We start from the raw sequence: 55,206 nt of genomic DNA, 5'->3' as shown, positions 1-55,206 counted from the left end.
CTGGAGCACGCCAACGCCCACCTGGCCGGGCTCAGCCGCCGCTACCGGCTGATCCGCGGCGGCAGCGAGCTCGGCCTGCTGGTGGAGGATCGCGACATGGCCGACGAGCGCCGCTCGGTGCACTCGCTCTCCGGCGGCGAGACCTTCCTGGTCTCCCTGGCCCTGGCGCTAGGGCTCGCCTCCATGGCCTCCGGCGAGCTCACCATCGAATCGCTGTTCATCGACGAAGGCTTCGGCAGCCTCGACCCGCAATCCCTGGCGCTCGCCATGGAGGCGCTCGACGGCCTTCAGGCCCTGGGCCGCCGCGTCGGCGTGATCTCCCACGTGCAGGAGATGCACGAACGCATCCCGGTGCAGATAAGAGTGGAGCCGCTGGGCAACGGCGCCAGCCGCGCGCGCATCGTCAGCGGTTGAGGGATTCCAGCCTTTCGAGAAGCTCGGGGATATGGGTCTGGATGATGCTCCAGATGGTGTCGTCATCGATGCCGAGATAAGCATGGATCAGACGGTTTCGGGTGGCGATGATCATGCGCCAGGGAATCTCGGGATTGGCTTCCCTCACCGGGTCAGGAATGCGGGTAGCTGCCTCGCCGATCAGCTCGAGATTGCGAAGGGTGGCATCGTAGGTCAGGTCGTGCTCGATGAAATCGTCCTGTGTCAGCCCTTCGGTATAGGCCACAACCTTCTCGGCAAAGCCGATCATGTCATCGATGTAGAAACGCCACTCGCGCTCAGGTCGACGTTCAGACATGCATGGCCTCGCGCTCGATGTAGGGGCGAAGCTCCGGGCGAAGCGCCTTGTCGGTCACCAGGTCAACCGGCCGCCCCAGCAGATCCTCCAGGAAGAACTGTAGGCCGAAATAGCGATCCGCCGTCGCGGGGCCATCGAAAGAGACCAGGATGTCGACATCGCTGGACGTCCCCGCCTCATCCCGCGCCACGGAGCCGAAGAGAGCCAGGTCATGAACCCCGAACTCTCGCACCATCTCGGGGAAGTGCCGCTGTAGCAGCTGCATGGTCTCCTGCCTATTGCCCATCACTTCCTCCACTGACGCGGATGGCCCAGCACTCGATAGCAAGACCCTATCATAGCACTCCGCATGAGCGGCCTACCCCTTCCAGGGCAGCGGCGGTGGCATCAGGCGCTCCTCGAAGGAGAAGCCGGCCACCCGGCCGAAACGCTCGCCGCCGGCCTCCCACTCGCGCTGGGCCGCGGCGATCTCTTCCTTGCTGTGGCCGACGAAGTTCCACCAGATCAGCACCTCCTCGCCCAGCGGCTGGCCACCGATCAGCAGCGCCCTCGCCCCCGCCGGCAGGGCCAGCTCGAGGGCGTCGCGCCCGCGGCCCAGATAGGCCAGTTCGTCCACGGCGAGCGCCTCTCCCGCCAGGCTCGGCGCCCCCTCCAAGGGCAGCAGGGCGTATTCGAAGGCGGGATTCAGCGGCAGGGTCAGGGTCGCGTCGTGCTCGGCGGCGAGGTCCATCCCCACCAGGGGCGAGAAGGTAAGCGTGGGCGCCTCGCGGCCGGCGAACTCGCCCACCAGCAACGTCAGGGTAGCGCCCGCCTCCCGCCAGACCGGCAGGTCCGGGTAGTGGTCGAACCGCGGCGCGGTATGACGATGGGCATGCGGCAGGGCGATCCATAGCTGGGCCGCGTGCAGCTGCGGGTCGTCGGGCAGCGACTGCTCGGTGTGGCTGATGCCACGACCGGCGGTCATCAGGTTGACCTGGCCCGGGCGGATCACCTGCTCGCTGCCCAGGCTGTCGCGGTGCAGCACCTCACCGGCGATCATCCAGGTGAAGGTCTGCAGGCCGATATGCGGATGGGGGCCCACCTGCATGCCGCGGCTGTCGCCCTTGAAGACCACCGGCCCGGCATGGTCCAGGAAGCACCAGGCTCCCACCAGGCGGCGCTGCCGCGAGGGCAGCGCACGGTGCAGGGGGATGCCGCCCACTTCGGCGGTGCGTGCCGGCACGTGTTGCACCTGGCGCCGCCCTTCCACCACCGGGCAGTCCAGGGACGACGACGCCGTGGCGTCCTTGATCAGGTTACTCATGGCAGCCTCCTCGCCTGTCCCGTGATGGTCTCACCATAGCCCGCCCGAGCGCTGGCGTCGCCGGGACGCCCCGGGATCAGAGGACCTCGGGTCCCGCGGGCACGATGCCGGTGGGGTTGAGCGCCTTAATCGAGTAGTAGCCCGCCTTGATGTGATCGAGGTTGACCGTCTCGGCGATGCCTTCCAGTGCCAGGAGGCGATGCATGTAGGCGTGCAGCGCCGGCATCGCGGCCAGGGTGTTGCGGTTGCACTTGAAGAGCCCGTGGTAGGCGGCATCGAAGCGCACCAGGGTCACGAAGAGGCGGATGTCGCTCTCGGTCAGGTCATCGCCGAACAGGTAGCGGCGCCCGTCGCCGAGCCGCGCCTCGAGTGCATCGAGCCTGGCGAAGACCTTGGCGTAGGCCTCGTCGTAGGCCTGCTGGCTGGAGGCGAAGCCGGCCTGGTAGACACCGTTGTTGAGGTCGCCGTAGATCTCACGGTTGAGAACATCGATCTCCGCGGCCAGGTGACCCGGGTAGAGGTTCGGGCCCCGGTCCACCAGGTGCGAGAAGGCGGTGTTGAGCATGCGCAGGATATCGGCGGATTCGTTGTTGACGATGGTGCCGGTCTTCTTGTCCCACAGCACCGGCACGGTGGCACGGCCGGAGACCTCCGGGTCGGCGCGAGTGTAGAGCTCATGCATGTAACGCGCGCCGTTGAGGCTATCCTCGTCGGCGCCGGGGAAGCCGCCGAAGCGCCAGCCCTGATCGGTGAGCCGCGGGTTGACCACGGTCACGCCGATCAGCGCCTCCAACCCCTTGAGCCGGCGCGCCATCAGGGTGCGCGAGGCCCAGGGGCAGATGTAGGCCACGTAGAGGTGATAGCGACCCGGCTCGGCCTTGAAGCCGCCGATGCCGGTGGGGCCGGGGGCACCGTCGGGGGTGATCCAGTTCCTGAAGGTCGAGGTCTGGCGAATGAAGCGCCCCTCGTCGTCCTTCGCCTGGACCGGTTGCCAGTTCTCCTGCCAGATGCCGTTGACCAGCATGTTGCGTTCTCCTGTTCATGGGGCACCCTCCGTCGTGGGAGGGTGTCCGTGGTGCCATCGTCGTCGGGCTCACATCCGCTTTGCCACCAGGCCGTCCAGCGAGAGGCGGCCGGCACCCTGAAGCGTCAGGGCCACGCTGGCGGCCAGCAGGGCGAGGGCGAACTCGTAGCCGTTGTTGGCCATGAACAGGCCGTTGCCGAGGTGCACGCTGACGATGGCCACCAGCATGGTGAAGGCGGCGGCCAGCGCCGCGGGGCGGGTCAGCAGGCCGACCATCAGGGCCAGGCCGCCGAAGAACTCGGCACCGCCAGCCAGCAGCGCCATCAGCAGGCCGGGGGCCAGGCCGATGCTCTCGAGCCACTGAGCGGTGCCGGAAAGGCCATAGCCGCCGAACCAGCCGAACAGCTTCTGGGCGCCGTGGGCGGCGAGGATCAGGCCGACCGGCAGGCGCAGGGCCAGGGCGCCATAGCCGCCGGTGGTGGTGAACAGGGTCTTGATCGCTTGGGTCTTCATGGTGTCGTCCTCATCGTCGTGTCGGGGAAGGCCGAGGCGGCGGGTGGCCTCGAGCGATGGGGCCACTCTACTCTCGCCCCATGAACGGAATAAGGGCGCCAGCGTTGCATTATTATCCTCGATGCGTTGATAATCGACCTTCCCTACCCCGCGAGGAGCCGGCCATGGACCGTCTCGATGCCATGCGCGCCTTCGTCACCGTGGTCGCCGAGGGGAGCTTCACCCGGACGGCCGAGCGCCTGGCGCTCTCCCCCCAGCTAGTCAGCAAGCATGTCTCGCAGCTGGAGCAGCACCTGGGCGTGCGCCTGCTCAACCGCACCACTCGCCGGCTGCACCTGACCGAGGCGGGCGCCGCCTACCGCCAGCGCGCCGAGCAGGTGCTGGCCGAGGTCGATGACATGGAGCAGGCGCTCGGCGAGCTGCAGGGCCAGGCCCGCGGCAGGCTGCGCATCAGCGCCCCGCTGTCGTTCGCCATCCGTCACCTGGCGCCGCTGATCAACGACTTCCAGCGCGCCCACCCGGCGGTGGACATCGACCTGCAGCTCAACGACCGCAAGGTAGATATCGTCGAGGAGGGCTTCGACATCGCCCTGCGCATCGGACGGCTCAAGAGCTCCTCGCTGATCGCCAAGCGCATCGCCCCCGTGCGCCTGGTGCTATGCGCCGCGCCCGACTACCTGAAGGCCCACGGCACCCCCGAGCAGCCCCGGGACCTCACCGGGCACCGCTTCCTGCGCTACCGCTACATGGAGGAGAGCCAGGAACCGCTGCTGAAGTGGCTGTCACGCGACGGCGGTGGGGAAAGAGAGGGAGGCGAACTGACCAGCAACAACGGCGACGTGCTGGTGGAGGCCGCCATCGGCGGGGCCGGCATCGCCCTGCAGCCGACCTTTCTGACCGGCGAGGCCATTCGCCAGGGGCGGCTGGCCATCGTGTTGCCCGAGCATGAGCCCGAGCCGCTGGGGCTCTATGCGGTGTATGCCCACCGCCAGCTGCTGGCCAGCAAGGTGCGCCACTTCGTGGACTTCCTGGAGGGGTACTTCGGCGACCCGCCCTACTGGGATCGCTTCTGAGGGTCCCGGCAGGCCGGGCCGTCCCCCACGACGACCCGGTCACGGCCGCCACGCTTGGCGCGGTAGCTCGCGGCATCGGCGCGGGCCAGGACGTCACCGACGGCAGCGTCGTCGGGATGCACCTGGCTCACGCCGATGCTGGCGGTGACGAACCACTGCTCTCCCTCATGCGCCACCGGGTGGGCGGCGATACGGACCCGTAACGCCTCGGCGAGGGTCTGCGCCTGCTCGGCGCCGCAACCGCTCAGCAACACGGCAAACTCGTCACCCCCCTGGCGGGCGGCATGATCGTTGCTGCGCACCACGCCCCGTATCGTCTCCCCCACCTGCTGCAGCATGCGATCGCCCAGGGCGTGGCCGCCCTGGTCATTGATCGGCTTGAAGTGGTCGAGATCGAAGAGCAGCACCGCGGTGGGTGTGCCGACCTTCTGGCACTCGACCAGAGCCTCCTCGAGGCGGCGAAGCAGACCGCGCCGATTGAGCAGCCCGGTCAGCGGATCGTGCTCTGCCTCCCACCGCCGCAGGGTGTCGTCATGGCGATGCTGGGTGATATCGCGTACGGCACCGACGATGCCGATGAACTTGCCATCGACATGAATCGCACCGGCATGCACATCCAGCCAGCGTGACTCCCCGTCGTCGTCCCGTATACGGAACTGGCGGACGAAATCGTGGCGCTGGGCCAGGCTGTGGCGCCAGGCATCACGCACGGCGGGGCGATCCTCGGGATGGAGGCGCTCGCTCCAGGTGGCCAGATCGAGAGGCAAGTCGCCCCCCAGCAGCCGGCGCAGGGCGTCATTGGTGAAGGTCACCCTGCCCTGCGGGTCCGTCACGAACATCCCCTGGGGAGAGGCCGCCAGCGTGCCGCGCAGCAGCGCCTCGCGCTCCATCAGGTCGCTCAGGCTGGCGCGCCGGGCGCGCTCGGTCTCGTTGATCACCTCGATCACTCGCCGCAGCTCCGGCATGCGGGTCGGGATCTCCAGCCGTTGCCGCCGCTCGCCCTGAAGCTCGCGGACCTGCTCGGCGAGGTGCGCCAACGGACGCAGCGCCAGCCAGATCAACCCTCCCACCAGGGGCAGGACCAATATCAGCACGCCCCAGGCATAGAAGGAAACGCGTCGCATGCCGGCCACCAGCGGCGCTTCCGCCTGCGACTGGGGCAGGTGGACCCCCACGATCCAGTCGGCCGGCCAGATCTGGCGATACGCCACCAGCTGTGGCTCGCCGGGAACCGACTGGTCCTGGCTCTCGCCCTCCCAGCCATACAGCGCCCTCTCGAGCGCCGGAGCGAGCCGGTCGGGAAGGTCGACGATGGCCTGCTGCTGGCGCGGGTGGTAGAGCCGCTGGCCGGACGCGGTGGTGACGGTGACGTAGCCGCTGTCGCCCAGGCGCAGGCGCTCGAAGCTCTTGAAGAGCCGACTCTCCCGGATATTGACCAGCCCTCCCAGGAAGCCGGTGTACTGCCCCTCGTCGTCATGCAGTGGAACCAGCATCATCACCAGGGGGTTACCGGTGATGCGGCCCACGAAGGGCTCGCTGACGAGCGGGCGCCGGAAGGCGTTCATGAAACGCGCATAGTCCCGGTCGGAGACAGTGACACCCACGCTGCCTTCGCCCGCTGGCCAGGCATCGACGATCCGGCTGTCGCGATTGGAAAGGACCAGGCCCTCGAAGAGGTGGGCCAGGCTGTGGGCATGCTGGACGTCAAGAGCCCCCTCACGGGGCTCGGGAATCCTGCTAGCCAGCTGCACCAGCTCCTCCAGTCGCAGGCCGACCTGGTTGGTGATGGCGTTGCTGATCAACTCGGCTTCATAGCGGAGATGCTGGTGGTTCGTTTCATCCACCAGGAGACGCCCCGCCTGCCAGCTCAGGGTGAGAAGGGTCACGCACAGCAGCCCCCACAGCACCGCGGCACCGACCAGCAGACGCCCGCGCAGGGTCATCAGGGGGAACGTCAGGGAACGCACGAGAGGTGCAAGGAGGCGCGATCGGGCACCACGCCCCCCAAGATTAGATTTCGCTGTCATGAGCCCTATGCTGCATGAGAATAGCGCCAGGCTCCAGCGCGGGCCTGGCGCACGGCATCCCATCCCATGACGGCAGGCAACGCTGTCATTGCCGCCGACGTCTCCTCAGGCGCCGTGGTAGCCATCCTCCTCGGGGCTCTCGTGCTCGCCCTGGGGCAGCTCGGCGACCCACTCTCGGGCGGCGGCGTACTCGCGATGCGGGAAGGTACGGATCTCGATCGCCTTGAACAGGCGATCCTCGAGATGGGCGATATGCTTGACCCACTCCTTGTCGGTGATCACCGCGGCGCGGTGGTAGCGCGACAGGTCGCCGAGCTGGGTGAGGCCGTAGCCGACATCCTTGAGCAGCGCGGTAAGGGTCATCCAGCGCAATCCGTCGAGCTCGGCCAGCAGGCTGACACGGGGATGGTCGCGCTTGGCGGCCTCGATGGCATCGATGGCCCGCTGCAGCTCCCGGCCGGTCACCACGCCGCCGACCTTCATGGCCACGACGTGCGGTGCCGAGTGAGTGATGAACTCCAACATGGAAATCTCCCTGGTCGCTCTGCGTATAGGGGGTGAGCCTGCCTTCAGCATAGCCGCTGACGGCGCGGCCGAAACGGCAGGCCCGCAAGCCCCGATGTGTTCGCCCGCAACCCCGAGGTTTACCCGGGGCTCGCCTGGCTCTACCTCTACAACCCCGACGTGAGCGGCCACGCGGCGATTCGCGAGGGCGGCTGGTGGCCCTGAACGGCCGCCGGCACCCCTGCAGCGCACCTTAACGATGACGGCCTCGCCGCCTCTAGCCTCCAGTTCGATTACGTGCGGTTCTCGGGCGGACCTTTCCACGCGGAAGGTCTCGGTGTCGGGCACTCAGCGTGAAAGGAATGGAAGTGCCATGACCTGTTCCCGCAGCGCCAACTTCGCCAGCTCGAGCGACTCCCGCCAGGCACGGCACGCCTCGGCTTCCTCAGGCAGGTCATCGGCGAAGGCCGCGATCCAGACCTGACGGGTACCGAGGTCCTGGAAGTCGCCGAGCAGGGTCTGGCGACCCTTGAGCCGGCTCAGCAGGTCACGCGACCGCCGGGGTCCAGCCCCAGGTCGGCGGCGGTGCGCTCAAGGACCCGTTCGGTGGCCTCCCGGGCGGCCTCCGGCTGGCGCAGGCGAATGGCGTCCAGTAGCTGGCGGTGGCGCGCCAGGCTGTCCGCCAGGGAGTCCGCCTGGTGATGGGAGCGCTGGATCAGGGCGATGATGGAGGGGCGCAGCAGCCGGCCCATCTGGCGCCATACCAGGTTGTGGCTGGCGCGGTAGATGGCGTCGTGAAAGGCCACGTCATGCTCGGCGTGCTCCTCGCGGCGCGCCGGGGCGGCGGCGCTGTCGCACATGCCCTCGAAGGCGCGCTCGATGTTGGCCAGGTCCTGGTCGGTGGCCGACAGCGCCGCCAGCTCACTGATGAAGGGCTCCGCGGAGAGGCGGAAGGCGAACACCTCCCTGACCAGCTGGGGGTGGGGCGCCTCGAGGCCTGCCATCCACTCGCTCATCTGGGGGTCGAGCAGGTTCCACTCCTCGAGCGGACGCACCACGGTACCGCGCCCGGCGGTGCGCTCGATCAGGCCGTTGCTGGTCAGCTCGGCCAGGGCATTGCGGACGCGGTTGCGACTGACCCCGAAGTGCTCGCACAGGTCGAGCTCGCGGGGAAAGAGGTCCCCGCTGCCCCAGCGGCCCGACAGAATGGCATGGGCCAGGATGGTGGCCAGGGCGCGTGAGCCACCCGACTTCGGGGCAAGCGGCAGTTCCGACAGGGACATCGACAGGACCTCTTGGGGAAAGGGGGCAACACCCTACTTAATGTCAGATATTTACCGCAAGCATCGTGCGCGACATCACCCAGCGCAAGCAAGCCGAGGAGCGCGTCACCACCATGGCCATCACCGACGGCCTCACCGGCATCCTCAACCGCCAGGAGTTCGGCCGGCTGCTGGAGAAGGAGATGGCCCGTGCCAGCCGCTACGCCTCGCCGCTGTCGCTGATCATGTATGACCTCGACCATTTCAAGCGCATCAACGACCGCTTCGGCGTGGCAGAGATGGTGCCCGGCGAGGACTCCCGGTCGCTGGCCCAGCGGGTGGACGAGGCGCTCTACCGGGCCAAGGCGCTGGGCCGCAACCGGGTCGAGTCATGAATCGAAGTAGCTGGAGCTCGCCAGGCGCAGCCGCGCCTCTCGGCGAGCGGTGTGCCAGCGGTAACCCAGCGCCAGGATCAGGATCAGCCCCACTACGCCCAGCATCGGGTAGACGGTACCGATCAACGCGCTGAAGCCAAACTGGCTCAGCACCAGGCCCACCCCGGTGAAGAGTACACTGAGCACCTTGAAGCGGGAGGTCTCGGGCGCGGCGAAGCGGGCGGTGAAGGCGAAGAACATGCCCACGGCGGTGCTGTAGATCATGCAGATCAGGGCCAGGGACATGAGCAATGCCACGGCCGGCGAGAGCGCACTGGCCAGCATCAGTGACGGCATCTCAACATCGACCAGGCGGTCGAGGTTGGCGAAGAGTCCCACATTGAGCAGGAAGATCAGCACGCCCAGGCCCACGCCACCCAGGACGCCGCCCAGCGCCGCCTGCCGGGAATCCTCGGTCAGCCCGCCGATCACCGAGAGCATCGGGAAGCCCACGGCGATGTTGAAGGAGGCGTAGAGCAGCGCCCCGACGAACCAGTGAGAGACCGGCCAGCCGTCGCTGATGGTGGCGACCTCCCCTGAGGCGGCATTCAGGGCGTCCAGCGTGGCATCGCTGGCGAAGAAGGAGTAGACGGTGATGGTCATCACCAGCAGCAGTAGCACCGGCATGATCGCGCTGATCAGGTTGATGATACCACGCACCCGCAGGCAGAGGGTGGCGATCACCAGCACGCTGAGCAGTACCCCGCCGAACAGCGGATGCATGCCGTACTGCTGGGCGAAGATGGAGCCACTGCCGGCCAGCATCACCACGCCCACGCCGAACAGGAAGAAGGAGAGCACCAGATCGATGGCAAGCCCCGCGCGACGACCGAAGAGCGCCACCAGCACCTCCTTGTGGGAACGTGCCTGCAGGCTTGAGCTCATGCGCGCGATCTGCATGCCCAGGAAGGCGAACAACAGTCCGCTGACCAGGGTCCCGGCCACGCCGACCAGGCCGTAACCGGTGAAGAACTGCAGGACCTCCTGCCCGGAGGCGAAGCCGCCGCCGACGATAATCGACATGAAGGTCATGGCGATCAGGAAGGGCTGTTTATTCATGCTATCGATACCTCATTGTGCCGGAGGCGCCCGCACGGGAGCGGGGCCGAACTCATGGGGGAAACCACACGCGGGTGGCCCCGAATCGCATTGAAGGTGCCAGCTGCCGCAAGGCGGCGACGCTGTCGGTCATTCGTGGGCGCGAAGTATACGATAGGAAACTTGGTTTATTATAATGAACCCTCTCTACCTTCGACCAAAGTCGACAGGCCAATCATCTACAGAAAAGGCAGTGGTGCATCATGTATAAGCTGCCAGATGCCTGAGCTGGCGACGGATTTCCTGCAGCGAGACGCGATACCCTGGGGTGTTGCCAATGACCTGATCCCCTGCCACTGGAGCGCAAGAGGAGCCCCACATGCCAGCCGCCCCGCCACAGACCACGCGCAGCCTGTTGATCACCGGCTGCTCCAGCGGCATCGGCCATGCCGCGGCCCACGCCATGGCCGAGCGGAGCTGGCGGGTCTTCGCCACGGCGCGCCGGGACGAGGATGTCGCCCGGCTGCGCGAAGAGGGTTTCGAAGCGTTGTCCCTGGACCTGGCCAGCAGCGCCTCCATCGAGTTAGCGGTCGCTGAGGTGGCGAAGCGCACCGACGGCCGGCTGACGGCGCTGTTCAACAACGGTGCCTATGGCCAGCCCGGCGCGGTCGAGGACCTCTCCCGCGAGGTGCTGAGAGCGCAGCTCGAGACCAACCTGCTCGGCACCCATGAGCTCACCACCAGGGTGCTGCCGATGATGCGCGCCCAGGGGCACGGGCGCATCGTGCACAACAGCTCGGTGCTGGGCTTCGCCGCCCTGCCCTACCGCGGCGCCTACGTCTGCTCCAAGTTCGCCCTCGAGGGGCTCGCCGACACCCTGCGCCAGGAGCTCACCGGCAGTGGTATCCATGTCAGCCTGATCCAGCCCGGCCCCATCACCAGCCGCTTTCGCGAGAACGCCCACCGCGCCTTCCGCGCCAACATCGACACCGAGCACAGCGCCCATGCCGAGACCTATCGCAAGGTGGAGGCGCGCCTGGCCAGCCAGGACGGCAAGGGCCCCTTCACCCTGGGCCCCGAGGCGGTGGTGGCCAAGCTGATCCACGCCCTGGAGCACCCGCGACCCAGGCCCCGCTACGCGGTGACCCTGCCCACCCACCTCTTCGCCGCCCTCAGGCGGGTACTGGGTACCCGCGGCATGGACAGAGTGCTGCTGCGCGCGACGCGGGATGAACGGGAATGAATGCCCGGGCAATCCGCCACGCTGAGCATGCCTTGCCGCACAACCTTGATGCGCATAGGCTATACGCATCGTCCATCTCGACGAGAGATCGCACCATGTCGCCACTCTTCGATGTCACGGCACCCAAGAAGGCCACCAACGTCAGCATCAACAGCGACCTGCTCCAACGCGCAAGGCACCTGGGGATCAACCTCTCAGCCACCTTCGAAAGCGCGCTGACGGAAAAGGTACGTGAAGAGCAACGCGACAAATGGCAACGGGAAAACAGCGATGCCATTCGGGCCTACAACCAGTTCGTCGAAGAGAACGGCACCTTCGGTGATGACGAGCGGCAGTTCTGATGGCCCAGTACCACGCCTACGAGAACCGGAATCCAGCCTCGCGGCGTCGTTACCCCTACCTTCTCGATATACAGAGCAACCTGCTCGGCGAGCTGCGCACCACCGTGGTCGTGCCGCTCTGCCCTGTCGGCATCGCCGAAAGCCTGCAAATCTCCCACCTGAACCCCAGTATCGAGATCGACGACGAACGCTATATCGCCTTGACGCAGGAGCTCGCCGGGATGGAAAGGAAGCGTCTCGGTAAGGCGGTACATGATCTCGGCCGCTATCGTGACCAGATCATGGCCGCCGTCGATTTCCTGGTGACAGGCATCTGAACCGGCCGGCGGGCTTCACCATGGCCGGCCTACCGGCCCACCCCCAGATACTTGACCCTGCGGTAGAGCGTCGCGAGAGCACCACCGCCCAGCATCATGCCGAGACCCGCCACCACCATGAACAGGGCGTCATAGGCCACGGCGCCGGAGGTCGAATAGGCCCCCACCAGCATGCCGATATGCCGCACCACCAGATAGGTACCGATCAGAAAGGTGCCGGCACGCACCAGGTCGTTGTCCGGGATGCGGCCGCTCGCCCCATCACCCACTCCCCCTGCGCCATGCAGCCGCTCCGCCAGGCGGCCGGCGAAGCACCACAGCAATACGCCGCCCACCATGGGTACCGCCAGCGTGGCGATCAGCACCGGCAGCAGCTCGGCCGACCAGAGCTCACCAGCGTTGGGACCCAGCAGCGCCGGAAGGATGGCGAAAAGCGTGTTCAGGAAGAGATACAGCCCCAGCAGGCGAATCAGCAGGATGGAGAAGGGTTTCATGGTGGAAAGGCCTCGTTCAGCCACTTGATGAAGTTGCGTTTCTGTCTGAATTCGGCACGCAACTCCTCCAGTGCCGCGGCAAATGCTCGGTGCTGCTCCAGCGTTTCCAGCGTGCCATGCAGCTCACGAAGCTGGGCGATGGCGCTGCGGTAGCTCTTGTTGTCGGTGTTGCGTACCTCGCTGCGAGCCAGGCGAAGATAGAGCGGCAGGCTCTGGTCAGGATTGCCCAGCTGCTGGGCCAGCTTCAGCAGCAGGCCAGCGGCCACCGGCCGGACCGAGCTGAACGCCAGCGCCTCCTCCAGACGGTTTTCGTAGAGGTAGATCTCCAGCAGGGTATTGACCACCTTCGGCGCATATCCCCAGGGCGCCTCGGGCGCCTGGTCGACCTGTTCCTTGAGCCAGTCATGGACACGCTGCCGATAATCGGTGGTCAGGGCATGTTCATCGGCCAGTGCGAGCAATTGTCGGTAATCCTCCAACTGCTGCGTCTGCTGGTAGATCTGCCATTGGCGTTCTGCCGCCTTCTCGGCTTCGCCACGATACAGCAACAGGCGGATCGATAGCCGCTCGCGCTCGTGCCGCCAGTGAGGGTAGCGCTTGTCGTCCGCCTTGGCCGCCCGGGCCAGCCACAGCTCCACCTGGTCCCAGGCGTCATGCGCGATGCACAGCTCGGCAATCTTCAGGAAGTCCTGCACCTCGGTGGCGCTCTTCTGATGCAGCGCCAGGATGGTCGCGACATCGCCACGCGCCTCGGCGCGCTTCAGCAGGGGCTCGCGCAGCCGCTCATAGTGGAACTTCTTTGACCAGCTCGCCTTGGCGGTCAGGCTCGGCAAGGCGTCCCAGACCCGCTGCAACAGCGCCAGGTAGGCGTCCATTCCCTCGCTGCCCAGGGCCTCGGCATAGGCATCGGGAATCTTGGGGTAGAAATCATGAATATCCCCGAAGGCGATCTCGTAGAGGTGGGCCGCGAGCTTCTCGCCGGGCCAGTCGAGCCGCTGGACAGTCTGCACGTGCAGCCTCTGCAGCGTCTCTTCGCAGGTGAAGCGAAAGCCGCCCGAGTCGTCGATGGTCTCCAGTGCCCGAGCCAGGCGCGACAGGGCGTACTCCACCAGGGTCAGGCAGGTATCGGGCGGCAACTGCAGCGCCTGCTCGACAAGCTGGTCGACCACCGCCTCCGCCTTGGTGAAATAGGGCCGCACCTGGCCATAGCGGTGCAGGTGGCGCTTTAGCGGAAAGGCCGCGGTGATGCGCTTCTTCAGGGCCCTGTGATCGAGCACACCGAGCACCGCATCGGCACGCAGCGACCACTGGTGCCGCCTCACCGGGTCCTCCTCGATCATTTCGGCCAGCGCCTCCACCAGCGAGGCCTTATCCAACTGCTGCAGGTAGGCGAGCAGGCGGCCACGCTCTCCTCCCGCCATCAAGCGCTGCTGCTCCTCCTGCTCCGCCCGATAGGCCAGGGCGGTGGCCACGCAGTGCTTGCAGAAATCGATGCCCTCGGAGGCGGGGCAGTCACAGCCGCCCTCCAGGCCACGGGGATTAAGCCGCAGGGTCACCCGATAGCTCTCGCTGCCCGCGACCTGGGCGGTGAGGGTATTCCCCTGCCGGTTCCAGCCTAGCACCTGGCCCTGCCGGTAATAGGCCACGCCGCGTTCGAAGGCGGCCTCGCCGGCGAGCCGCACGAGCGGCTCGTCGGCAAGCAGCGTTGTCTCGTTGTGTCGCGTCATGGTGTCACCGTTGCCTTTCTGCCGCCCCGCCGCGTCCTGGCCGGGGTCTGCTTCGCCTTCTCCGCCTTGATCCGTTCCAATAGCGCCGCGGCGGAGTGCTCGCCGCCGATCAGCTCGGGATGGGCGGCGCGCCATTCGGCGGTCAGCTCGCCGCGGAAGGCCTTGGCGAGAATGGACTGGGTCAGTTTGTCGACGCGGGTCTGGGCGTTCGCGACCTGCTGTTCGATCTGGTCGGCGAAGGCGAAGAGCTGGTCGACGCGGTGGACGATCTCGGTTTGCTCTTCGATGCTAGGCAGCCTTAATGAAACGTCTCGGATGTTCTTGAGATTGAGCCCGGGCTTTCCTCCGCCGTATGCCATATCCAAAAGTTGTTTTCTCCCATGACTCTCAGATTTAAGAAACAGCTCAAGGTATGGGCCATATCGCCTCTCACTCCACCTAACCAAGCCAACATGCTGACTTACATATGCCACTCCGACATCTACACCCACCAAGGCGCATTTTGTCACATTGGCTCCGGTAATAGTTATCAGAAAATCCCCTTCTTTGATCTTTGTGCGCGTACCCTCGGCCCTTTCCGGCAGATCCACATAAGCCACATCACCAAGATCCAGAACATCGTTTTTTATGTTCTGTGCGCGAACAAAAAGATCCCCACTATCAGAATAGTACTTAGACCACCCCCGAGAACCACTGGTTACCAATGTTGCCAAATCCCCAACGCACACATCCTGCCAGCCATTCGCATTATCGAAACTATAAAGTTGACCACTCACCGCCGCCGCTAGCACGGACTGCCGAAACCGCTTAAGGATAGCCGGGATGGCATCCAGGCGGGCTTTCAGGTTAGCGACCTGAGCCAGCAACTCATCCAGCTTATCGGCGATGGCTTTCTGCTCTTCCTGCGGTGCGAGAACGAAGGGAGCGGCCTTTCCATCCTTGGTGCCCAGGCGAGGCATATTGACGCCATAGCCCACTTGGTTGACATAGGAGAGGAAATCCAGCGACTTCAGCCAATAGAAGAGATAACGGTTGTCCAGATGCGGACGAGCATCCAGGGGAATAATTTCAGTAGTACAGACCCCGTCCCTCTCGGCAATCACGACCTTATCTAGATAGGGGCGCAGCTTACCGTAGAGCACATCCCCCTTCTTGAAGCGGTTCTTGGTGCTCTTGAACTGACGCTCACTGAAATTCAGGCGCTGGAGAATTTTCGAGGATGACTTCTCTATATCCTCCAGTTCTAGCACCCAGGTATCGTCATCAGCCTGTTCTCGGGTCGCCTTTTCCGCCTTGCCATATTCCACAACCTGACCAAGCGTGGTTTCCACCCACCCCTCCGGCAATACCCGCTCGCTCATGCCTTCACCTCATCGCTTGCGGCGTCATCCCCAAGCCCCAGCGCGTCGGCCAGCAGTCGCTTCTGGGCGGCGGCTTCGTCCTGGCTGCCGAGGGCGGCCATCAGGCCGTCGAGTTCGCGCAGGGCTTCGGTCAGCTCGCTCATCGCCTCGGCGGCGAGCACGTCGGGCTCGGGCAGGTTCTCGGCGGCGAGGCTGTCGGCGTCCTTAAGCCAGGTGATATCCAGCGAGTCGCCCTTGGTGTCGCGGATCCAGTCGCGGCTGAACTTGCGCCAGCGGGAGGTCTGCAGCTTGTCGTCCACTCCAGAGTTCGCATCATCGGTGCCAGCAGCCCGGTCGGCTTCTATCTCCTCGGCGCCAAAGCTCCAGTCGCCCTCCTCCCGGGCGGCCAGTTGCTCGCCCAGGGCGTCACTGCCCGCCGGGTTGTAGCACCGCTCGAAGGGCTTGAGGTGGGCCTCGGTAAAGGGCGTGCGCTTGCCGAAGCTCGGCATATTGGTGCGCAGGTCATAGACCCACACCTCGTCGGTGCAGCCCTCGTCCTGGTGGGGGTTCTCGGCGGTGCCGCGGGTGAAGAACAGCACGTTGGTCTTGACGCCCTGGGCGTAGAAGATGCCGGTGGGCAGGCGCAGCAGGGTGTGCAGGTGGCACTTCTCCATCAGGTCGCGGCGGATCTCGGTGCCCTGCCCCGCCTCGAACAGCACGTTGTCGGGCAGCACCACGGCGGCGCGGCCGCCGGGCTTGAGCCCGCGGTAGATATGCTGCAGGAAGGCCAACTGCTTGTTGCTGGTGCGGTAGGTGAGGTCGTCGCGGGTGATGCTGGCCTCGCCGCCCTTGGCGGTGCCGAAGGGGGGATTGGCGAGGATCACATCGGCACGGGGCAGCGCCTTGCCGGCCTCGCCCAGGGCGTTGCCCAGGTGCACCACGCCCTCGTCGTCGCCCTCCATGCCGTGCAGCAGGCAGTTCATCAGCGCCAGGCGGCGGGTGCCGGGCACCAGTTCGATGCCGACGAAGGCCTTGAGCTTCTGGAAGGCCTGGGCCTTGGCGTCGAGATCGAAGTGATCATCGGTCTGCTGCTTGATGTAGGCATCGGCGGCGATCAGAAAGCCCGCGGTGCCGGCAGCGGGGTCCTGAATGGTTTCGCCGGGCTTGGGGCGCAGGCAGCGCACCATGGCGTTGATCAGCGCGCGGGGCGTGAAGTACTGGCCGGCGCCGGACTTGGTCTCGTTGGCGTTCTTCTCCAGCAGCCCCTCGTAGAGGTCGCCCAGGCCATCCTTCTGGGCGCTGAACCAGTCGATGCGGTCCAGGTCGCGGATCAGCTGCTCCAGGTGGCGCGGCTCGCGCAGGCGGGTCTGGGCGTCGGCGTAGATGGCGGCGATCAGCCGGTCGCTGCTCTTGGAGAGGTCGAGCAGCATCTGCTTGTAGTAGTTGAGCAGGGAAAGCCCCGAGCGCCCGGTGAGGTCCGGCCAGCGGGCGCCTTCGGGCAGGGCGTGGGCGTTGAGCAGCCCGGCCTGAGTGTTCTCGTACTCCATCTTGATAAACAGCAGCAGCACCAGCTCGGTGACGTAGTCGGAGTAGTTGATGCCGTCGTCGCGCAGCACGTCGCAGAGGTTCCACAGCTTCTGGACGATGTCGTTCTGGGTCATGAGGGGTCCTGATTGAGTATGTCGATGTAGGCCCGGTAGGCGAAGATCCGATTGCGTTTCTGGCCGGTCAGCTCATGGACGATGCCAAGGGTGTCTTCGAGGGGGGTCAGCACACGCCCTACGGTGGCAGGCGTCAGCCCGGTGCGTTCACTCAAGTGGGCGACATTAGCGATGGGCTGCTGGAAGAGCGCGTCGAGCAGCAGACCTGCCGACCCTGCCTGGCGGCCTAGCTCGGCCACCCGGACCTTGTCTTGCTCGCGCAGCTGGTTGAGCCGCCGAGCCGTTGCCACTGCCTGATTGGCAGTCTCGGCCACGGCGTCCACGAAGAACAGCAGCCAGGCCTCCCAGTCGCCGGTGACCCGTACCTGCTGCAGGCGCTCGTAGTAGACCTGGCGATGCTTCTTGAAGAACACCGACAGGTAGAGCAGGGGCTCGCTGAGGATGCCCGCTTCCACCAGGATCAGCGGAATCAGCAGACGACCCAGGCGCCCGTTGCCATCCATGAAGGGGTGGATGGTCTCGAACTGCACGTGGGTCAGGGCGGCCTTGATCAGTGGGTCGGTGGCCTCGGGCATGTCGTTGATGAAGCGCTCCAGCGCCGCCCAGCACTCGGCCAGCCGATGGGGCGGCGGCGGCACGAAGACCGCCTCATCGGGGCGGTGCCCCCCGAGCCACACCTGGTTGCTGCGAAACTCCCCCGGTCCGCGGTTGATGCCACGCCCGGACGTCATCAGCGTCGTGTGCATCTCCATCGCCACGCGATGGCTGATGGGGAAGCCCTCGCGGATGCGGTGCACGCCCAGCATTAGCGCATTCACGTAGCAGGAGACTTCCTGCACGTCGTCCATGGGAACGCCCGGCATGCCCTCCATTTCGTAGAGCATCAGATCGCTGAGCGAGGACTGGGTGCCCTCGATCTGCGACGACATGACGGCTTCCTTACGTACATAGCTGTAGAGGAAGAGTGAGGCGTCGGGCAGCAGGGTGCTGATGGCGTCGAGACGGCCCAGCGCCAGCATCGCCTGATTGATGCGCCCCTGTAGCTTGCCGTCCAGCGCCAGCGCCGGCCGTGGCGGCAGCGGGTCGGGGATGAAGGCCTGACACCGCATGCCGCCGGCGATGCTGTCTACATAGTGGCCTGTGAGTCCGCGTTCCATGGGGCTCCCTCTCACCGCTCGAAAGCGGGCCTGGGTAAAATAGCGTCGCGCCTTATTTTAAGTTACGCCTGAAATTAAAATAAGGCCTGCCGCTATTTTAACTTCGTGCCGCTCCACGGTGGCCGTCATGGTGATGCCGTCGACATATCCAGGGGACGTGTCGAAAAAAGCGGCTTTCTTAAACATGTCCTCGAGACATGTCGTCGCCATCGATATATCCGCGCAACGTGTCGAAAAAATGGGATTTAGTAAACATATCAGCTCGCCTCCCACAGGGCGTCGTTGAGGGCCTCGAGGACCTCGTCGAGGTGATGGTCGAGCACGGCATCCAGGCGCTTGATGCCTCCCTGCTCGGCAAAGCGCTGGTGAATGAAGTCGCGGTCGAGCACCACCTCGTGGGTGAGCTGCTTGGCCAGACGGTCGAGCCACTTGCGCTGGGCGGGGGTCCAGCCGTGCAGGGCGTAGATGCGCTGCATGGCGTCGCGCACCCGCTGCTCGAAGGGCACCAGCGCCTCGCCCAGGGCGGCGCGGCGGATATGGCCGACGATGCTGGCGGCGATCTCCTGGTTGGTGGCGTTGCGCCAGGCGCTCTCCAGCCGGGCCTCGCTGTAGCCGGCGCCGTCGAGCAGCAGGCGCACCTCCTTCAAGGTCCCGCGGGTGAGGTCCCGGGGGCGGTTGACCACCACGCCCAGCGCCACGGAGTCGTTGAGCCGCTCGCGAATGAAGGCCTCGAAGCTCTCCAGGTAGTCGGCGGGCTTCTCGTGCACGCCGTAGTCCTGGGTGCGCTTCTTGAACTCGTCGGCGCCCTCGTAGATCAGCGGCAGGCGCTCGCTGCCGAGCAGCGCCTTCACCTCGGCGACCTGGCCGAGCAGGCCGGCATGCTGGTGCAGGAAGCTGGCCGCGGCCTGGGGACCCAGCTCGCGCAGGTGCTGGTGGAGCCTCTCCGGCGCCACGCCCCAGCTCTGCTCCAGCGCCTCCAACTGCTGGCGCAGGTCGTCGCGCCCTTCGGCGCGCTTGGTGGCCTTGCGCATCACCCGCATCAGCATCTGGCTGTACTGGTCGAGGACGTCATCGGCGTGGCTCTCCCCCGCCGCCTGGCCGGGGGCCGCCAGGGCGCGTGCCAACTGCTCGGGGTCGCTGAGCTCCTCGTGCAGCTGCTCCAGGGTCACGCCGGGGTCCTTGACCAGCGGCTGCATGGTGTTGACCTCGGCCAGGGCGGCGTAGAGGTCCACCGGGTCGTAGATGGTGAACACCGTCTTGCCGATCTCGTCGCAGCGGCGGGTGGCGCGGCCGATCATCTGCTCATAGAGGATGCGCGACTTCACCCGGCGCAGGAACACCAGGTGGCAGATGCGCGGCACGTCGATGCCGGTGGTAAGCAGGTCCACGGTGATGGCGATGTTGGGGTACTTGTCGTTCTTGTAGCGGCGGATCAGGTCGTCGACCTTGTCCGCCTTGCCGGTGATCTTGGCCACCGCGGCCTGGCGGTAGGCGTCGCCGTAGTGGGCATGGAAGGCCTCGTCGAGCAGCCGCTTGACCATGTCGGCGTGCAGGTCGGTGGCGCAGAAAATCAGCGTCTTCTCCTCGCCGAAGGGGTCGAGCTCCCGGGCCAGCTGTTCGCATATCACGCGGTTGAACTCCGGTGCGATCACCCGCCGGTTGAAGGCCTCGATCTCGAAGTCGAGCTCATCCTCCAGCTCGGCGCTCTCCACCTCGCCGGTACGCGCATCGATCAGGCTGACCGTCTCGCCCTTCTCGAAGTGGATGCCCTTCTGGCTGAGCAGGGTCTCGTAGCGGATCGGCGGCTCGTGGTCGATCAGCCAGTCATCGGCCACCGCCTCCCGGTAGGAGTAGGTGAAGACCGGGCGGCCGAAGATCTCGCTGGTGTGTTTGGCCGGGGTGGCAGTGAGCCCGATGCGCACGGCGTCGAAGTGGTCGAGCACGCGGCGGTAGCGGGAGAGGTACTGGCCGGCGTCTCGGGTGGCCAGTTCCCCCTCGGTCATCTCCTGATCCAGGGTGTAGCCGCGGTGGGCCTCGTCGACGATAAGGCAGTCGTAGGCATCCACCGGCGGCGGGTCGTCGGCCATAAAGAGCCGCCGCGCCATGGCCTGCACCGTGGCGACCTGCACCCGGGTCTCGGCTTCGGCGGCCATGTCGCCCAGGGTGGCGACATTGTAGATCTGTGAAAGCGTATGGTTCTGCTCCAGCGGCGCCTCATCAAAGGCGCCCTGGGCCAGCAGGCCCAGGGCGGTGCGATCCACCAGGAAGAGCACACGGCGGAAACGCTCGGTCTTCAGGAAGCGGTAGATCAGGCCGATGATGGTGCGGGTCTTGCCGGTGCCGGTGGCCATGGCCAGCAGCGCACGGGGCGCGCCCGCCTCCAGGGCGGCCTCCACGGCGCGGATGGCGTTCTCCTGATAGTCGCGCAGGCGCAGATAGCCGAAGCCCTCCTCGCGCAGGCGCTGCTCGGCCAGGGCTCGGCTGCGCTTGAGGCGGTCGAGCAGGCCTTCCGGGCTGTGGAAGTGCGGCAGCGCCCGGGCCAGGTTGCCGGGCTCGCGCACGTCGCGGAACCAGATGCCGGACTTCTCGGCCAGCTGCGGCAGGTAGGGCCGGCCGTTGCAAGAAAAGACGAAGGGCACATGGTAATGGCCCTCGGCGTCGTCGGGCCAGGCGACGGTGCGCCCCTCCTCCGCCCACGCCGGGGTGATGCCGCCGGCAAAGCCGCGCCGGTCGAAGCCGCGGGCGTAGCGCTCCGCCTGGGCGAGCTTGCCGGCCACGTCGACATTCTGGCGCTTGGCCTCCACCACGCCGATGGGCACCAGCCCATGGAACAGCACATAGTCGGCACGCTGGCCGTTGGGCAGCTCCCACTCGGCGATGGCGAGGGTCCGGCCGGCCTCCGGGCGCACCCCCTTCTGCCAAGTGAGTTCGAGGGTGTCGGCCTCCCAGCCGGCCTCCTGCAGCTGCTGGTCGATCAACAGCCGGGTGAGCTCCTCATCCAGGCCTAGCTGGGCGTTGAGGGCCCGATCGGCCTGGCCGACGCGGCGGCGCAGCGCCTGGGCTGGCTCGCTCTCGGCCCACTCTCGGGCCTGCTCCGCCAGGCGCCGCTGGAACTCCCGCTCGCGGCGTTCGAGTTCGGCCTGCTGGGCCCGCGACTGCTCGGCCAGGGCGCGGGCCTCCTCGTCCATGGCTTCGGCCAGCTCTGCGTACTCCTGCTTCTCGCGGGTTTCCAGCTCGGCTAACTGGCGCTGGGCGTCGGCCTGCTCGGTGGCAGTGGCCAGCTCGCCCTGGAGACGCGACATCTCAGCCTGGAGCTCGCGCAGCTCGCGGCTGGGGTCTTGCGGTGGGCGAAAGGCGCCGGGCTTGAAGTCGGGGTCGGCGAAGGCGCGATGAAACCAGACCGCCAGATTGCGGGCGACCTTGAGCCCCTGGATCGCCTCACGGTGCTGGGTACGGAACTGGTGGGTAGCCCTGTTGCCTTCGATACGCAGCGTATGAAACAGCTCGCGCACGGTGGGGTCGAGGCCCAGGGCGCTATCGATACGATAGAGAAGGTCACGCTGGCCGGCACGCTCATCCAGTTCAATGCCGAGACGAGCTGCAATGTCCTGAGCCATGGCCTCGCCAAGCTGGCGCAGCTTGATCAGGGTGGTGTTGGGGTCGTGGCTGAAGGCTCGCTCGGCGCTGGCGGCGAGCTCGAGAAACACCGGATCATGGCCGGCCAGAAAGGCGAAGTTGCCGCCGGCATCCCGCCCTGCGCTACCGCCATCCCCGCGGCCTGGTGGTCCCTGCATAGGTGGTACCCGTTCCCGGTTTGCCTGGGCGTGACTTCCCCGCTCTCCCGGCGGGGTGGGTCCGACATATCCTTAGCCTGCCAGTGACTGCTCCCCGCCCTAGCGGGCGAGGCTTCCCACTTCTCAGGCAGCAACCGGCGATGTGCCGGACTTACGCAAGCCTCCATGGGCAGAGACGGACAGCCCTTCCGCCTTCAGCTCGATAATGCCTTGATGCTTGATGTTCAGCGCGGCGTTGATGTCCCGGTCGTGCTGTGTGTGGCAGGCGGGGCACTCCCACGACCGGACGTTCAACGGCATGGCGTCCATCTTGTGCTGGCAGATATGGCAGGTCTTGGAGCTGGCAAACCACGGGTCGATCTTGACCAGATGCTTGCCCTGCTCCCTGGCCTTGTAATCCAGCTTGGACATCAAGGCATGCCAGGACGCATCGCCGATGTGCTTGGCTAGCCTGGCGTTTTTCATCATGTTGCTGACCTTCAGCGTCTCGACGATCACCGCTTGGTTATCGTCAACGATCTGTCGAGAGAGCTTGTGCTGGAAGTCGTTGCGGGCGTTGGCAACCCGCTCGTGCGCCTTGGCAACGAGTAACCGTGCCTTGGCTCGGCGGGCGCTGCCCTTCTTCGTGCGGGACAGCGCCTGCTGCTTGCGCTTGAGGTTCTTCTGCGCCTGCTTGAGGAAGCGCGGGTTGGCGATCTTGCGGCCGGTGGAGTCAATGGCCAGATGCGACAGCCCCATATCGAGGCCGAGGACCTTAGCGGCGTCAACGTCCTTCAGCGGTGCCGGGGCAGCCTGCTCAGTGTCAAACAGCAACGAGGCGTAGTGCTTGCCGGTGACGGTACGGGTCAGGGTGATGCTTTTCAGCCTGCCCTCGACCTGTCGATGCATCCTGGCCTTGATGGGTCCAAGCTTGGGCACCTTGATCCAGTCGTCGCCGGCCTTGACGCCGACGCAGTGGTAGCTGGATTGTTTGCCCCGCTTGCTCTTGAAGCGCGGATAGCCGGCCTTCTTCACGGGGTCGAAGAAGCGCTGGAAAGCATGGTCGAGGTTCAAGCACGCCTGCTGGAGGGCGATGGAATCGGCATCTTTCAGCCAGCCATACTTGCGGGATTTCTTGGCCACGGGCAGCAGCTTCTTGATGTCATGCTTGGCGCTCAGCGACTGGCCGTGACGCTTGTGGCGATGGGACATGATGCGAAGGCCGGTGTTATAGACGAAGCGCACCGCGCCGAACTGGCGGTTCAGGAACTCCGCCTGCTCGGTCGTGGGGTAGAGTCGTACCTTCGTAGCCTTCAGCATGGCGCGCCATTGATGCATGGATGTATGCACAGCTTATGCCGCCGGGCCCCATACCGCAAACCCAGCAGCGCTATCGCGCTGCCCGCTTGTATCCCCGCCCGAGTGGGCGAGGGTTTACGCGGATTTTTGCTAATTCGGGGAAGGGGCCAGCAGGCGAGGGTAATGGGCCCGGCCAAACGCCTCAGGCAACCACCCAGTTCCCAGCTACATCAAGCCCCCTCGGGGCGAGCCAGCATGTTCATGATCAGCCGGACCATGGTCTCCTTGTTGGCCGGGTCGGACTCGGCGATCAGCAGCGTCAGGGCGGCGAGGCCCACGTCGTTGACCACCACCTCGCCGTGCGCATCGAGCAGGCGGTCGTTGCGATAGAGGAAGTCGACGAACAGATAGGCCGCGCTGCGCTTGTTACCATCGGCAAAGGGGTGGTTCTTGACCACGAAATAGAGCAGGTGCGCCGCCTTGGCCTCCACAGAGGGATAGGCCGGCTCGCCGAAGATCGTCTGGTCCAGGTTGCCAAGCAGTGAATCGAGGCCATCGCCGCGCTCCCGGGCGAACAGCTCGGTGGCCTCGCCCTTGGCGATCAGCTCGGCCTTCAGCGATGCAAGCGCGGCTCGGGCCTCCTCCAGCGTCGGCAATCGGCCGCCGGCCTCGGCGCGAGGTTCAGTGAGCAGGCCCTCGTCGTAGCGCTGCAGCAGCAGGAAGGCCTGGGCATAGCGGGTCACAATATCCACCAGGCCGCGGCCGCTGGCGGCATCCAGCGCCGGGCTGCTGGCGGTCTTGCGCACCAGCGCCATGGCGGCTTCGAGTTCACGGGCATTATCCTCGAAGCGCTGCCGGCTCAGCGTCCAGCCCTGGGTGAGGTGCTCGCGCAGCACGCGGGTGGCCCACTGGCGGAAGCGGGTGCCTTGTGGAGACTTGACCCGATACCCCACCGAAATGATGACATCCAGATTGTAGTGCTCAATGTTCCGAGAGACCTTTCGCGCGCCCTCCTGTCGAACTATCCGGAATTTCCGGATAGTTGAATCACGCTCCAGCTCACCTTCGGAATAGACGTTCAGCAGATGCTCATTAACGGTGCGGACATCCTTGCCGAATAGCACAGCCATCTGCCTTTGCGTTAGCCAGACGGTGTCCTGCTCCACGTCCAGCCGCACCTCGACCTGCTGATCGGCCTCTTGATAGATGACGATGGGTGCCTGGCTACTGGAGTTCATATCCTGCTCCCTGATGCTGCGGCCTACCCCTGCCTGAACTTGCCGATGGCAGTCCCGGCTGGCGGTCCCTGGCAATGCGCTCTGTGGATGCTACGTCGTGGTGTTGATGTGCGCCAATCACCGACAGTGCCCCGCACCACCCCCCTACCGACAACAAGCCCGGCACACGGGCCGGGCTTGTGGCGTTCAGCGGCTGGCTGGCATCGCCTCAACCGAGGCGATCGTGGCCGTTATCGAGGAAGGGATAGTCGGTGTAGCCCGTCGCGTCGCCGCCGTAGAAGGTGCTGGGGTCGGGCTCGTTGAGCGCGGCGCCGACCCGGAAGCGCTCGGGCAGGTCGGGGTTGGCGATGAAGGGGCGGCCGAAGGCCACGGCATCGGCGGTGTTGTCATCCAGGCGGGCCTGGGCGCGTTCGGCGTCGTAGTTGCCGCAGTAGATCAGCCCGCCCTTGAAGCGCTCGCGCATCTGCTCACGGAAGCCCTCGGGGAAGGTAATGTCACCACCGGCCCAGTTGGGCTCGTTGAAGTGAAGGTAGGCCAGGCCGCGGCGGTTGAGCTCGTCGGCGAGGTACAGGGCCATCGCCTCGGGCTCCTCGTCGGTGAGGCCGAACAGCTCGATGAAGGGGGTCAGGCGGATGCCAACCCGCTCGGGCCCGAACACCTCGGCCACGGCGTCGACCACCTCCAGCGGGAAGCGCGCACGGTTCTCGATGGAGCCGCCGTACTGGTCGGTGCGCCGGTTGGTGCCGGTGGCGAGGAACTGGTTGAGCAGGTAGGCGTTGGCGGCGTGGACCTCGACCATGTCGAAGCCGGCACGCTTGGCGCGCTGCGCGGCCTGGCGGTAGTCCTCGACGATGCCGGGGATCTCGTCGGTCTCGAGCGCCCGCGGCGTGCTGGTGGGGTGCGGCCCCGCCGTGCCGTCCTCGAACTCGACGAAGCATTCCGCCCCCTCGCCCTTGAGGGCGCTCGGTGCCACGGGCTGCTGGCCATCGGGCTGCACCATCTCGTGGGAGACACGGCCGACGTGCCACAGCTGCAGGGCGATGCGCCCGCCCTTGGCATGCACGGCCTCGACCACGTCGCGCCAGCCGGCCTCCTGCGCATCGGTCCAGATGCCCGGGGTATAGACATAGCCGCGGGCGGTGGGCGAGATGTTGGTGGCCTCGCTGATGATCAGGCCGGCGCCGGCGCGCTGGCCGTAGTAGGCCTGCTGCAGCGTGCCGGGCACGCTGTCTGGGGTACGTGCCCGAGTCAGCGGCGCCATGATCACGCGGTTGGGCAGGGTCAGGCTGCCGAGCCTGAGCGGGGTGAGAAGCGAGGGATTCGTCATCGAGGCGCCTCCTCTGGCAAGGGGAATTTCACAAGGTAAAAGCAGGCCAACACCATAAGCGTGTTAACGGCCTGCGCCAAGCCAGAGCGCCGATGGTCCCCATAGCCTGACGCTATCGGCGGCGCGGCCGGTCACCGCCTTCGGCTTGCCCCGCGGGCGTGGTAGTCTGCTGCGACCCTCTTCCCCCGTTCAGGAGTGCGCCATGACCGCCGCCGAGATGCTCGACCGCCTGGTGGGCTTCCCCACCGTCTCGCGAGATTCCAACCTGGAGCTGATCGCCTTCGTCGAGGCGCTGCTCGACGAGCACGGCGTGCCCCACTGGCGGGTGGAGAGCGACGACGGCCGCAAGGCCAACCTACTGGCGCGCATCGGCCCCGACGTGGCAGGCGGCGTGGTGCTCTCCGGGCATACCGATGTGGTGCCGGTGGAAGGGCAGCCCTGGTCCAGCGACCCCTTCACCCTGACCGACAGGGGCGACGGCCGCCTCTTCGGCCGCGGCACCTGCGACATGAAGGGCTTCATCGCCTGCGCCCTGGCGGAGCTGCCGCGTTGGGTGACGCTCGAGCTCGAGACCCCGATCTGGCTGGCGCTCTCCTACGACGAGGAGGTGGGCTGCATCGGCGCGCCGCGCATGATCGAGCGGCTGATGGCCGAGCACCCGCGGCCGGCGGCGGTGATCGTCGGCGAGCCGACCCTGATGCACCCGGTGGTGGCCCACAAGGGGGCCACCAACCTGCGCACCACCATCACCGGTCGCGCCAGCCACTCCAGCCAGGTCAACCAGGGGGTCTCGGCGATCCATGTGGCGGCGCGGCTGGTCACCTACATCGAGGAGGTGATGGCGGAGCTGCGCGCCGAGGGGCGCGTCGACGAGGCCTTCAACGTGGTGCACTCGAGCCTGCACGTGGGCAGGATCCAGGGCGGCACGGCGATCAACATCATGGCCCGGGAGTGCACCTTCGAGTGGGAGATACGCCACCTGCCCTCGGACCGCTTCGAGGACCTGATCGGCCGGGTCGACGCCCGTGCCGAGGCGCTGGAGGCGGAGATGCGCCGCCGCGCGCCGGAGGCGAGCATCGTCACCGAGCCGCTCAACCAGACGGTGCCGGCGCTGGCCGACGACAACAACGCCGAAGTGCTGGCGCTGTGCCATGACCTGCTCGGCGAGCGCCCCGCCGGTGCGGTGGCCTACGCCACCGAGGCGGGGCAGTTCCAGCGCCAGGGGCTGCCCACGGTGATCTGCGGCCCGGGCAGCATCGCTCAGGCCCACCAGCCCGACGAGTACATCGAGCACGAGCAGCTCGAGGCGGGGGCGCGCTTCATGGCGGCGCTGGGCGAGCGGCTGCAACGAAAGTAGAATAGGCGCCTCCATCCCCCATGCCAGGAGCCGCCATGACCCGCCTGCTGATCGTCAAGACCGGCGATGCCTTCCCCGAGGTGATCGCGCAACACGGTGACTTCGAGGCGCTGTTCAGGCGGGCCCTGGCGGAGGCCGGCTTCACCGCCGAGGTGTTCGACGCCCGCGTGGAAGCGCTGCCCGACCTGGCCGGCGTCGACGGCCTCTTCATTACCGGCTCCCACGCCATGGTCAGCGACGCCGAGCCGTGGAGCGAGGCGCTCAAGCCCTGGCTGGTCTCGGCCCGGGAGCGCAACCTGGCGATGCTCGGGGTGTGCTACGGCCACCAGCTGATGGCATCGGCCTTCGGCGGGGAGAGCGGCTACCACCCGGCGGGGCGCGAGTCCGGCACCCACGAGGTGTCGCTCACCGACTCGGGCCGCGAGGACCCGCTGCTGGGCACCCTGCCCCGCCACTTCCCCGCCCAGCTCACCCATGCCCAGTCGGTACTCGCCGCCCCCAGCGGCGCGGTGGTGCTGGCTCGCAACGCCCACGACGCCTTCCAGGCGCTCCGCTACGGCCCGCGCCAGTGGAGCGTGCAATTCCACCCCGAGTTCACCCCCGAGGTGATGCGCGCCTACCTGGCCCGCCAGGTCGACAAGCTGCGCGACCAGGGCCAGGACGCCCACGACCTGATGCGCCGCGTCACCGACACCCCCGAGGCACGCTCGCTGCTGGTGCGTTTCGCCGAAACCGTGACCAGCCACGCCAAGCGCTGAGACCGGAGCGCCTGGCAGCATCGCTAACGCCCCACCTTCGCGAACTGAAGCCGGAGCGCCGGACCGTCGCTCCCACAGGGGCAGGCACCCACTTACAGCTTAAGGCTTAAAGCTTACAGCTCCCGGCACAGCCGGGCTCCCAGCTTCCAGCCGCGAAGCGGCGCTCTTCCCGCTTCAAGCTCCCGGCGCAGCCGGGTCAATGGCGCTCGCCCACCGAGGGGGCGGGCTCGCCGCGCTCGAGGCTCGCCTCCGCCGCTTCGTCGCGCAGCCGGCGGGTATCCGGCGCGCCCTCGGCGGCCTTGCGGCGCTGGCGATAGAGGTCGCGCAGAGAGCTTGCCAGCATGGCGACGACGATCATGCCCCCGCCGGCGAAGGCCAGCGCGGTGGGCACCTCGCCCACCCACCACCACACCAGCAGGGTGCCCACCAGGGTCTCCAGCAGCATCACCAGGCTGACCTCGGCGCCCGGCAGGTAGCGGGCGCCGGTCTGGATCAGGAAGTAGGCGAGCGGCAGGAAGGCCCCCATCAGCAGCAGCCGCTGCAGGTCGTCCCCCTCGGGCAGGCGGGCGCCGCCCATCACGGCGGCGGGCAGCAGCATCGCCAGGCAGCCCAGCGGCAGGATCACCGTGGTGTCCAGGCCGCGGCGGCCGCTGCCGCGCTGGGCGCTGGCCACGGTGGTGTTGATGGCGATGGAGAGCGGGATGATCAGCGCCACCGCCAATCCCAGCAGGCTGCCCTGCCCCAGCTCGCCGACCGCCATCAGGCTGGCGCCGGCGATGCACACCGCGATCACCACCCAGGTCTGGCGGCGCAGGCGCTGGCCGAACAGCAGCATGCCGATCAGCCCCGCCGCCAGCGGCGCCAGGTTGAGCATCACCAGCACGTTGCCGGCGGAGGTCAGGCGGTTGGCGGCGACGAAGGCCCAGGCGCTGGCGGCGAAGGCCAGCGGGCACCACAGCGCGGCCGGGCCGCAGGCGCGGATGGCCGCCGGCAGCCGCTCACGATAGCGCGCCGCGGCGATCAGCAGCAGCACTCCGCCCAGCAGCAGGCCGCGCCAGAACATGAAGGTGGCCACGTCCACCCTGGTGTCCTTGACCAGCAGCGCATCCGGCGAGAGCAGCAGCACGCCGGTCATGGTGATCAGGTAGCCGCGCAGCCGGAACGGCAGTCGCTTCCACATCGGTCATCCTCCCTGAAATTGAAGGTGTCGAGGCCACCAACGACGACAGGCCGGAGCAAGGCTCCGACCTGTCGTGGGGTGGCAGGCCGCCCTGGTGGTGGGCGGCGAGCCTGGCGTTACGCCCGGGACTGGCGGCGAATCGGCGCCTCGCCGTCCTCGCGACGACGGCGCGGGGCACGCTCGGGGGCGCCGCGATCCTCGCTGATCTCCAGCGGACGGCCGGCCACGCGGGCACGGGCCATCTTGGCCAGGATGCTGGAGGGCAGGCCGCTGGGCAGCTCCACCACCGAGAAGGCGTTGCGGATGTCGATGCGACCGATGCGGTTGCCCTCGATGCCGCCCTCGTTGGCCAGGGCGCCGACCAGCTGGCCGGGCTTGACGCCATCCTTGTGGCCCACGGAGACGCGGTAGCGGGTCATGCCCTCGCTGGGGCCGCGGTCGCGCGGGCCACTCTGGCGAGCCGGCTTGCCGTCACGTGGGGCACGCTCCTTGCGCGGCGCCTGCAGGCGGCCGATGGGCGCCTCGTCGGCGCGCGCCAGGCGGGCGAAGGCGCAAGCCAGCTCGACGGGGTCGTAGCCCTCGGCGATCAGGCGCTCGACCAGCGCCTGCTGCTCCTCGGCACCGGCGGTCAGGGCGGCGATCACCTTCTGGTGGAAGGCCTCGTCTCGATGGGCACGGATGGCCGCCTCGTCGGGCACCGCCATCTCGCTCATCTTCTGGCCGGTGGCCTGCTCGATCCAGCCCACCTTGCGGCCCTCGCGGAAGCCCACGAAGGTGATTGAGATGCCGGTACGCCCGGCACGGCCGGTACGCCCGATGCGGTGGGTGTAGGCCTCGGAGTCCTGGGGCAGGTCGTAGTTGAAGACGTGGGTGATGCGCGGCACGTCGAGGCCACGGGCGGCCACGTCGGTGGCGATCAGCACGTCGACCTTGCCGCGCTTGAGGCGCTGGATGGTGCGCTCGCGCAGGCTCTGGTCGAGGTCACCGGAGAGGCTGGCCACGTTGACGCCCCGGGCGGAGAGCTGCTCCATCAGGGTGGTGCAGGCCGCGCGGGTACGCACGAAGACGATGGCGGCATCCACCGGCTCCACCTCGAGGATGCGCGACAGCGCCTCCAGCTTGGCGCCGCCATCGACGCGCACCAGGCGCTGCTCGATGTTCTCGCCGGTGGTGGTGCGCGACTCGATGGCCACCTTCACCGGGTCCACCAGGTAACGGTTGACGATGCGCTCGATCTCCGCCGGCAGGGTGGCGGAGAAGAACACCCGCTGGGCCTCCTTGGGGGTGTCGGCGACCACGCGCTTGACGTCGTCGATGAAGCCCATGCGCAGCATCTCGTCGGCCTCGTCCAGCACCAGGGCGGAGAGGCCGTCGAGCTTGAGGCTGCCGCGATCCAGGTGGTCGATGACCCGGCCGGGGGTGCCGACCACCACCTGGGCGCCGCGACGCAGCGCGGAGAGCTGCTCGCGATACTCCTGGCCGCCGCACAGGGTGGCCACTTCCAGGCCCTGGAGGTTCTGGCCGTACTTGCTGAAGGAGACGGCCACCTGCTGGGCCAGCTCGCGGGTCGGCGCCAGCACCAGCACCTGGGGCTCACGGCGGCTGATCTCGAGACGCGAAAGCAGCGGCAGGGCGAAGGCCGCGGTCTTGCCGGTACCGGTCTGGGCCTGGCCCAGCATGTCGCGCCCTTCCAGCAGTGCCGGGATGGTCTCGGCCTGGATGGGGGACGGGGTCTGGTAGCCCAGGGTCTCCACGGCGGAGAGAACGGCGGGCAGCAGGGCAAGATCGCCGAAACTCGGCGAGGCGACGGAGGAAGCGGTCATCAATCACACCTTGGTAGGCCGGGGTCACCGGCGTAAGTTCATAGGCGTCCCTGACGCGGGCAAAAACGATCAGGCGCGCCGCGGCCTGGTAAGGCGGCAGCACGGGACATCGGAGTCGGGGACGCCGGTCGCACCTGGCATCGGGTCCGGCCATCGAGGATGGCGCTCGGAACCCCTGTGGCGACCGTCTGCGCCGATCCCGCCCGGGTGGCGAGATCTCGGTGGCGCTCCATCTTCACACTTCAAACGCTGGCGATGCGGCCCTTGGGGCCTTGCCTGGCGTTGCAACGCCCACGGCCCGAGGGGCGGTGGCGTCGACCATGGATGGTGGGGTCAGCACATGCGAGGAGCGCGCATGCTACCATCGTCGATCTTCCCTGGCCAGCCTTTTCGGCGGCCACGCTGACAAGGAGAGACCATGCCCAGCCTGTGGGTCGATGCCGACGCCTGCCCCAAGGTCGCCCGCGAGATCATCGTACGCGCCGCCGAACGCACCGCCACCCCGGCCTGGTTCGTGGCCAACCACACGGTACCGCTGCCGCGCTCGAAGTGGGTCAAGGCGCTGGCGGTGAGCCATGGCTTCGACGCCGCCGACGACGAGATCGTCGAGCGCCTGGCCCCCGGCGACCTGGTGATCACCTCCGACCTGCCGCTGGCCATGGCCGCCATCGAGCGCGGCGCCCGGGTGATGACCACCCGCGGCGAGGCGCTGGACGAGAGCAACATCCGGGCACGGGTTCAGATGAGGGACTTCATGGAGACCATGCGCGCCAGCGGTGAGCATACCGGAGGGCCCAAGGGCTACTCCGACGGCGACCGCCGCGAGTTCGCCAACGCCCTGGATCGCTGGCTGGCGAAGCAGCGGTAACAGGACCTGGGCACCTGACGGCGCCAATCGCGCAGGATCTGCGCTCCTACTCCTGGTTGCGCTGGAAGCGCTTGATGTCGCGGCGCTGCTTCTTGTCCGGGCGTTTGAGGGGGTGCTGCATGGCCTGGTTGGTGAGCCGGCGCGCCTCCGCCTCACGCTCGCGGCGCGCCACGCTTTCCTCGGTCTCGCGGTAGAGGGTGCGCGCCTCGGGGGCGCCGCGCCGCTGGTCGGAGAGCGCCAGCACCTCCACCTCGAGGATGTCCCAGCCCTGGGGCACGCGGATGATGGCGCCCACCTCCACCGCCTTGCTGGTCTTGGCCCGGGCGCCGTCGTAGTGCACCTTGCCGCCCTCGATGGCCTTCTTGGCGAGGCCGCGGGTCTTGAAGAAGCGCGCCGCCCACAGCCACTTGTCGAGCCTGACACTATCCATGGCGCCCTCCCTCGCCCGCCGCGGGCGGCAGGTTGTCGGGCAGGATGGTGGCGAAACGGTCCAGGGCGATGAACTCCTCCAGCTCGCGCTCGGGGCGCCGGCTGTCGGGCTGCTTGATGCCCAGCAGGTGGCGGATACCGAACTCCCGGGCGCTCTCCAGCACCCTGGGGTTGTCGTCGATGAACAGGGTGCGGGCGGGGTCGAAGGGCTCCACCTCCTGCAGCGCGAACCAGAATTCCTGCTCCTCCTTGGGCACGCCGAGGTCGGCGGAGGAGACGATGGCGTCCAGGTACTCCTCCAGGCCGGTGAGCGGCAGCTTGAGCGCCAGGCTGGCGCGGTCGGCGTTGGTGGCCAGCACCACCCGCGGATGGGCCTGTTTGAGCCATTTGAGGAAGTCCAGGGCGTCGCCGCGCAGGCCGATCAGGTGCTGGATCTCGCGCTTGAGGGCGACCACGTCGACGTCGAGCTCGCGGCTCCAGTAGTCGAGGCTGTACCAGTTGAGGGTGCCCTGCTCGCGAACCACCTTGGAGCGCACCACCTCCTGGGTGGCCTCGTCGAGCTGGTGCAGCTCCACGTAGCGCCGCGGCAGGTGCTCGAGCCAGAAGTGGCTGTCGAAGTGCAGGTCCAGCAGGGTGCCGTCCATGTCCAGCAGGACGGTGTCGATGGCGCGCCAGTCAATCATGCGGGTTCCGGGTCGTGGCTTGCGGGAGGTGCTATGGTAGCAGGCGCTTCCCGACACCACGAACCCCCGACACGGAGCCGCCATGACCCCGCCCGACCGGCCGCAGAAACCCGCCATCCTCGACCGCCGCTCGGTGGCGAAGAGCCGCCTGTTCCACGTCGAGTCCCTCGACCTGCGCTTCTCCAATGGCGCCGAGCGCACCTTCGAGCGCCTCACCGGCAGCGACAGCGGCGCGGTGATGATCGTGGCGATGCCCGACCCCGAGCACGTGCTGCTGATCCGCGAGTACGCCGCCGGCTTCGAGGACTATGTGCTGACCCTGCCCAAGGGGCTGGTGGACCCCGGCGAGGACATCATCACCGCGGCCAACCGCGAGCTGATGGAGGAGTGCGGCTTCGGCGCCCACAGCATCGAGCCGCTGGTGGAGCTGTCGCTGGCGCCCAACTACATGCGCCACCGCATGCAGGTGCTGCTGGCCACCGACCTCTACCCCAGGCGCCTGCCCGGCGACGAGCCCGAGCCGCTGATCGTCGAGACCCATGCGCTCTTCGAGCTGCCCGCCCTGCTCGCCCGGGAGGACTTCCACGAGGCGCGCGCCATCGCCGCCCTGTTCATCGCCCGGGACAAGCTGCTGGAGCGCGAGGCGGAGGGGCCGCTGCGCTGGTAGCGCTGCGTCGCCCGCGCCTCGGGGTCGGCCTCGCCATTTCCCCGGGGCGCCAGGCAGCGGGCCGGGGGCTCAGCGGCGATGCAGCCGCTGGCGCAGCACGCCGTTGCCCTCCTTGAGCCGCACCCAGCGCGCCTGGCGGTAGCTGTCGAGTCCCGCCTCGAGCAGCTCCATGGTCTCCATGGCACCCTCGAGGGGCACCGGCGCCGGCCCGCCCTGGAGCAGCATCTCCGCCACCGAGGCGTAGAAGGCGCCGTAGTCGCCGGGCTCGCCGGGATGCTCCCGCGTCACCGGCTCGGCCCCGGGGGCCTCGGCCAGGGTCAGTTGCCCCGGCGCGGGGTCCTCGCCCATTCCCTCGACCAGCGCCCGCGCCTGTTTGAGGCGCGCCTCCTGGGGGTCGAGGCCGTACTTGACGTAGCTGCCACGGGTGCCGTGGACGCGGAAGCGCGGGGTGGGGTCGGCCACCAGTGAGCCCGCCTGCAGGCTCACCCGCGCGCCGTCGTACTCCAGCAGGCAGAGGAAGTCGTCATCCACCTCGGCGCCGTCGCGCACCGTGGCGAGCTCCAGCAGGATCGCCCGCGGCATGCCGAAGAGCTCCCGGGCTTGGTCGAGCAGGTGCGGGCCGAGGTCGTACCAGATACCCGCCCCGGGGCGATGGTGGTCGCGCCAGCGGTCGCTCACCTCGGGCCGGAAGCGGTCGAAGCGCGACTCCAGCGACACCACCCGCCCCAGGGTACCCGCCTCGAGCAGCGCCCTGAGGGTCAGGAAGTCGCTGTCCCAGCGGCGGTTGTGGAAGACGCTCAGGGTGAGCTCCTCCTCTTCCGCCTGGGTACGCAGCAGCCGCGCCTCGGAGAGGGTCAGGGTGAAGGGCTTGTCCACCACCACGTGCTTGCCGGCGGCGAGCGCCGCCTTGGCCAGCGGGAAGTGGGTCTCGTTGGGGGTGGCGATGGCCACCAGGTCGATATCGCGCCGGGCCAGCAGCGCCGCCGCCTTGGGCAGCACCTCGACGTCCGGCAGGTCGGCGTGGACCCGCTCGGCATCGCTGCACACCACGGCGGTGAGCTCCATGCCGTTGGCGGCCTGGATCAGCGGGGCGTGGAACACCTGGCCGGCCAGGCCGTAGCCGATCAGGCCGACGCTCAGGGTATGGGTTCGCATCGCGGCCTTCCTTGAGACGCCGCGCCCCGGCAGACCGGGGCGCGGGGGACGAGTGGGTCAGTCGAGCTTGGTGAGGTCGCGCACCGCGCCCTTGTCGGCGGAGGTGGCGAGCAGCGCATAGGCCTTGAGCGCCGCGGAGACCCTGCGGTCACGCTGGATGCTGGGCTTCCAGGCATCGGCACCCTTGGCCTCCTCCGCCGCGCGGCGCTCGGCCAGCTCCTCGGCGGAGAGCCTGACGTTGATGGCGCGGTTGGGGATGTCGATCTCGATGATGTCGCCCTGCTCCACCAGGCCGATGGCGCCGCCGGCGGCGGCCTCCGGCGAGGCGTGGCCGATGGAGAGCCCCGAGGTGCCGCCGGAGAAGCGGCCGTCGGTGAGCAGCGCGCACGCCTTGCCCAGCCCCTTGGACTTGAGATACGAGGTCGGGTAGAGCATCTCCTGCATGCCAGGGCCGCCCTTGGGCCCCTCGTAGCGGATCACCACCACGTCGCCCTCCTTCACCTGGCCGCCGAGGATATGCTCCACCGCCTGGTCCTGGGACTCCACCACGTGGGCCGGGCCCTCGAAGACCAGGATCGACTCATCGACGCCGGCGGTCTTCACCACGCAGCCATCCTCGGCGATGTTGCCGAACAGCACCGCCAGGCCGCCCTCGCGGGAGAAGGCGTGCTCGAGGTCACGGATGCAGCCGTTGGCGCGGTCGCCGTCGAGGCTCGGCCAGCGGGCGGCCTGGGAGAAGGCGGTCTGGGTGGGGATGCCGCCGGGGCCGGCCTTGTAGAACTCCACCACCTCGGGGCTGGGGTTGCGCATGATGTCCCACTCCTCCAGCGCCGCCTTCAGGGTGTCGCCGTAGACGGTAGGCACGCGGGTATCGAGAACACCGGCACGGTCCAGCTCGCCGAGGATCGCCATGATGCCACCGGCGCGGTGGCAGTCCTCGATATGGTACTGCTGGGTGTTGGGCGCCAGCTTGCAGAGCTGCGGCACCTCCCGCGACAGGCGGTCGATGTCGGCCATGGTGAAGTCCACCCCGCCCTCCTGGGCGGCGGCCAGCAGGTGCAGGATGGTGTTGGTGGAGCCGCCCATGGCGATGTCCAGGGTCATGGCGTTCCGGAACGCCGCCTTGGAGCCGATAGCGCGGGGCAGCAGGTGCGCCTCGTCCCCCTCGTAATAGCGCTTGGCCAGCTCGACGATGCGATGGCCGGCCTCCTCGAACAGCCGGCGGCGGTCGGCGTGGGTGGCAAGCACCGTGCCGTTGCCCGGCAGCGCCAGGCCCAGCGCCTCCATCAGGCAGTTCATGGAGTTGGCGGTGAACATGCCCGAGCAGCTGCCGCAGGTGGGGCAGGCGCTGCGCTCAATCTCCTCGATCTGCTCGTCGCTGTACTGGTCGTCGGCGGCGTAGATCATGGCATCGATCAGGTCGATGTTGTGGTCGAGCAGCTTGGTCTTGCCCGCCTCCATGGGGCCGCCGGAGACGAAGATCACCGGGATGTTCAGGCGCATGGCGGCGTTGAGCATCCCGGGGGTGATCTTGTCGCAGTTGGAGATGCACACCAGGGCGTCGGCGCAGTGGGCGTTGACCATGTACTCGACGCTGTCGGCGATCAGGTCGCGGCTCGGCAGCGAGTAGAGCATGCCGTCGTGGCCCATGGCGATGCCGTCGTCCACGGCGATGGTGTTGAACTCCTTGGCCACCCCGCCGGCCTTCTCGATCTCGCGGGCCACCAGCTGCCCCATGTCCTTCAGGTGCACGTGCCCCGGCACGAACTGGGTGAAGGAGTTGGCCACGGCGATGATCGGCTTGTGGAAGTCGTCATCCTTCATGCCGGTGGCGCGCCACAGGGCGCGGGCGCCGGCCATGTTGCGGCCGGCGGTGGTGGTGCGGGAACGGTACTCGGGCATGGTGTCCTCTTCTTCGCGTGCGGCCGCCTGTGCCGGCGGCTCGGTGTCCAGGTCAGCCCACGATTCTGGCACGCGCCCGGCCGTCAGGCCAGTGGCTCAGGGAAGCGGCTTAAGCCGCCCCGCCTCTAGCCGGCAGCGGCGGCTGGCCAGGGCGTCGATGTCGTCGCGGTCGTGGCTGATCAGGATCACCGCGGCGCCCGCCTGCTGCTGGCGACGCACCAGGGCCCACAGGCCCTCCCGGGTGGCCTCGTCGAGGCCGGTGAAGGGCTCGTCGAGCAACAGCAGCGGCGAGGCTCGCAGCAGCGCCCGCAGCAGCGCCACCCGCTGGCGCTGGCCGCCGGAGAGTTCACCAGGCAGGCGCGCCTCGAGGCCGGCGAGCCCCACCTCGGCGAGGCCTTCGGTGATGCGCCGGCGCTGGTCGGCGGTCAGCCGCAGGTCCGGCGCCAGGCCGAGCCCCAGGTTGGCCCACACCGGCAGGTGGTCGAAGAGGTTGTGCTCCTGGAAGACGGTGGTGATGCCCCGCTCCCAGGGCGGACGCGCCAGCAGGTCCTGCCCCCGCCAGGTCAGGGTGCCACCCTCGGGCTCGAGGAAGCCGGCCAGCAGCCCCAGCAGGGTGCTCTTGCCACAGCCGGAGGGGCCCTCCACCGAGAGGCACTCCCCCGGGGCCAGGCGGAAGGTGAAGGCGAACGCCGGCGTCTCGCCGGGGTCGGCGCGCTCGTAGTGGAAGGTGAGGTCGCGGCAGTCGAGCATCAAGGCCTCCAGCGTGGGCGCGACGGGCGGCGGGTCAGGCCACCCAACACGGCGAAGGTCAGGGTCACCAGCACCAGCAGCAGCAGGGCGGTGGCCGCCGCCCCCTGCCAGCGGTAGCCGCCCAGCTGCTGGTAGAGAAGCATCGGGAGGGTCGGCGCCGAGGGGCTGCCGAACAGGGCGATGACGCTGAAGTCCCCCAGCGAGAGCGTCATCGCGTAGGCCAGCGCCAGGCCCAGCGGGCGACGCAGCCGCGGCCAGCTGAGCCAGCGCAGCCGCGCGGCCCCGTGCACGCCGAGCTGGTCGGCCAGGCGCGCCTCGGGGGCGGTGAGCCCCGGCAGCGCCCCGCGCAGCACCTGCATGGCGAAGGGCAGCGCCATCAGGGCATTGACCAGCACCACCAGGGCGTACCCCTCCCAGCCGCTGCCCAGGGTGGGGCGCAGCAGCAGGAAGAGCCCGGTGCCCAGCACCAGCGCCGGCACCACCAGGATCAGCTGGCCGCCGCCCTCCATCACCAGGCCCAGGACCCCGCGTCCGCGACGGCGCAGCCAGCGGCTGCCGGCCAGCAGGGCGAGCGCCAGGGCCAGTGCACCGAGCCCGGCCCCCAGCGCCATGACCAGGCTCCTCGCCGCCGCCGGCCACAGGCTCGACGCCCTCGGCAGCTCGGCCAGGCCACCCAGCCCGGCGACCACGATGGCCGCGAGCGGCGGGGCCAGCAGCGCCACCAGGGCCAGCAGCCAGGCGGCGTCCACCCAGCGCGAGGGCCCCGCGGCGTCGCGGCGCCGCCAGCGCCCCAGAGGCGGCAGGCGCACGCTGCCCACCATCAGCGAGGGCGCCCCGCCCCGGGAGAGCGCCAGCCCCCACAGCGCCAGGCAGATCGTCAATTGGGTCAGCGCCAGCAGCGCGGCAAGCGCCAGGTCATGGTCGAACTTGAGCGCCTGGTAGATCGCCACCTCCAGGGTGGAGCTGCGCGGCCCGCCGCCCAGGGTCATGACGATGGCGAAGCTGGTGAAACAGAGGGTGAAGACCAGCGCCGCAAGCCGCGGCAGCAATGGCGCCAGGCGCGGCCACTCCAGGGTGCGCCAGATTGCCCCGCGGGTGAGCCCCAGCTGGGCGGCCAGGCGCCAGTGGGCCGCGGGGGCCGTCTCCAGCGCCTGCAGCATCAGCCGCGCAGCGAGCGGCAGGTTATAGAACACATGGGCCAGCACGATGCCGGAGAGGCCGTAGAGGTAGCCCGCCTCGAGGCCGAACAGCCACTCCCACAGCGGTGCCGCCCAGCCACGCCGGCCGTGCACCGCCACCAAGCCGAACAGGCCGATCAGCGTCGGCAGCACCAGCGAGAGCTCCATGGCACGCAACAGCAGGGCCCGGCCGGGGAAGGTGGGGCGCCGCGCCAGGGCCAGCGCCACCGGCACGGCGAGGCCCAAGACCAGCAGCGTGGAGAGGGTCGCCTGCCACAGGGTGAAGCGCAGGATGGCGGCGAGCCACGGCTCCTGCCACAGCATGGCCGGGTGCAGCTCGCGGGACTGCCACAGCAGCGCCCCCAGGCTGCCGAGCCCCAGCCCCGCCACCAGCGCCAGGGCGGCGAGCCCCAGCCCCGGCGGCCAGGGCGAGGGGCGTGCCCAGCGCGGCGGCCTCAGCGCGCCGCCGCGTTCAGCCACTCGCGGATCCAGGCACGGCGGTGGTCGCGCACCTCCTCGGGGGTGAACGTCAGGCTCTCGGGGTCGATCAGCCGCTCGAACACCGCGGGCAGCTCGTCACCCAGGTCGATGGCCGGGTTCATCACGTTGCCCAGCGGGATATGGCGCTGGAAGTCCGGTGTCAGCATGAAGGCGAGGAAGTCGCGGGCCAGTTCGGGCTCGTCGCTCGAGCACAGCCTCGCCGCGGTCTCCACCTGCAGGTAGTGGCCCTCGGCGAACTCGGCGGCCTGGTAGCGGTCGGTCTCCTCCACCGCCATGTGGTAGGCGGGCGAGGTGGCATACGACAGCACCATGGGCGCCTCGCCGTTCATGAACAGCGAGAAGTAGGCCTGGCTCCAGCCGTTGGTGACGGTGAGCACCCGCTCGTTGAGCCGTTCCCAGGCCTCGGGCGCCGCATCGCCGTAGACGTGCTTAATCCACAGCAGCAGCCCCTGGCCGGTGACGCTGGTACGCGGGTCCTGGAGGATCACCTTGACCTCCTCCGGGGCCTCGAGGAGCTCGGCGAAGCTGCCCGGCGGCTCCTCCAGCTGCTCGCGGTCGTAGACGAAGGCGAAGTGGCCCCAGTCGTAGGGCAGGAAGGTGTCGTCGTCCCACTCGATGGGCAGCTCGAGCGCACCCGTGTCGACGCCATGGGGGGCGAGCAGGTCGAGGGCGCGGGCTTCGGCCATCAGGTTCATGTCCAGGCCGAGCACCAGGTCGGCGCCGCTGCCCTCCCCTTCCAGGCGCAGGCGCTGAAGGATATCGACGCCGCCGTCGAGGGCCACGAAGCGCAGGTCGCAGTCGCCGCAGCGCGCCTCGAAGGCCGCCTCGATGGCGGGCCCCGGCCCCCACTCGGAGACGAAGGAGTCGTAGGTGTAGACGGTCAGCGTGCGTTCGGCGGCGGCGGCGCTGCCCGCCGCCGACAACCCCAGGGCCAGTGGTATCAGTCTCTTCATCAACCGAACACCACCTTGGCCACGTCCCGGTAGCGTTTCGCGAAGTGCACGGTGACGCCCTCCTTGAGGTGGTCGGGCAGCTCCTCGAAGTCGCGGCGGTTGGCGTCGGGCAGGATCACCTCGAAGATGCCGCTGCGGCGGGCGGCGATCACCTTCTCGCGGATGCCGCCCACCGGCAGCACCTGGCCGGTGAGGGTCAGCTCGCCGGTCATCGCCAGGGGGCGGTCGATGGCCTGGTGCCTGGCCAGCGACAGCAGCGCCGTGGCCATGGTCACCCCCGCCGAGGGGCCATCTTTGGGAGTGGCGCCCTCCGGCACGTGCAGGTGCACGAAGGCGGAGTCGAAGAAGTCGGCGTCGGCGCCATATTCGGCCAGGTGGCCCAGCACGTAGCTGTAGGCGATGTTGGCCGACTCCTGCATCACCTCGCCGAGCTTGCCGGTGAGCTTGAAGCCTCGGGTCAGGGAGTGCACCTTGCCCGCCTCGATGGGCAGGGTGGCGCCGCCCATGGCGGTCCAGGCCAGGCCTGTGACCACGCCCTCGCCCTTGAGCACCTGCTCCTTGCGGAACAGCGGCGCGCCCAGGTACTCCTCGAGGTTCTTCACCGAGACCTTCACCGACTGCTGGTCGTTCTCCAGCAGCCTGACCGCCGCCTTGCGCACGATGCGGTGCAGCTGCTTCTCGAGCTGGCGCACCCCCGCCTCGCGGGCGTAGCCCTCGATCACCTGGCGCAGGGCGGCATCGGTGAGGTTGATGCGCTGCTTGGGGATGTTGTCGCGCTTGAGCAGCTTGGGCCACAGGTGATGCTTGGCGATCGCCATCTTCTCCTCGGCGATGTAGCCGGAGAGGCGGATCTGCTCCATGCGGTCGAGCAGCGCCGGCGGGATCGAGTCCAGGGTGTTGGCGGTGCACACGAAGAGCACCTTGGAGAGGTCCAGGCGCACGTCCAGGTAGTGGTCGAGGAAGTCGACGTTCTGCTCCGGGTCGAGCACCTCGAGCAGCGCCGAGGCGGGGTCGCCCTGGAAGGACTGCCCCATCTTGTCGATCTCGTCGAGCATGATCACCGGGTTCTCGACCTCGACCTCCTTGAGGGCCTGGGCGAGCTTGCCGGGCATGGCGCCGATGTAGGTGCGCCGGTGGCCCTTGATCTCCGCCTCGTCGCGCATGCCACCCACCGAGAAGCGGTAGAACTCACGACCCAGCGCCTCGGCGATGGAGCGGCCCACCGAGGTCTTGCCGACCCCGGGCGGGCCCACCAGCAGCACGATAGAGCCGCCCACGTCGCCCTTGAAGGTGCCCTCGGCGAGGAACTCGATGATGCGCTCCTTGACGTCGGCCAGGCCGTCGTGGTCGCGGTCGAGCACCTGGCGGGCGTGGGTGAGGTCGAGCTGGTCCTGGCTCTGCACGCCCCACGGCATGCTGGTCAGCCAGTCGAGATAGTTGCGGGTGGTGCCGTACTCCGGCGAGCCGGTCTCCAGCACCGCCAGCTTATCGAGCTCCTCCTCGATGCGGGTCAGCACCCGCGGCGGCACCACCAGGTCCTCGAGGCGATCGCGGAAGGTGTCGACGTCGTTCTCGCGGTCGTCCTTGGAGATGCCGAGCTCGCGCTGGATCACCTTGAGCTGCTCGCGCAGGAAGAACTCCCGCTGGCGCTCCTGTATCTGGGCGTTGACCTGGTCGCTGATCTCGCTCTGCAGCTGGGCGACCTCGATCTCCTTGCGCAGCAGCGGCAGCACCTTCTGCATGCGCGCGAGCACCGGCAGGGTGGCCAGCACGTCCTGCAGCTCGTGCCCCTTGGCCGAGGTGATGGCCGCGGCGAAGTCGGTGAGCGGGCCCGGCTCGTGGGGGCTGAAGCGGTTGAGGTAGTGCTTGAGCTCCTCGCCGTAGAGCGGGTTGATCGGCAGCAGCTCCTTGATGCCGTTGATCAGCGCCATGGCATAGGCGCGGGCCTCGTCGGCCTCGGCATCTACCGGCTCGCGGGGGTAGCTCACCTCCACCAGGTAGGGCGGCTCCCGCGAGATCCAGCGCTGGATGCGAAAGCGCTGCAGCCCCTGGGCGATGAACTGGATCTGGTTGTTCTCCCCCTGCAGCTTGTGCACCTTCACCGCGGTGCCGATCTCGGGGAAGGCGTCGTGGGAGAGCCCCTCCACCGCGGCCTCGCCCACGAAGGCCAGGCCCACGGTGTGGTGGGGAGTCTTGGCGACGCGCTCGATGGTCTCCTCCCAGCGCTCGCGGTTGATCACCAGCGGCTGCACCTGGGCGGGGAAGAAGGGGCGGTTATGGATGGGCAGCAGGTAGATGCGCTCGGGCAGCGCCTCCCGGGCGGGCACCACCGCATGCTGGCTGGCGCCTCCATGCTCCTCTCCGGCGAAGGCATCGCCGCGCTCGTGGTCGTCGTGGAGCCACTCGGGCTCATGGGAATCGGGATGGCGGTCCTGGTCGTCGCTCATGGGGTCTCCGTGTCCTGTGGGCGGGTGCCGATGCCCTAGGAATGCGGGCGACGCCACGAAAGTTCAAGCCCGATCAGCGCCATAGCGGGGGCAGCGGGCGGCCGTTGACGCGCACCTTGCCGCGCACCACGTCGATCGCCAGCTCCCGGGTATCCAGCGGCAGTCCCAGCCACAGGGCCACCACGGTGGGCACCTGATGCCACACGAAGTCGCCATCCAGGCGGCTGCGCCAGCGCGCCTGCTCGGCGGGATCGTCCAGCCGCGACACCGCGAGCTCGTCGAGGCGCCGCGGGTCGAAGATCAGCGTGCCCTCGCCGCGCGCGGTGATCCCCAGCATGGGGCTGTCGAGGTCCACCGTGGTGACGTCGACGCGCGGCGAGTCGGCGAGCAGCGCCTTGAGCTCCGGCTCCAGCCGCGCGATCAGCTCGCGGGGCGTGGGGGTGTCGCTGCCCGCGCGCATCACCTCCTCGCGCAGGCGGCGCAACAGGGTGCGCAGGGCCTCGGCGTCGAGCCGCGATAGGGTCGCGGCAACCCGCCCGGTGAGCAGCACCTGCTCGGCGGCCAGCACCTGGCCGATCTCGAGCTCGCCGTCGACGACGAGCTCGCTGTCGTCGAGCTGCATGCGGCTGCGATAGAGCAGCTCGCTGCCGTCCAGGGCGAGGTCGGGCTGGCGCCAGGCCAGGCGTTCCAGGCGCAGCAGGTCGTGCTGGGTGAAGTGGTAGGCTCCCTCGGTGTAGGCGTAGCGGCTCTCGAGGCTTGCCGGCCCGGCCTCGAGGGTGGCGACCCCGTCGGTCAGGCGCAGCGGCTGCAGGCGGGCCCGCAGCCACCAGTCGCCATACTCGCCGCCGAAGGTGACCTGGCCGCCCTGGAAGTCGAGCTCGCGCTCGCCCTGGCGCACCACGAAGGGCGCCAGGCCCAGGCTACCCTCCAGGGTGCCGCCCAGGGTCTGGTAGCGGGCGTGCCAGCGCGGTGACCGGGACGGGAGCGCATCGCCGAACAACCGCCGCTGGGCCGGCCCCAGGGTGGGCGAGAGCTCCCCTTCCAGGCGGGTACTGAGCACCCCATGGCGGGCCTCATAGGTGAAGGCGAGCTGCCAGGCGTCGCCGAGCAGCGGCGCGATGCGCATCCGCCCCGATGAGGAGAGCCAGCCGCGTTCCACGTCCTCGCGCTCCACCACCAGCTCGCCGCGGGCCTCGAGGTCGGCCAGGGTACGGGCGAGCTCGCGCTCGAAGAGCAGCGAGGCGGCGTACTGGGCCACTGCCCAGACGAGCGCCAGGCCCACCACCACCGGTACGATCAGTCGTTCCTTGCGCATCCAGCCTCCCTTCCCGATGACGCCTTCCCGGCGACGCGGGCCACCTTCCTAGTGTAGCCAGAACCAGAGGTGCATCAGGCTCCAGGCGTAGATGCCGGCGAGCACGTCGTCGATCATGATGCCGAAGCCCCCGGCCACCCGGCGATCCGCCCAGCGGATGGGAAACGGCTTGATCACGTCGAACACCCGAAACACCACGAAGCCCCACAGCGCCGCCTCCCAGGAGAAGGGCACCGCGGCCATGGTGATCCAGTAGCCCACGAACTCGTCCCAGACGATGCCGGAGTGGTCGTGGACGCCGAGGTCCCGGGAGGTCTTCTCGCACAGCCACACGCCCCACAGGAAGGCGATGACGATGACGCCCCAGTACCAGTCGAGGGGCAGCTCCGAGAGCAGCCAGTAGAAGGGGATGGCGGCCAGGGTACCGAAGGTGCCGGGGGCGAAGGGCACGGCCCCGCTGCCCAGGCCGAAGGCGAGGAAGTGGGAGGGGCGATGCCAGACGCTGGCCGGGGCGCGGTTCATGGGCGCTCTCCCGTCTCGTCGCCGCGGAAGTGTTGCCAACCGAGGCGGCGAGCCCCCGGCACCCCGTGCAGCCCCGGCGCCTCGGTCAGCCGCCCGATCACCGTCAGCGGCAGCCCCAGCGTCGCGAGGCGCCGACGGGCCTCCTCGAGGCGCTCTGCGGGCAGGCAGATCAGCAGCTCGTAGTCGTCGCCGCCGGAGAGCGCCGCCTCCTGCGCCCGGGCCTCGCCCAGCGCCTCCACCAGCCCCTCGGCCAGGGGCAGCGCCTCGGGCTCGAGCCGGGCGCCGCCGCCGGAGTGCTCGAGGATGTGGCCCAGATCGGCGAGCAGGCCGTCGGAGAGGTCCACCGCGGCGGTGGCAAGCCTGGCGAGCGCCTCGCCGGCGGCCAGCCGCGGCCGGGGGAAGAGGTAGCGGGCGAGCAAGGGATGGCCGACATCGCGCTCGCCGGCCTGCCAGGCCGCCAGGCCGCCGGCGCCGCCGCCCAGGGCCCCGGTGACCGCCACCAGGTCACCGGGCCGGCCGCCGCCACGAGTCAGGGCGGCCTCAGGCGCCACCTCGCCCATCACGGTGACGCCGATGGCCAGCTCACCGCGGGTGATGTCGCCGCCGGCAAGCGTGGTGCCGGTGGCGTCACACAGCGCCTTGAAGCCGCGAGAGAAGGCCTCGAGCCAGGCGTCCGGGCGCGCCTGGAGGGTCAGCGCCATGAAGCACCAGCGGGCGCGGGCCCCCATGGCGGCCAGGTCCGAGAGGCTCACCGCCAGGGCGCGGTGGCCGATCGCCTCGGCCGGTGCCTCGGCAGGGAAGTGCACCCCCGCCACCGAGGTGTCGACGCTTACCGCCAGCCGCCGGCCCGGGGTGGGCGCCAGCAGCGCACAGTCGTCACCCACCCCCAGCGCCACGCCGGCCTCCGGGCCGGGGGGAGCGGGAGTGAAGTAGCGGGCGATAAGGTCGAATTCGCTATGCATCCGGTTTCCCTTCAGCGGCGGCGGGCGGCCACCTCGGCACCACGCAGGCGCCCGGCAAGCTTGTCGAGGATGCCGTTGACGTACTTGTGGCCGTCGGTGGCACCGAACGACTTGGCCAGCTCCACGCCCTCGTTGATCGCCACCCGGTAGGGCACGTCCAGCCGCCGCGACAGCTCGTAGGCGCCCAGGCGTAGGATGGTGAGCTCGATGGCGTCGAGCTCGTCGACCTTGCGGTCGAGCAGCGGCGAGATGGAGGCGTCGAGGTCGGCCTTGAAGCGCGCCACGTTGTGCACCAGCTCATGGAACAGCGCCAGGTCGGCGATCTCCATGACCTTGTGCCAGTTCTCGTGGTCCTCGAGGTCGTCGTCGGCCACCTGGCTCCTGAACTCCGCCTCCACCGCGGTGATCGACTTGCCGGTCATGTGCCACTGGTAGAGGCACTGCACCGCCAGCTCGCGGGCGGCGCGGCGTGACTGCTGCGCCTTGGAAGGCGCGCGCTCGCGGCTCATGCCTCCTCCTCGGCACCGCCACCCAGCTGGCGCATCAGCGAGACCATCTCCATGGCGGCCATGGCCGCCTCGGCGCCCTTGTTGCCGGCCTTGGTGCCGGAGCGCTCGATGGCCTGCTCGATGGAATTGACGGTCAGCACGCCGTTGGCGATGGGGGTGTCGAACTCCAACTGCAGGTTGCCAAGCGCCGCGTTGCAGCCGCCGGCCACGTACTCGAAGTGCGGGGTGCCGCCGCGGATCACCGCGCCCAGGGCGATCACCGCCTCGGGGCGGGCCACCTTGAGCGCCTGCTTGACCGCCAGCGGCAGCTCCCAGGCGCCCGGCACGTGGACGATATCGATGTTCTCGGGGTCGACGCCGTGGCGCACCAGGCTATCCACGGCGCCCTCCACCAGGCTGTCCACCACGTGGTGGTTGAAGCGCCCCACCACGATCACGTAACGACCGTCGACGTCGACGAAGCTGCCTTCGAGTTGTGCAATGGGTTCCATGTCGGTTTCCTGCTGTGCCCCTCGGGGCGGCGACGCCGCGCCCTGGGGGTGAAATAGGGTGTTGAAGAACGGGGGTGAACGGGAGCCGGCGCCGGCCGGCTCAGTCGTCGGAGGCCTCGTCGCCGGGGCGCGCCACGTCCTCGGGGCCCAGGCGCTCGACCACCTCGAGGTCGAAGCCGGAGAGCGCCGAGAACTTCCACGGCGAGCTGAGTAGCCGCATCTGGCCCACGCCGAGGTGGCGCAGGATCTGCGACCCGGTGCCGATGGTCAGGTAGTTGCCGGCGCCATCTGAGGCGCTGCTGCGCGGCGCCCGACGGCGCTCGAGGAAGATGTCGAGCTGGTCGCGCAGGTCGAGATGCGGACGGCCGTCGTCGAGCAGCACGAAGACGCCGCGCTCGCTGCGGGCGACCTCGGCGATCGCCGCGTGGGAGGCCCAGTGCCCCCCGTCGCCCTTCTCCAGGCAGAGCAGGTCGCGCATGGTGCTGGCCAGGTGCACGCGCACCGTGGTGAGCGCCTCGGGGCTCGGCCGCCCCTTGACCAGCGCCAGGTGGTGGGCGCCCTGGATGCTGTCACGGAAGACGTGCAGGGTGAGCTCGCCGTGGGCGGTCTGCACCGTGGTCGACTCCTCGTGATCCACGGTCTGCTCGTTGTGGATACGGTAGTGGATCAGGTCGGCGATGGTGCCCATCTTCAGGCCGTGCTCCTCGGCGAAGCGCTCGAGCTCGGGGCGCCGGGCCATGGTGCCGTCGTCGTTCATGATCTCGCAGATCACGCCGCTGGGGTCGAGGCCGGCCAGGGCCGCGAGGTCGCAGGCGGCCTCGGTGTGGCCGGCGCGACGCAGCACGCCGCCGGGCTCGGCCATCAGCGGGAAGATGTGGCCGGGCTGGACGATGTCCTCGGGGCGGGCGTCGTGGGCCACAGCGGCCTGCACGGTGCGCGCGCGGTCGGCGGCGGAGATGCCGGTGGTGACCCCCTCGGCGGCCTCGATGGAGAGGGTGAATTTGGTGCCGAAGCCGGAGCCGTTGTCGTTGACCATCAGCGGCAGGCGCAGGCGCTCGCAGCGGCTGCGGGTCATGGGCAGGCAGATCAGGCCGCGGGCGTGGCGGGCCATGAAGTTGATATGCTCGGCCTGCACCTTCTCGGCGGCCATGATGATGTCGCCTTCATTCTCGCGATCCTCGTCATCCATGAGGATCACCATCTTGCCCTGACGAATGTCCTCGATCAGGTCCTCGATGGGGGCCAGGCCCCCGCTAGTGGCGTGCACCATGAGATCTCCACAAGTTCTGCGCGGGCGGGCGTCGGCGCTCGGCGACGCTGGCGTCGGCCGGGGGCGTCGCCCGCCTCGAAACGGCGTCAGGGTACCGTGGTCGGTCGCTGCGCGCCAGTAAAGGCAACCAAGGCGCAGGGCTATCGCAGTTACCGAACCAAGGGGCGCTGGGGATAAGCCGAAGAGGAGGTCCGAGGACCAGGGACGGCCGAGGTAGCGTACAGGGAGGTATTTACAGCGCCTCCTCGTAGGCTTATCGCCAGATCAGCCCCGAGCTATCGAGCAGCCAGGCTATCTGCGATAGCCCTGAACCAAGGCGCTAGCGCGTCGGACTACGGCGTTTGGGCCGGGCGGTGATGCGCCAGTCCTGCCCCACGGCGCGGATATCGAGTATCTCCAGGCCACGCTGGTGGGCCATGGTCTCGATGCCGGCGAGCTGAAACAGCGGCCGGGCGTCGCCGCCGAGCAGGGTGGGCGCCACGAAGAGCTGCATCTCGTCCACCAGGCCGGCGTCGAGCATGGCGCCGGCCAGCGTCGCCCCGGTCTCCAGCAGCACCTCGTTGGCCTGCTCTGCCTCGGCCAGGTGGCGCAGCACGGCGTCGAGGTCGACCCGGCTGTCGGCGCCGGCGGGCAGGGTGAGCACCTCGGCCCCGGCACGGGTGAGCCGCGCGATGCGCTCCTCCTCGACACCCTCCACCGCCACCACCAGGGTGCGCCCCGGCTCGGTGAGGCAGGCCGCCGCCTCGGGCAGGCGCAGGCGGCTGTCGACGATCACCCGCAGCGGCTGGCGGGCGGCGATGGCCTCGGCATCGGGCAGGCCTAGCTGGTCGGCGCGCACGGTGAGCCGCGAGTTGTCGAAGATCACCGACTCCACCCCGGTGAGCACGGCGCTGGAACGCGCGCGCAGGCGCTGCACCTGGCGCCGTGCCTCGGGGCCGGTGATCCACTGGGACTCGCCCGACTGCATGGCGGTACGGCCGTCGAGGCTCATGGCCATCTTCAGGCGCACGAAGGGGCGGCCATGGTCCATGCGCCGCACGAAGCCGGCGTTGAGCGCCCGGGCCTCGTCCTCGGCGATGCCCACCGCCACCTCGATGCCGGCCTCGCGCAGCATGGCGATGCCGCGGCCGGCCACCGCCGGGTTGGGATCCTCCATGGCCACCACCACCCGGGCGACGCCGGCCGCGATCAGCGCCTGGGCGCAGGGGCCGGTGCGCCCCTGGTGGGAGCAGGGCTCCAGGGTGACATAGGCGGTGGCGCCGGCCGCCGCCTCGCCGGCGGCGCTCAGGGCGTGCACCTCGGCGTGTGGCTCGCCGGCGCGGGCATGGTAGCCCTCCCCCACCACGCGGCCGTCCTTGACCAGCACGCAGCCGACGCGGGGGTTGGGGTGGGTGGTGTAGAGGCCGCGGCGGGCCAGCTCGAGGGCACGGGCCATCCAGGCGTGCGGGGGCGTGGGGTCGGCCATTGGAGGCTCCGGGTCAGCGGGAGGCGGGCTGGTCAGGATCCTGGGCGAGACGCTCGATCTCGGCGCGGAACTCGTCGATGTCCTGGAAGCGGCGGTAGACGGAGGCGAAGCGGATGTAGGCGACCTGGTCGAGGCCGCGCAGCGCGGCCATCACCGCCTCGCCGATGTCACGGGCGTGGATCTCGCGCTCGCCGCGGGCGCGCAGGGTCTGGCGGATGCGCTGCACCGAGGCCTCGATGGCCTCGGCACTGACCGGGCGCTTCTCCAGGGCACGCAGCATGCCGGCACGCAGCTTCTGCTCGTTGAAGGCCTCTCGGGAGCCATCGCCCTTGATCACCCGCGGCATCACCAGCTCGGCGGTCTCGTAGGTGGTGAAACGCTCGCCGCAGGCCACGCACTGGCGACGCCGCCGCACCTGGTCCCCTTCGGCGACCAGCCGCGAGTCGGTGACCTTGGTGTCGTGGGTGCCGCAGAAGGGACAGTGCATGGCAGGGTTCCAGAAAGGGGAAACGGGACTCGTCGTATTGTACTGACTCGAGCCCCGCCCGCCCAGCGGCGCTGCCTCAGTGGCCGGAGTGTGACATCCCTGCGGCCGGCTCGTCTGCCTGGCCGTGCCCCATGGTCTCGATGCGACGCACCGGCGCCTGGAGCTCCAGGGTCTGGCCATCATCGAAGGTCAGGCTGAGCGCCACCTCGTCGCCCTCGTGGAGCGGCTCGACCAGATCGATCAGCATCAGGTGATAGCCGCCCGGGGCCAGTTGCGCGCCCTCACCCGCCGGCACCGGGATCGTTTCCACCTGGCGCATCTGCATCACGCCATCCACATGCACATGATTGTGGAGCTCCGCCACGCGGGCCGCCGGGGTGCTCGCCGCCACCAGCTCGCGGTCGGCCTCGCCGCTGTTGTGCAGCCGCATGAAGGCGGCGGTGGTGGTGGAGACCGGCGGCACGGCGCGCACATGCGCACCCTCGACGCTAAGCGAGTCGGCCAGTGCCGCGCCGCTGGCCAGACAGGCAAGCAGCGCAACCATCGGGCCGCGCCAGGACAAGGAGAAACGTGGCAGCATGCGGGTGATCCTCTCGGAAATGGGAACCTGATGACACAGCATAGGTCAGGAGCGGCCACGTGTTCGCGCTTGCGACATAACGCCCCAGCGCGATGGAGATTAATGCACCGCTAATCACCGGCTGTCAGGCTCTGCTCCTGGCGGCATGACCGCCGACGGATTCATCGGCAAGGAGCCTTTCGCCATGCAGGCATTGAACCAGAGCATCGCCGTGGGTCCCATGGGATTCTCGATCGGCCAGTTGCTGATCATCCTGGCCTTCGGCATCGCCCTGTTGACCGGGGCACTGATCGGCCGACGCCACCGCACGCCCACGGCCGACACCCTCTTCAACCTGCTGCTGATCGCCCTGGTCGGCGCGCGCCTGGTGTTCGTGGCGCGCTACTGGAGCAGCTACGACGGCGTCCTTTCACTGCTGGATATCCGCGATGGCGGCTTCGACCCCCTGGGCGGCCTGGTAGCCGGCCTGGGCTATGCCACCTGGCAGCTGTGGCGCTCCCCCCGCCAGCGTGTGCCGCTGGGCGGCGCACTGCTGGCCGGCGTCCTGGCCTGGGGGCTGACCGCCGGCCCGCTGCTGCTGATGGAAGAGCGCGGCCGCCCGCTTCCCGACACGCCCCTGACCACCCTGGCGGGCGAGGCCACCGATCTGCCGGGCCTGGCCGAGCGTCAGGGCCAGCCGCTGGTGGTCAACCTGTGGGCCACCTGGTGTCCGCCGTGCCGGCGCGAGATGCCGGTATTCGAGCAGGCCCAGGACGAGGCCAGCGACATCACCTTCGCCTTCGTCAACCAGGGAGAGGATGTGGCGCTGGTGAACCGCTTCCTCGATGAACAGTCTCTGGAACTGGACAACGTGCTGCTCGATGCACGCACCGCCCTAGGCGACGTGACCGGCGCCATGGCCATGCCCACCACGCTGTTCTATGACGCCGAGGGGCATCTGGTGGATACCCACTTCGGCGAACTCTCCCACGCCACCCTGCGCCAGGGACTGGAACGCCTGCGCTGACGCCCTGCTTCGAGACACTGCACCTCAGCCTTCACGACAACCGTCACAAGGACCCACAATGCGACACACACTCAAGTTGCCGGCCATCGGCGCCCTGACCCTGGCCTTCATGGCTCCGGCCCTGGCCAATGATGACCTGCCCGCCCCGGTTGCCGCCCTCACCGAGCAGGGGCTGACCATACACGGCGAGTTCGAGGGGCCCGGCGGGCTGCGCGGCTTCGGCGCCAGTCACCTCGGCGGCGAGGTCGCCATCTACCTGCTGCCCGACGGCGAGCACGCCATCGTCGGCACCCTGGTGGACGCCGAAGGCAACAACCTCTCCGAGGCGGCGCTGGACGAGCACGTGCGCGCCGAACAGTTCGCCGAGGTCTGGCAGGAGCTGGAGGAGAGCCACTGGATCGCCGACGGAGACCCCGACGCCGAGCGCATCGTCTACACCTTCACCGACCCCAACTGCCCCTACTGCCGCCAGTTCTGGCACGACGCCCGCCCCTGGATCGAGGCCGGCAGGGTGCAGCTGCGCCACATCATGATCGGCGTGCTGGCCCAGGACAGCCCGGCCAAGGCCGCCGCCCTGCTCGGCGCCGACGACCCGGCCGCCGCCCTGCATGCCCACAGCGGCGAGGGCGAGGAGGTCGCGCCCGGCCCCCAGCCGCGGGAGATCGAGGAGCAGGTCTTCGCCAACAACCAGCTGTTCGACTCGCTGGGCTTCATGGCCACCCCCACCACCCTCTTCCGCACGGGGAACCGGGTGGACCGCATCGAGGGCGTGCCTAGCCCCGAGCGCCTCGAGGAGGCGATGGGCGGCCCGGCGCCCTGACCCTCAAGCGCACCTCCTCGTGACGAGAAAGGCCCCGCCCGGCTGCTGCCGGGCGGGGCCTTCCTGCTTGCTTGCCTCCTGGCGCCGAGGTCTCGGCGCCGGGGTCGGCCTACTGCTCGACGTCGAGGTCCTCGAAACGCGGCTGGCCGACGTTCCAGGGCTTGACCTCCTCGCCCTTCTCGCCCCAGTTGGCGTGGTCGGCGAGACGGTGGCCATCCACCTCACGGACCTGCCCGTAGCTGGAGTGCTTGTGGAAGGTGGGGCCGAACTTCTCCAGCACCTCATCCACGCTGCCGTTGTAACGCGGGTCCTGCGGACGCTCCTGCTGGGTCATGTAGTAGGCGATGTCCCAGGCCTCCTGGTCGGAGAGCGACAGCGGCTGGCCCAGCGGCATGTTGTTCTTGATGAACCCGGCCGCGGTGTGGGTGCGCACGATACCCGCGCCCCAGTTGTTGGAGCCGTCGCCCCAGGGGGCGGGGAAGACATACTCGCCGTCCTGGTAGAGGCCGCTACCGTCCTCGCCGTGGCAGACCGCACAGTTCTCCACGTAGAGGGCCTCGCCGTTGGCGTAGCTGAGCTCCTCGGGGCGCTCCGGCGCCGGGAAGCCGCGGCCGTAGATGGGCTGGTCCGGGTACATGGGGGCGCCCTTGGCCAGCCACTGGTGGTAGGCAGAGAGCGCCAGCATGTCGTCGCTGCCGTACTCGGGCGGGGTGCCGTTCATGGAGTAGGCGAAGCAGCCGGCGATGCGCTCCTCGAGGTTGTTGACGTGCTGGTTCTTCCCGCGGAAGTCCGGCAGGGTCACCGCCGCCGGCCACACCGGGGCGCTGAAGGGCTGGCGCCCCTCGCCCAGGTGGCAGCTGGAGCAGTTCATGTCGTTGAAGACGTTCTTGCCGCGCAGCTGCTGGGTGTTGGTGAAGAGGTCGTAGCCACGCCGGATCACTGCCTTGGTCTGCGGCTTCATGTCGGCCGCCTCGAGGTCCGCCATGGTCGGTGGCACGTGGACCAGCTCGCCCTCCTGGGGCGCCGGATAGCCCATCTCCACCAGCGTGTCGTAGGGGTGCCCCTCGGTCTCGGCCCAGGCGACCAGGCTTGCGCCGGCGGCCAGGGTCGCACCAGCCAGTACCAGCGTCTTCCTGCGATTGCTCATGGTCTCGTCTCCCTTACTCGTCGGCCGACGGCTGGCTGGCCAGCCAGGCCGCCACGGCGGTGATGTCCTCGTCGCTCATGCGCTGGGCGATGGCCCCCATCAGGTTCTGGGGATCATTGCTGCGCTCGCCGGCCTGCCAGGCGCGCAGCTGGCTCTCGATGTAGCCGGCGTGCTGGCCGGCGATGCCCGGGAAGGTACCGCCCACGCCCTGGTTGCCGGGACCATGGCAGCTCTTGCAGGAGACGATGTACTCGTCCCAGTCGCCGCGCATCGCGATCTGCTCGCCGCGGGCCAGCACCGCTTCGTCGACGTCGCCACCGTCGCCCTGGGTGGCGGGCAGCTGGCTGTAGTAGGCCGCCACATCGGCGATCTGCTGGTCATCGAGCATGTTGGCGAAGGGCATCATGCTGGCGTTCTGGCGACGCCCGGCCTGGAAGTCGTGCAGCTGCTTGGCGATGTAGTCGGCATCGAGCCCCGCCAGGCGCGGCCAGGACTGCCCGCCCGGCACGTTCATGCCGCTACCGTCGGCCTGGTGGCAGGCCACGCAGGTGCCCGCGGCCGCCTCGCCACGCTCGGCGTCCCCCTCGAGCGCCAGGGCCTGGCCGGCGGCCAGGCCGGCGCCCAGCAGCAGGCCGAGCCCGCTCGCGATCCTCTTGCTGGTCATCGGTATTCCCCTCTTGGTGTCGTGGGTCTTGTCTTGGGTCTTCTATCGTGGCCCCGGGCGCGGGGCGATCCCTCGTGCCCCTGGCGGGGCGCCTTGGCTCGCCTGGACCGGGAAGGTCAGGCGAGCCTCCAGCCCGCCCTGCTCGGGACGGACGAATGCCAGGCCACCACCGAAGCGCTCGGTGATGGCGGCCACCACGGCCAGGCCCAGGCCGCTGCCGTGCTGCTTGCTGGCGCGCCAGAAGCGCCGCGCCATCTGCGCCAGGGCCTCGTCATCGACCCCGGGGCCCTGGTCGATCACCCGGAAGGTCACCTCGCCCCCGGGCCCGCGCACGGCGTCGAGCGTCACCCTGGTCCCCTCGCCGCCGTGGCGCAGGGCGTTGTCGATCAGGTTGCGCAGCGCGGTCACCGCCAGCTCCCGCGGCAGCGCCAGGGGCGCCTCGGGCCAGGCCTCCGGCAGCGCGAAACGCGCGGTGGGCGCTCCGCTGTCGCGCAGCGCCAGGGCCACCACCTCAGCGGGACGACACAGGGTGCCGTCCTCGAAGGTCAGCCGCCCCTCGACCCGCGCCAGCATCAGCAGCTGGTCGAGGATCCGCGCCAGGCGCTCGACCCCCTCCTCGGCGTAGGCGACGGCCTCGCGCGCCGCCTCGCCCTCCACCCGGCCGGCCACCTGCAGGTGGGTCTTGATGGCGGTGAGGGGCGTGCGCAGCTCGTGGGCGGCATCGTTGGTGAAGCGCTGTTCGCGCACGATGGCCTGCTGGATGCGCGCCAGCAGGCCGTTGAGGGTCTCCACCAGTGGGCGCAGCTCGCCGGGCACTCCGTAGGTGGCCACCGGCGCCAGGGCATCCGGATGGCGGCGCGCCAGCGAGTCGCGCAGCCGCGCGATGGGCGCCAGGCCACGCACCACACCGATCCACAGCGCCACCAGGCTGCCCAGCATGGCCACCACGAAGGGCAGCGTGGCGGTCTTGATCACGTTGCCCAGCAGCATGTCGCGCTCGTCCATGCGGTCGGCGGTGGTGATGGTCAGCCCGCCCCGCTCGTAGGTGAACACCCGCCAGGTCACGCCGCCCTCCTCGCGGTAGGCATGGCCGCGTTCTCCTGCCGCCAGGATCGACTCCAGGTCGGTGTGGGTGCGCGCCATGATCTCGCCACGCGGCGAGTGCACCTGGCAGGCGAGCCCCTCGATGGGGGGGATCGACAGCGCCCGCCGGTCCGCCTCGAGCCACACCTCCTCGGGCAGCTGGGCCATCAGCCCCGCGACCATGCGCGCCGACTGCGCCAGGCGCTGGTCCAGGGTGGCCACGAACTGCTCCTCGAGGTCACGCAACAGCCAGGCGGCGGCCAGCCCCCAGAGCAGCGCCAGGGTGACGCCCAGGGTCAGCAGCAGCCGCGTGCGCAGGCTCACGCGCGCGCCTCGCCGGCGCCCTCGCCCAGCGGCGGCCCCAGCCGGTAGCCGAGCCCGCGCACCG

The 55,206-nt window shown here is 68.8% G+C and carries 53 protein-coding genes (2 of these 53 only partly in view); 12 read left to right on the top strand and 41 right to left on the bottom strand.

Annotated elements, in window-relative coordinates; translation table 11 throughout:
- A protein-coding gene (locus tag Q673_RS29515) for an AAA family ATPase (protein ID WP_023006337.1) crosses the window boundary here: on the top strand, positions 1–414 show its final stretch. Its footprint begins 2,913 nt before the window's first position; the window shows 414 of its 3,327 coding nt (coding positions 2,914–3,327); the start codon falls outside the window, past its left edge; it ends in the stop codon at positions 412–414.
- On the opposite strand, the gene Q673_RS29510 is transcribed toward Q673_RS29515, so the two are convergent.
- The 5 genes from Q673_RS29510 to Q673_RS29490 form a co-directional block, all read right to left on the bottom strand.
- The gene (locus Q673_RS29510; protein ID WP_023006336.1) at positions 404–751 is read right to left on the bottom strand and encodes a HepT-like ribonuclease domain-containing protein; all 348 of its coding nucleotides are present in this window, start codon (positions 749–751) and stop codon (positions 404–406) included. The two genes, Q673_RS29515 and Q673_RS29510, sit on opposite strands and share 11 nt — an antisense overlap.
- On the bottom strand, positions 744–1,037 hold the full coding sequence (locus Q673_RS29505; RefSeq protein ID WP_023006335.1) for a nucleotidyltransferase family protein: 294 nt from the start codon (positions 1,035–1,037) through the stop codon (positions 744–746). The genes Q673_RS29510 and Q673_RS29505 overlap by 8 nt, the downstream gene beginning before the upstream one ends.
- 72 nt (positions 1,038–1,109) lie before the next feature.
- Positions 1,110–2,054: a pirin family protein gene (locus Q673_RS29500; RefSeq protein ID WP_023006334.1), complete on the bottom strand. Its 945-nt coding sequence runs from the start codon at positions 2,052–2,054 to the stop codon at positions 1,110–1,112.
- Between the two features lie 76 nt (positions 2,055–2,130).
- The gene (locus Q673_RS29495; protein WP_023006333.1) at positions 2,131–3,078 is read right to left on the bottom strand and encodes a glutathione S-transferase family protein; all 948 of its coding nucleotides are present in this window, start codon (positions 3,076–3,078) and stop codon (positions 2,131–2,133) included.
- 69 nt (positions 3,079–3,147) lie between these two features.
- Positions 3,148–3,591 carry a DoxX family protein gene (locus Q673_RS29490; protein WP_031218288.1) on the bottom strand — a complete coding sequence of 148 codons (444 nt, stop codon included), beginning with the start codon at positions 3,589–3,591 and terminating at the stop codon, positions 3,148–3,150.
- Positions 3,592–3,755: 164 nt separating this feature from the next.
- On the opposite strand from Q673_RS29490, the gene Q673_RS29485 reads away from it, so the two are divergent.
- A complete protein-coding gene (locus Q673_RS29485) occupies positions 3,756–4,664 on the top strand; it encodes a LysR family transcriptional regulator (protein WP_023006331.1) in 909 nt (302 codons plus the stop codon).
- Here Q673_RS29485 and Q673_RS29480 read toward each other — a convergent pair.
- The 3 genes from Q673_RS29480 to Q673_RS29470 form a co-directional block, all read right to left on the bottom strand.
- Positions 4,646–6,631 carry a sensor domain-containing diguanylate cyclase gene (locus tag Q673_RS29480; RefSeq protein WP_161629676.1) on the bottom strand — a complete coding sequence of 662 codons (1,986 nt, stop codon included), beginning with the start codon at positions 6,629–6,631 and terminating at the stop codon, positions 4,646–4,648. The two genes, Q673_RS29485 and Q673_RS29480, sit on opposite strands and share 19 nt — an antisense overlap.
- A gap of 165 nt (positions 6,632–6,796) precedes the next feature.
- Entirely contained in the window at positions 6,797–7,216 is a 420-nt protein-coding gene (locus tag Q673_RS29475) for an STAS/SEC14 domain-containing protein (protein ID WP_023006329.1), read from the bottom strand.
- A 518-nt stretch (positions 7,217–7,734) separates the two neighbouring features.
- On the bottom strand, positions 7,735–8,478 hold the full coding sequence (locus Q673_RS29470) for a FadR/GntR family transcriptional regulator (RefSeq protein WP_023006327.1): 744 nt from the start codon (positions 8,476–8,478) through the stop codon (positions 7,735–7,737).
- A 65-nt stretch (positions 8,479–8,543) separates the two neighbouring features.
- Between Q673_RS29470 and Q673_RS29465 the strand changes: the two genes are divergently transcribed.
- On the top strand, positions 8,544–8,852 hold the full coding sequence (locus tag Q673_RS29465) for a GGDEF domain-containing protein (protein WP_023006326.1): 309 nt from the start codon (positions 8,544–8,546) through the stop codon (positions 8,850–8,852).
- Here the strand turns inward: Q673_RS29465 and Q673_RS29460 are convergent.
- Positions 8,847–9,950, bottom strand: coding sequence for a YkvI family membrane protein (locus Q673_RS29460; protein WP_023006325.1), 1,104 nt, complete (start codon positions 9,948–9,950; stop codon positions 8,847–8,849). The genes Q673_RS29465 and Q673_RS29460 overlap by 6 nt on opposite strands.
- Positions 9,951–10,308: 358 nt before the next feature.
- On the opposite strand from Q673_RS29460, the gene Q673_RS29455 reads away from it, so the two are divergent.
- The 3 genes from Q673_RS29455 (at position 10,309) to Q673_RS29445 (ending at position 11,830) form a co-directional block, all read left to right on the top strand.
- A complete protein-coding gene (locus Q673_RS29455; protein WP_023006324.1) occupies positions 10,309–11,172 on the top strand; it encodes an SDR family oxidoreductase in 864 nt (287 codons plus the stop codon).
- Positions 11,173–11,267: 95 nt separating this feature from the next.
- Positions 11,268–11,513 (top strand): type II toxin-antitoxin system CcdA family antitoxin, encoded by a 246-nt coding sequence (locus Q673_RS29450; protein WP_023006323.1) that lies wholly within the window; start codon positions 11,268–11,270, stop codon positions 11,511–11,513.
- The gene (locus tag Q673_RS29445) at positions 11,513–11,830 is read left to right on the top strand and encodes a CcdB family protein (RefSeq protein WP_023006322.1); all 318 of its coding nucleotides are present in this window, start codon (positions 11,513–11,515) and stop codon (positions 11,828–11,830) included. Before Q673_RS29450 ends, Q673_RS29445 begins: the two co-directional genes overlap by 1 nt.
- 29 nt (positions 11,831–11,859) lie before the next feature.
- Here the strand turns inward: Q673_RS29445 and Q673_RS29440 are convergent, their stop codons facing one another.
- From Q673_RS29440 to Q673_RS29400, 9 genes are all read right to left on the bottom strand, one after another.
- A complete protein-coding gene (locus Q673_RS29440; protein ID WP_023006321.1) occupies positions 11,860–12,324 on the bottom strand; it encodes a hypothetical protein in 465 nt (154 codons plus the stop codon).
- Positions 12,321–14,051, bottom strand: coding sequence for an SWIM zinc finger family protein (locus Q673_RS29435; RefSeq protein WP_023006320.1), 1,731 nt, complete (start codon positions 14,049–14,051; stop codon positions 12,321–12,323). Before Q673_RS29435 ends, Q673_RS29440 begins: the two co-directional genes overlap by 4 nt.
- The gene (locus Q673_RS29430; RefSeq protein WP_023006319.1) at positions 14,048–15,412 is read right to left on the bottom strand and encodes a restriction endonuclease subunit S; all 1,365 of its coding nucleotides are present in this window, start codon (positions 15,410–15,412) and stop codon (positions 14,048–14,050) included. Before Q673_RS29430 ends, Q673_RS29435 begins: the two co-directional genes overlap by 4 nt.
- Entirely contained in the window at positions 15,409–17,052 is a 1,644-nt protein-coding gene (locus tag Q673_RS29425; protein WP_023006318.1) for a class I SAM-dependent DNA methyltransferase, read from the bottom strand. Before Q673_RS29425 ends, Q673_RS29430 begins: the two co-directional genes overlap by 4 nt.
- Entirely contained in the window at positions 17,049–18,209 is a 1,161-nt protein-coding gene (locus Q673_RS29420) for a Fic family protein (RefSeq protein ID WP_023006317.1), read from the bottom strand. The genes Q673_RS29425 and Q673_RS29420 overlap by 4 nt, the downstream gene beginning before the upstream one ends.
- 257 nt (positions 18,210–18,466) lie before the next feature.
- Positions 18,467–22,003 carry a type I restriction-modification system endonuclease gene (hsdR, locus tag Q673_RS29415; RefSeq protein ID WP_023006316.1) on the bottom strand — a complete coding sequence of 1,179 codons (3,537 nt, stop codon included), beginning with the start codon at positions 22,001–22,003 and terminating at the stop codon, positions 18,467–18,469.
- A 123-nt stretch (positions 22,004–22,126) separates the two neighbouring features.
- Positions 22,127–23,320, bottom strand: a complete 1,194-nt coding sequence (locus Q673_RS29410) for an RNA-guided endonuclease InsQ/TnpB family protein (protein ID WP_235048517.1) — start codon at positions 23,318–23,320, stop codon at positions 22,127–22,129.
- A gap of 191 nt (positions 23,321–23,511) precedes the next feature.
- Entirely contained in the window at positions 23,512–24,519 is a 1,008-nt protein-coding gene (gene rhuM, locus Q673_RS29405; protein ID WP_023006314.1) for a RhuM family protein, read from the bottom strand.
- Positions 24,520–24,727: 208 nt separating this feature from the next.
- On the bottom strand, positions 24,728–25,846 hold the full coding sequence (locus Q673_RS29400) for an alkene reductase (protein ID WP_023006313.1): 1,119 nt from the start codon (positions 25,844–25,846) through the stop codon (positions 24,728–24,730).
- A 202-nt stretch (positions 25,847–26,048) separates the two neighbouring features.
- Here Q673_RS29400 and argE point away from each other — a divergent pair, with 202 nt between their 5' ends.
- Both argE and Q673_RS29390 read left to right on the top strand, forming a co-directional pair.
- A complete protein-coding gene (argE, locus tag Q673_RS29395) occupies positions 26,049–27,203 on the top strand; it encodes an acetylornithine deacetylase (protein ID WP_023006312.1) in 1,155 nt (384 codons plus the stop codon).
- A gap of 35 nt (positions 27,204–27,238) precedes the next feature.
- Positions 27,239–27,961 (top strand): glutamine amidotransferase, encoded by a 723-nt coding sequence (locus Q673_RS29390; protein ID WP_023006311.1) that lies wholly within the window; start codon positions 27,239–27,241, stop codon positions 27,959–27,961.
- Positions 27,962–28,157: 196 nt separating this feature from the next.
- Here Q673_RS29390 and Q673_RS29385 read toward each other — a convergent pair whose 3' ends face one another.
- Both Q673_RS29385 and Q673_RS29380 read right to left on the bottom strand, forming a co-directional pair.
- Positions 28,158–29,141 (bottom strand): DMT family transporter, encoded by a 984-nt coding sequence (locus tag Q673_RS29385; protein ID WP_023006310.1) that lies wholly within the window; start codon positions 29,139–29,141, stop codon positions 28,158–28,160.
- Positions 29,142–29,257: 116 nt separating this feature from the next.
- Positions 29,258–30,964: a DEAD/DEAH box helicase gene (locus Q673_RS29380; RefSeq protein WP_023006309.1), complete on the bottom strand. Its 1,707-nt coding sequence runs from the start codon at positions 30,962–30,964 to the stop codon at positions 29,258–29,260.
- Positions 30,965–31,382: 418 nt separating this feature from the next.
- Between Q673_RS29380 and Q673_RS29375 the strand changes: the two genes are divergently transcribed.
- Positions 31,383–31,832 carry a YaiI/YqxD family protein gene (locus tag Q673_RS29375; protein ID WP_023006308.1) on the top strand — a complete coding sequence of 150 codons (450 nt, stop codon included), beginning with the start codon at positions 31,383–31,385 and terminating at the stop codon, positions 31,830–31,832.
- Positions 31,833–31,878: 46 nt separating this feature from the next.
- Here the strand turns inward: Q673_RS29375 and hslR are convergent, their stop codons facing one another.
- A complete protein-coding gene (gene hslR / locus Q673_RS29370; RefSeq protein WP_023006307.1) occupies positions 31,879–32,262 on the bottom strand; it encodes a ribosome-associated heat shock protein Hsp15 in 384 nt (127 codons plus the stop codon).
- Positions 32,255–32,944, bottom strand: coding sequence for a GMP/IMP nucleotidase (yrfG, locus tag Q673_RS29365; RefSeq protein ID WP_023006306.1), 690 nt, complete (start codon positions 32,942–32,944; stop codon positions 32,255–32,257). Before yrfG ends, hslR begins: the two co-directional genes overlap by 8 nt.
- A gap of 82 nt (positions 32,945–33,026) precedes the next feature.
- Here yrfG and nudE point away from each other — a divergent pair, with 82 nt between their 5' ends.
- Positions 33,027–33,611 (top strand): ADP compounds hydrolase NudE, encoded by a 585-nt coding sequence (nudE, locus tag Q673_RS29360; RefSeq protein WP_023006305.1) that lies wholly within the window; start codon positions 33,027–33,029, stop codon positions 33,609–33,611.
- 69 nt (positions 33,612–33,680) lie between these two features.
- Here the strand turns inward: nudE and Q673_RS29355 are convergent, their stop codons facing one another.
- From Q673_RS29355 to Q673_RS29285, 15 genes are all read right to left on the bottom strand, one after another.
- The gene (locus Q673_RS29355; protein WP_023006304.1) at positions 33,681–34,766 is read right to left on the bottom strand and encodes an oxidoreductase; all 1,086 of its coding nucleotides are present in this window, start codon (positions 34,764–34,766) and stop codon (positions 33,681–33,683) included.
- A gap of 57 nt (positions 34,767–34,823) precedes the next feature.
- The gene (gene ilvD / locus Q673_RS29350; RefSeq protein WP_023006303.1) at positions 34,824–36,668 is read right to left on the bottom strand and encodes a dihydroxy-acid dehydratase; all 1,845 of its coding nucleotides are present in this window, start codon (positions 36,666–36,668) and stop codon (positions 34,824–34,826) included.
- Between the two features lie 96 nt (positions 36,669–36,764).
- On the bottom strand, positions 36,765–37,418 hold the full coding sequence (locus Q673_RS29345; protein WP_023006302.1) for an ATP-binding cassette domain-containing protein: 654 nt from the start codon (positions 37,416–37,418) through the stop codon (positions 36,765–36,767).
- The gene (gene thiP, locus Q673_RS29340; protein WP_023006301.1) at positions 37,418–39,076 is read right to left on the bottom strand and encodes a thiamine/thiamine pyrophosphate ABC transporter permease; all 1,659 of its coding nucleotides are present in this window, start codon (positions 39,074–39,076) and stop codon (positions 37,418–37,420) included. The genes Q673_RS29345 and thiP overlap by 1 nt, the downstream gene beginning before the upstream one ends.
- The gene (gene thiB / locus Q673_RS29335; protein WP_023006300.1) at positions 39,052–40,050 is read right to left on the bottom strand and encodes a thiamine ABC transporter substrate binding subunit; all 999 of its coding nucleotides are present in this window, start codon (positions 40,048–40,050) and stop codon (positions 39,052–39,054) included. The genes thiP and thiB overlap by 25 nt, the downstream gene beginning before the upstream one ends.
- The gene (gene lon / locus Q673_RS29330; protein WP_023006299.1) at positions 40,050–42,497 is read right to left on the bottom strand and encodes an endopeptidase La; all 2,448 of its coding nucleotides are present in this window, start codon (positions 42,495–42,497) and stop codon (positions 40,050–40,052) included. The genes thiB and lon overlap by 1 nt, the downstream gene beginning before the upstream one ends.
- A 73-nt stretch (positions 42,498–42,570) precedes the next feature.
- Positions 42,571–43,812 (bottom strand): DUF945 family protein, encoded by a 1,242-nt coding sequence (locus Q673_RS29325; protein ID WP_023006298.1) that lies wholly within the window; start codon positions 43,810–43,812, stop codon positions 42,571–42,573.
- A gap of 48 nt (positions 43,813–43,860) precedes the next feature.
- Complete coding sequence (locus Q673_RS29320; protein WP_023006297.1) at positions 43,861–44,334, bottom strand: phosphatidylglycerophosphatase A family protein; 474 nt, start codon at positions 44,332–44,334, stop codon at positions 43,861–43,863.
- A complete protein-coding gene (gene thiL, locus Q673_RS29315; RefSeq protein WP_023006296.1) occupies positions 44,331–45,296 on the bottom strand; it encodes a thiamine-phosphate kinase in 966 nt (321 codons plus the stop codon). The genes Q673_RS29320 and thiL overlap by 4 nt, the downstream gene beginning before the upstream one ends.
- A gap of 11 nt (positions 45,297–45,307) precedes the next feature.
- Positions 45,308–45,805, bottom strand: coding sequence for a transcription antitermination factor NusB (nusB, locus tag Q673_RS29310; RefSeq protein ID WP_023006295.1), 498 nt, complete (start codon positions 45,803–45,805; stop codon positions 45,308–45,310).
- The gene (gene ribH / locus Q673_RS29305) at positions 45,802–46,296 is read right to left on the bottom strand and encodes a 6,7-dimethyl-8-ribityllumazine synthase (RefSeq protein WP_023006294.1); all 495 of its coding nucleotides are present in this window, start codon (positions 46,294–46,296) and stop codon (positions 45,802–45,804) included. The genes nusB and ribH overlap by 4 nt, the downstream gene beginning before the upstream one ends.
- Positions 46,297–46,396: 100 nt before the next feature.
- The gene (gene ribBA, locus Q673_RS29300) at positions 46,397–47,566 is read right to left on the bottom strand and encodes a bifunctional 3,4-dihydroxy-2-butanone-4-phosphate synthase/GTP cyclohydrolase II (protein WP_023006293.1); all 1,170 of its coding nucleotides are present in this window, start codon (positions 47,564–47,566) and stop codon (positions 46,397–46,399) included.
- Positions 47,567–47,885: 319 nt separating this feature from the next.
- A complete protein-coding gene (gene ribD, locus Q673_RS29295; RefSeq protein ID WP_023006292.1) occupies positions 47,886–49,031 on the bottom strand; it encodes a bifunctional diaminohydroxyphosphoribosylaminopyrimidine deaminase/5-amino-6-(5-phosphoribosylamino)uracil reductase RibD in 1,146 nt (381 codons plus the stop codon).
- 13 nt (positions 49,032–49,044) lie between these two features.
- Entirely contained in the window at positions 49,045–49,518 is a 474-nt protein-coding gene (gene nrdR, locus Q673_RS29290; protein WP_023006291.1) for a transcriptional regulator NrdR, read from the bottom strand.
- Between the two features lie 76 nt (positions 49,519–49,594).
- On the bottom strand, positions 49,595–50,098 hold the full coding sequence (locus tag Q673_RS29285) for a copper chaperone PCu(A)C (protein WP_023006290.1): 504 nt from the start codon (positions 50,096–50,098) through the stop codon (positions 49,595–49,597).
- Positions 50,099–50,282: 184 nt separating this feature from the next.
- On the opposite strand from Q673_RS29285, the gene Q673_RS29280 reads away from it, so the two are divergent.
- Both Q673_RS29280 and dsbG read left to right on the top strand, forming a co-directional pair.
- On the top strand, positions 50,283–51,104 hold the full coding sequence (locus Q673_RS29280; protein WP_023006289.1) for a TlpA disulfide reductase family protein: 822 nt from the start codon (positions 50,283–50,285) through the stop codon (positions 51,102–51,104).
- Between the two features lie 58 nt (positions 51,105–51,162).
- On the top strand, positions 51,163–51,924 hold the full coding sequence (gene dsbG / locus Q673_RS29275) for a thiol:disulfide interchange protein DsbG (protein WP_023006288.1): 762 nt from the start codon (positions 51,163–51,165) through the stop codon (positions 51,922–51,924).
- Positions 51,925–52,033: 109 nt separating this feature from the next.
- Here the strand turns inward: dsbG and Q673_RS29270 are convergent, their stop codons facing one another.
- The 4 genes in view from Q673_RS29270 to Q673_RS29255 are tightly spaced (at most 42 nt apart) and all read right to left on the bottom strand, a layout consistent with a single transcriptional unit that may run on beyond the window.
- Positions 52,034–53,071: a c-type cytochrome gene (locus Q673_RS29270; RefSeq protein WP_023006287.1), complete on the bottom strand. Its 1,038-nt coding sequence runs from the start codon at positions 53,069–53,071 to the stop codon at positions 52,034–52,036.
- A 13-nt stretch (positions 53,072–53,084) separates the two neighbouring features.
- Complete coding sequence (locus Q673_RS29265) at positions 53,085–53,735, bottom strand: c-type cytochrome (RefSeq protein WP_023006286.1); 651 nt, start codon at positions 53,733–53,735, stop codon at positions 53,085–53,087.
- Positions 53,736–53,777: 42 nt separating this feature from the next.
- Positions 53,778–55,142 carry an ATP-binding protein gene (locus Q673_RS29260; protein ID WP_023006285.1) on the bottom strand — a complete coding sequence of 455 codons (1,365 nt, stop codon included), beginning with the start codon at positions 55,140–55,142 and terminating at the stop codon, positions 53,778–53,780.
- Positions 55,139–55,206, bottom strand: the final stretch of a protein-coding gene (locus Q673_RS29255; protein ID WP_023006284.1) for a response regulator. The gene runs 622 nt beyond the window's last position; only the last 68 of its 690 coding nucleotides appear in the window; its start codon lies off the right edge, out of view — the gene reads right to left on this strand; its stop codon occupies positions 55,139–55,141. The genes Q673_RS29260 and Q673_RS29255 overlap by 4 nt, the downstream gene beginning before the upstream one ends.

It is taken from the genome of Halomonas sp. PBN3, assembly GCF_000475415.1.
Taxonomy (GTDB): Bacteria; Pseudomonadota; Gammaproteobacteria; order Pseudomonadales; family Halomonadaceae; genus Halomonas; species Halomonas shengliensis.
The sequence above is the reverse complement of the archived record's forward strand: the minus strand, read 5'-3'. Positions and strand labels throughout refer to the sequence as shown.

What these genes read in the sequence shown, in the direction of transcription:
- Q673_RS29445 (WP_023006322.1), top strand. Translation starts at nt 11,513, where the DNA reads ATGGCCCAGTACCACGCCTACGAGAACCGGAATCCAGCCTCGCGGCGT.
- argE (WP_023006312.1), top strand. Translation starts at nt 26,049, where the DNA reads ATGACCGCCGCCGAGATGCTCGACCGCCTGGTGGGCTTCCCCACCGTC.
- Q673_RS29490 (WP_031218288.1), bottom strand. Translation starts at nt 3,591, where the DNA reads ATGAAGACCCAAGCGATCAAGACCCTGTTCACCACCACCGGCGGCTAT.
- ilvD (WP_023006303.1), bottom strand. Translation starts at nt 36,668, where the DNA reads ATGCCCGAGTACCGTTCCCGCACCACCACCGCCGGCCGCAACATGGCC.
- Q673_RS29450 (WP_023006323.1), top strand. Translation starts at nt 11,268, where the DNA reads ATGTCGCCACTCTTCGATGTCACGGCACCCAAGAAGGCCACCAACGTC.
- Q673_RS29385 (WP_023006310.1), bottom strand. Translation starts at nt 29,141, where the DNA reads ATGTGGAAGCGACTGCCGTTCCGGCTGCGCGGCTACCTGATCACCATG.
- Q673_RS29425 (WP_023006318.1), bottom strand. Translation starts at nt 17,052, where the DNA reads ATGACCCAGAACGACATCGTCCAGAAGCTGTGGAACCTCTGCGACGTG.
- yrfG (WP_023006306.1), bottom strand. Translation starts at nt 32,944, where the DNA reads ATGATTGACTGGCGCGCCATCGACACCGTCCTGCTGGACATGGACGGC.
- Q673_RS29455 (WP_023006324.1), top strand. Translation starts at nt 10,309, where the DNA reads ATGCCAGCCGCCCCGCCACAGACCACGCGCAGCCTGTTGATCACCGGC.
- Q673_RS29485 (WP_023006331.1), top strand. Translation starts at nt 3,756, where the DNA reads ATGGACCGTCTCGATGCCATGCGCGCCTTCGTCACCGTGGTCGCCGAG.
- Q673_RS29390 (WP_023006311.1), top strand. Translation starts at nt 27,239, where the DNA reads ATGACCCGCCTGCTGATCGTCAAGACCGGCGATGCCTTCCCCGAGGTG.
- hsdR (WP_023006316.1), bottom strand. Translation starts at nt 22,003, where the DNA reads ATGCAGGGACCACCAGGCCGCGGGGATGGCGGTAGCGCAGGGCGGGAT.
- thiL (WP_023006296.1), bottom strand. Translation starts at nt 45,296, where the DNA reads ATGCATAGCGAATTCGACCTTATCGCCCGCTACTTCACTCCCGCTCCC.
- thiB (WP_023006300.1), bottom strand. Translation starts at nt 40,050, where the DNA reads ATGAAGAGACTGATACCACTGGCCCTGGGGTTGTCGGCGGCGGGCAGC.
- Q673_RS29430 (WP_023006319.1), bottom strand. Translation starts at nt 15,412, where the DNA reads ATGAGCGAGCGGGTATTGCCGGAGGGGTGGGTGGAAACCACGCTTGGT.
- Q673_RS29510 (WP_023006336.1), bottom strand. Translation starts at nt 751, where the DNA reads ATGTCTGAACGTCGACCTGAGCGCGAGTGGCGTTTCTACATCGATGAC.
- Q673_RS29355 (WP_023006304.1), bottom strand. Translation starts at nt 34,766, where the DNA reads ATGCGAACCCATACCCTGAGCGTCGGCCTGATCGGCTACGGCCTGGCC.
- nrdR (WP_023006291.1), bottom strand. Translation starts at nt 49,518, where the DNA reads ATGCACTGTCCCTTCTGCGGCACCCACGACACCAAGGTCACCGACTCG.
- dsbG (WP_023006288.1), top strand. Translation starts at nt 51,163, where the DNA reads ATGCGACACACACTCAAGTTGCCGGCCATCGGCGCCCTGACCCTGGCC.
- Q673_RS29505 (WP_023006335.1), bottom strand. Translation starts at nt 1,037, where the DNA reads ATGGGCAATAGGCAGGAGACCATGCAGCTGCTACAGCGGCACTTCCCC.
- Q673_RS29495 (WP_023006333.1), bottom strand. Translation starts at nt 3,078, where the DNA reads ATGCTGGTCAACGGCATCTGGCAGGAGAACTGGCAACCGGTCCAGGCG.
- Q673_RS29420 (WP_023006317.1), bottom strand. Translation starts at nt 18,209, where the DNA reads ATGGAACGCGGACTCACAGGCCACTATGTAGACAGCATCGCCGGCGGC.
- Q673_RS29345 (WP_023006302.1), bottom strand. Translation starts at nt 37,418, where the DNA reads ATGCTCGACTGCCGCGACCTCACCTTCCACTACGAGCGCGCCGACCCC.
- Q673_RS29280 (WP_023006289.1), top strand. Translation starts at nt 50,283, where the DNA reads ATGCAGGCATTGAACCAGAGCATCGCCGTGGGTCCCATGGGATTCTCG.
- Q673_RS29475 (WP_023006329.1), bottom strand. Translation starts at nt 7,216, where the DNA reads ATGTTGGAGTTCATCACTCACTCGGCACCGCACGTCGTGGCCATGAAG.
- nusB (WP_023006295.1), bottom strand. Translation starts at nt 45,805, where the DNA reads ATGAGCCGCGAGCGCGCGCCTTCCAAGGCGCAGCAGTCACGCCGCGCC.
- ribBA (WP_023006293.1), bottom strand. Translation starts at nt 47,566, where the DNA reads ATGGTGCACGCCACTAGCGGGGGCCTGGCCCCCATCGAGGACCTGATC.
- Q673_RS29265 (WP_023006286.1), bottom strand. Translation starts at nt 53,735, where the DNA reads ATGACCAGCAAGAGGATCGCGAGCGGGCTCGGCCTGCTGCTGGGCGCC.
- Q673_RS29270 (WP_023006287.1), bottom strand. Translation starts at nt 53,071, where the DNA reads ATGAGCAATCGCAGGAAGACGCTGGTACTGGCTGGTGCGACCCTGGCC.
- Q673_RS29375 (WP_023006308.1), top strand. Translation starts at nt 31,383, where the DNA reads ATGCCCAGCCTGTGGGTCGATGCCGACGCCTGCCCCAAGGTCGCCCGC.
- Q673_RS29285 (WP_023006290.1), bottom strand. Translation starts at nt 50,098, where the DNA reads ATGCTGCCACGTTTCTCCTTGTCCTGGCGCGGCCCGATGGTTGCGCTG.
- Q673_RS29325 (WP_023006298.1), bottom strand. Translation starts at nt 43,812, where the DNA reads ATGCGCAAGGAACGACTGATCGTACCGGTGGTGGTGGGCCTGGCGCTC.
- rhuM (WP_023006314.1), bottom strand. Translation starts at nt 24,519, where the DNA reads ATGAACTCCAGTAGCCAGGCACCCATCGTCATCTATCAAGAGGCCGAT.
- Q673_RS29500 (WP_023006334.1), bottom strand. Translation starts at nt 2,054, where the DNA reads ATGAGTAACCTGATCAAGGACGCCACGGCGTCGTCGTCCCTGGACTGC.
- Q673_RS29470 (WP_023006327.1), bottom strand. Translation starts at nt 8,478, where the DNA reads ATGTCCCTGTCGGAACTGCCGCTTGCCCCGAAGTCGGGTGGCTCACGC.
- Q673_RS29435 (WP_023006320.1), bottom strand. Translation starts at nt 14,051, where the DNA reads ATGACGCGACACAACGAGACAACGCTGCTTGCCGACGAGCCGCTCGTG.
- hslR (WP_023006307.1), bottom strand. Translation starts at nt 32,262, where the DNA reads ATGGATAGTGTCAGGCTCGACAAGTGGCTGTGGGCGGCGCGCTTCTTC.
- ribH (WP_023006294.1), bottom strand. Translation starts at nt 46,296, where the DNA reads ATGGAACCCATTGCACAACTCGAAGGCAGCTTCGTCGACGTCGACGGT.
- Q673_RS29440 (WP_023006321.1), bottom strand. Translation starts at nt 12,324, where the DNA reads ATGAAACCCTTCTCCATCCTGCTGATTCGCCTGCTGGGGCTGTATCTC.
- Q673_RS29380 (WP_023006309.1), bottom strand. Translation starts at nt 30,964, where the DNA reads ATGACCGCTTCCTCCGTCGCCTCGCCGAGTTTCGGCGATCTTGCCCTG.
- Q673_RS29460 (WP_023006325.1), bottom strand. Translation starts at nt 9,950, where the DNA reads ATGAATAAACAGCCCTTCCTGATCGCCATGACCTTCATGTCGATTATC.
- lon (WP_023006299.1), bottom strand. Translation starts at nt 42,497, where the DNA reads ATGAGCGACGACCAGGACCGCCATCCCGATTCCCATGAGCCCGAGTGG.
- ribD (WP_023006292.1), bottom strand. Translation starts at nt 49,031, where the DNA reads ATGGCCGACCCCACGCCCCCGCACGCCTGGATGGCCCGTGCCCTCGAG.
- Q673_RS29320 (WP_023006297.1), bottom strand. Translation starts at nt 44,334, where the DNA reads ATGAACCGCGCCCCGGCCAGCGTCTGGCATCGCCCCTCCCACTTCCTC.
- Q673_RS29400 (WP_023006313.1), bottom strand. Translation starts at nt 25,846, where the DNA reads ATGACGAATCCCTCGCTTCTCACCCCGCTCAGGCTCGGCAGCCTGACC.
- Q673_RS29410 (WP_235048517.1), bottom strand. Translation starts at nt 23,320, where the DNA reads ATGCATCAATGGCGCGCCATGCTGAAGGCTACGAAGGTACGACTCTAC.
- nudE (WP_023006305.1), top strand. Translation starts at nt 33,027, where the DNA reads ATGACCCCGCCCGACCGGCCGCAGAAACCCGCCATCCTCGACCGCCGC.